At 56.9% G+C, this 57,671-nt stretch carries 44 protein-coding genes and 1 rRNA gene (2 of these 45 running past the window's edge); 20 read left to right on the top strand and 25 right to left on the bottom strand.

Annotated features, from left to right (window positions below; translation table 11 throughout):
* Positions 1-488 (bottom strand): 16S ribosomal RNA (locus U5A05_RS16975); it reaches 1,049 nt to the left of the window's first position.
* Positions 489-1,087: 599 nt separating this feature from the next.
* Here U5A05_RS16975 and rhtA point away from each other — a divergent pair.
* Positions 1,088-1,987, top strand: a complete 900-nt coding sequence (gene rhtA / locus U5A05_RS16980; protein ID WP_261739077.1) for a threonine/homoserine exporter RhtA — start codon at positions 1,088-1,090, stop codon at positions 1,985-1,987.
* A 141-nt stretch (positions 1,988-2,128) separates the two neighbouring features.
* Complete coding sequence (locus tag U5A05_RS16985) at positions 2,129-2,410, top strand: hypothetical protein (protein WP_261739078.1); 282 nt, start codon at positions 2,129-2,131, stop codon at positions 2,408-2,410.
* Between the two features lie 57 nt (positions 2,411-2,467).
* Here U5A05_RS16985 and U5A05_RS16990 read toward each other — a convergent pair whose 3' ends face one another.
* Entirely contained in the window at positions 2,468-4,288 is a 1,821-nt protein-coding gene (locus U5A05_RS16990) for an aminopeptidase P family protein (RefSeq protein ID WP_321834029.1), read from the bottom strand.
* Positions 4,289-4,347: 59 nt separating this feature from the next.
* Positions 4,348-5,517, bottom strand: a complete 1,170-nt coding sequence (locus tag U5A05_RS16995) for a cysteine desulfurase family protein (protein WP_321834031.1) — start codon at positions 5,515-5,517, stop codon at positions 4,348-4,350.
* Positions 5,518-5,848: 331 nt separating this feature from the next.
* On the opposite strand from U5A05_RS16995, the gene U5A05_RS17000 reads away from it, so the two are divergent.
* Both U5A05_RS17000 and U5A05_RS17005 read left to right on the top strand, forming a co-directional pair.
* Positions 5,849-6,934, top strand: coding sequence for a sigma-54 interaction domain-containing protein (locus tag U5A05_RS17000; protein ID WP_261739081.1), 1,086 nt, complete (start codon positions 5,849-5,851; stop codon positions 6,932-6,934).
* A 203-nt stretch (positions 6,935-7,137) separates the two neighbouring features.
* Positions 7,138-7,917: a TSUP family transporter gene (locus tag U5A05_RS17005; protein WP_321834034.1), complete on the top strand. Its 780-nt coding sequence runs from the start codon at positions 7,138-7,140 to the stop codon at positions 7,915-7,917.
* Here the strand turns inward: U5A05_RS17005 and nudC are convergent.
* From nudC to gnd, 5 genes are all read right to left on the bottom strand, one after another.
* Complete coding sequence (gene nudC / locus U5A05_RS17010; RefSeq protein WP_321834035.1) at positions 7,885-8,715, bottom strand: NAD(+) diphosphatase; 831 nt, start codon at positions 8,713-8,715, stop codon at positions 7,885-7,887. The two genes, U5A05_RS17005 and nudC, sit on opposite strands and share 33 nt — an antisense overlap.
* Before the next feature lie 30 nt (positions 8,716-8,745).
* Positions 8,746-9,558 (bottom strand): crotonase/enoyl-CoA hydratase family protein, encoded by an 813-nt coding sequence (locus U5A05_RS17015; RefSeq protein WP_321834036.1) that lies wholly within the window; start codon positions 9,556-9,558, stop codon positions 8,746-8,748.
* A gap of 123 nt (positions 9,559-9,681) precedes the next feature.
* Positions 9,682-10,500, bottom strand: a complete 819-nt coding sequence (locus U5A05_RS17020; RefSeq protein ID WP_321834037.1) for a Cof-type HAD-IIB family hydrolase — start codon at positions 10,498-10,500, stop codon at positions 9,682-9,684.
* Positions 10,497-12,020, bottom strand: a complete 1,524-nt coding sequence (gene zwf, locus U5A05_RS17025) for a glucose-6-phosphate dehydrogenase (RefSeq protein WP_321834038.1) — start codon at positions 12,018-12,020, stop codon at positions 10,497-10,499. Before zwf ends, U5A05_RS17020 begins: the two co-directional genes overlap by 4 nt.
* The gene (gene gnd / locus U5A05_RS17030) at positions 12,017-12,997 is read right to left on the bottom strand and encodes a phosphogluconate dehydrogenase (NAD(+)-dependent, decarboxylating) (RefSeq protein WP_261739087.1); all 981 of its coding nucleotides are present in this window, start codon (positions 12,995-12,997) and stop codon (positions 12,017-12,019) included. Before gnd ends, zwf begins: the two co-directional genes overlap by 4 nt.
* A gap of 362 nt (positions 12,998-13,359) precedes the next feature.
* Here gnd and U5A05_RS17035 point away from each other — a divergent pair, with 362 nt between their 5' ends.
* Together U5A05_RS17035 and U5A05_RS17040 are read left to right on the top strand one after the other, a co-directional pair.
* A complete protein-coding gene (locus tag U5A05_RS17035) occupies positions 13,360-15,102 on the top strand; it encodes a phosphoethanolamine transferase CptA (protein WP_261739088.1) in 1,743 nt (580 codons plus the stop codon).
* Positions 15,103-15,258: 156 nt separating this feature from the next.
* Positions 15,259-17,502, top strand: coding sequence for a TonB-dependent siderophore receptor (locus tag U5A05_RS17040; protein WP_321834043.1), 2,244 nt, complete (start codon positions 15,259-15,261; stop codon positions 17,500-17,502).
* A gap of 157 nt (positions 17,503-17,659) precedes the next feature.
* Here the strand turns inward: U5A05_RS17040 and U5A05_RS17045 are convergent, their stop codons facing one another.
* From U5A05_RS17045 to U5A05_RS17075, 7 genes are all read right to left on the bottom strand, one after another.
* Entirely contained in the window at positions 17,660-18,145 is a 486-nt protein-coding gene (locus U5A05_RS17045; protein ID WP_261739090.1) for a GNAT family N-acetyltransferase, read from the bottom strand.
* A gap of 93 nt (positions 18,146-18,238) precedes the next feature.
* Positions 18,239-18,568, bottom strand: a complete 330-nt coding sequence (locus tag U5A05_RS17050) for an ANTAR domain-containing protein (protein ID WP_321834044.1) — start codon at positions 18,566-18,568, stop codon at positions 18,239-18,241.
* Between the two features lie 10 nt (positions 18,569-18,578).
* Complete coding sequence (locus tag U5A05_RS17055; protein WP_321834046.1) at positions 18,579-21,845, bottom strand: transporter substrate-binding domain-containing protein; 3,267 nt, start codon at positions 21,843-21,845, stop codon at positions 18,579-18,581.
* A complete protein-coding gene (locus tag U5A05_RS17060) occupies positions 21,846-22,469 on the bottom strand; it encodes a response regulator transcription factor (protein WP_321834047.1) in 624 nt (207 codons plus the stop codon).
* A 396-nt stretch (positions 22,470-22,865) separates the two neighbouring features.
* A complete protein-coding gene (gene mgtA, locus U5A05_RS17065) occupies positions 22,866-25,628 on the bottom strand; it encodes a magnesium-translocating P-type ATPase (protein WP_321834048.1) in 2,763 nt (920 codons plus the stop codon).
* 641 nt (positions 25,629-26,269) lie between these two features.
* On the bottom strand, positions 26,270-27,607 hold the full coding sequence (locus U5A05_RS17070) for a lysine N(6)-hydroxylase/L-ornithine N(5)-oxygenase family protein (RefSeq protein WP_261739095.1): 1,338 nt from the start codon (positions 27,605-27,607) through the stop codon (positions 26,270-26,272).
* Positions 27,608-27,721: 114 nt separating this feature from the next.
* Positions 27,722-28,201 carry a sigma-70 family RNA polymerase sigma factor gene (locus U5A05_RS17075; RefSeq protein ID WP_321834051.1) on the bottom strand — a complete coding sequence of 160 codons (480 nt, stop codon included), beginning with the start codon at positions 28,199-28,201 and terminating at the stop codon, positions 27,722-27,724.
* Positions 28,202-28,512: 311 nt separating this feature from the next.
* Here U5A05_RS17075 and U5A05_RS17080 point away from each other — a divergent pair, with 311 nt between their 5' ends.
* The 3 genes from U5A05_RS17080 to U5A05_RS17090 are packed head-to-tail and all read left to right on the top strand — an operon-like array spanning position 28,513 to position 33,052.
* The gene (locus U5A05_RS17080) at positions 28,513-29,679 is read left to right on the top strand and encodes an efflux RND transporter periplasmic adaptor subunit (protein WP_321834052.1); all 1,167 of its coding nucleotides are present in this window, start codon (positions 28,513-28,515) and stop codon (positions 29,677-29,679) included.
* Entirely contained in the window at positions 29,680-31,650 is a 1,971-nt protein-coding gene (locus U5A05_RS17085) for a MacB family efflux pump subunit (RefSeq protein ID WP_261739098.1), read from the top strand.
* A gap of 7 nt (positions 31,651-31,657) precedes the next feature.
* Positions 31,658-33,052, top strand: coding sequence for an efflux transporter outer membrane subunit (locus U5A05_RS17090; RefSeq protein ID WP_261739099.1), 1,395 nt, complete (start codon positions 31,658-31,660; stop codon positions 33,050-33,052).
* Positions 33,053-33,062: 10 nt separating this feature from the next.
* Here U5A05_RS17090 and pvdP read toward each other — a convergent pair whose 3' ends face one another.
* Entirely contained in the window at positions 33,063-34,679 is a 1,617-nt protein-coding gene (pvdP, locus tag U5A05_RS17095) for a pyoverdine maturation tyrosinase PvdP (RefSeq protein ID WP_261739100.1), read from the bottom strand.
* 190 nt (positions 34,680-34,869) lie between these two features.
* On the opposite strand from pvdP, the gene dkgB reads away from it, so the two are divergent.
* Positions 34,870-35,673, top strand: coding sequence for a 2,5-didehydrogluconate reductase DkgB (gene dkgB, locus U5A05_RS17100; protein ID WP_321834053.1), 804 nt, complete (start codon positions 34,870-34,872; stop codon positions 35,671-35,673).
* A gap of 86 nt (positions 35,674-35,759) precedes the next feature.
* Here the strand turns inward: dkgB and zapE are convergent, their stop codons facing one another.
* The gene (gene zapE, locus U5A05_RS17105) at positions 35,760-36,890 is read right to left on the bottom strand and encodes a cell division protein ZapE (protein WP_321834056.1); all 1,131 of its coding nucleotides are present in this window, start codon (positions 36,888-36,890) and stop codon (positions 35,760-35,762) included.
* A gap of 303 nt (positions 36,891-37,193) precedes the next feature.
* Between zapE and U5A05_RS17110 the strand changes: the two genes are divergently transcribed.
* Both U5A05_RS17110 and U5A05_RS17115 read left to right on the top strand, forming a co-directional pair.
* Positions 37,194-37,448 carry a DUF2790 domain-containing protein gene (locus U5A05_RS17110; RefSeq protein ID WP_261739103.1) on the top strand — a complete coding sequence of 85 codons (255 nt, stop codon included), beginning with the start codon at positions 37,194-37,196 and terminating at the stop codon, positions 37,446-37,448.
* A gap of 289 nt (positions 37,449-37,737) precedes the next feature.
* A complete protein-coding gene (locus U5A05_RS17115) occupies positions 37,738-37,995 on the top strand; it encodes a DUF2790 domain-containing protein (protein WP_321834059.1) in 258 nt (85 codons plus the stop codon).
* A gap of 166 nt (positions 37,996-38,161) precedes the next feature.
* Here U5A05_RS17115 and U5A05_RS17120 read toward each other — a convergent pair whose 3' ends face one another.
* Positions 38,162-38,434: a PepSY domain-containing protein gene (locus U5A05_RS17120; RefSeq protein ID WP_261739105.1), complete on the bottom strand. Its 273-nt coding sequence runs from the start codon at positions 38,432-38,434 to the stop codon at positions 38,162-38,164.
* Positions 38,435-38,598: 164 nt separating this feature from the next.
* On the opposite strand from U5A05_RS17120, the gene U5A05_RS17125 reads away from it, so the two are divergent.
* Complete coding sequence (locus U5A05_RS17125; protein ID WP_321834061.1) at positions 38,599-39,603, top strand: FecR family protein; 1,005 nt, start codon at positions 38,599-38,601, stop codon at positions 39,601-39,603.
* Positions 39,604-39,809: 206 nt separating this feature from the next.
* Here U5A05_RS17125 and pvdQ read toward each other — a convergent pair whose 3' ends face one another.
* Positions 39,810-42,113: a bifunctional acylase PvdQ gene (gene pvdQ, locus U5A05_RS17130; RefSeq protein WP_321836528.1), complete on the bottom strand. Its 2,304-nt coding sequence runs from the start codon at positions 42,111-42,113 to the stop codon at positions 39,810-39,812.
* A 262-nt stretch (positions 42,114-42,375) separates the two neighbouring features.
* On the opposite strand from pvdQ, the gene U5A05_RS17135 reads away from it, so the two are divergent.
* On the top strand, positions 42,376-42,762 hold the full coding sequence (locus tag U5A05_RS17135; protein ID WP_261739108.1) for a fe2+ zn2+ uptake regulation protein: 387 nt from the start codon (positions 42,376-42,378) through the stop codon (positions 42,760-42,762).
* Here U5A05_RS17135 and U5A05_RS17140 read toward each other — a convergent pair.
* Entirely contained in the window at positions 42,759-42,947 is a 189-nt protein-coding gene (locus U5A05_RS17140) for a hypothetical protein (protein WP_261739109.1), read from the bottom strand. The genes U5A05_RS17135 and U5A05_RS17140 overlap by 4 nt on opposite strands.
* 317 nt (positions 42,948-43,264) lie before the next feature.
* Positions 43,265-44,170, bottom strand: coding sequence for a LysR family transcriptional regulator (locus U5A05_RS17145; protein ID WP_261739110.1), 906 nt, complete (start codon positions 44,168-44,170; stop codon positions 43,265-43,267).
* 107 nt (positions 44,171-44,277) lie between these two features.
* Here U5A05_RS17145 and U5A05_RS17150 point away from each other — a divergent pair, with 107 nt between their 5' ends.
* The gene (locus U5A05_RS17150) at positions 44,278-45,273 is read left to right on the top strand and encodes an aldo/keto reductase (protein WP_321834063.1); all 996 of its coding nucleotides are present in this window, start codon (positions 44,278-44,280) and stop codon (positions 45,271-45,273) included.
* A 136-nt stretch (positions 45,274-45,409) separates the two neighbouring features.
* On the opposite strand, the gene U5A05_RS17155 is transcribed toward U5A05_RS17150, so the two are convergent.
* The 3 genes from U5A05_RS17155 to U5A05_RS17165 all read right to left on the bottom strand — a co-directional run bounded on the left by U5A05_RS17155 (position 45,410) and on the right by U5A05_RS17165 (position 51,522).
* Positions 45,410-49,084 (bottom strand): translocation/assembly module TamB domain-containing protein, encoded by a 3,675-nt coding sequence (locus U5A05_RS17155; RefSeq protein WP_321834065.1) that lies wholly within the window; start codon positions 49,082-49,084, stop codon positions 45,410-45,412.
* Complete coding sequence (locus tag U5A05_RS17160) at positions 49,081-50,808, bottom strand: autotransporter assembly complex protein TamA (protein WP_261739113.1); 1,728 nt, start codon at positions 50,806-50,808, stop codon at positions 49,081-49,083. Before U5A05_RS17160 ends, U5A05_RS17155 begins: the two co-directional genes overlap by 4 nt.
* Positions 50,809-50,871: 63 nt before the next feature.
* On the bottom strand, positions 50,872-51,522 hold the full coding sequence (locus tag U5A05_RS17165; protein ID WP_261739114.1) for a GNAT family N-acetyltransferase: 651 nt from the start codon (positions 51,520-51,522) through the stop codon (positions 50,872-50,874).
* A 183-nt stretch (positions 51,523-51,705) separates the two neighbouring features.
* Between U5A05_RS17165 and xthA the strand changes: the two genes are divergently transcribed.
* On the top strand, positions 51,706-52,518 hold the full coding sequence (xthA, locus tag U5A05_RS17170) for an exodeoxyribonuclease III (protein ID WP_261739115.1): 813 nt from the start codon (positions 51,706-51,708) through the stop codon (positions 52,516-52,518).
* Between the two features lie 243 nt (positions 52,519-52,761).
* Positions 52,762-54,057, top strand: coding sequence for a substrate-binding domain-containing protein (locus U5A05_RS17175; RefSeq protein ID WP_261742468.1), 1,296 nt, complete (start codon positions 52,762-52,764; stop codon positions 54,055-54,057).
* A gap of 21 nt (positions 54,058-54,078) precedes the next feature.
* Here the strand turns inward: U5A05_RS17175 and U5A05_RS17180 are convergent, their stop codons facing one another.
* Positions 54,079-55,284: an acyl-CoA dehydrogenase gene (locus U5A05_RS17180; protein WP_261739116.1), complete on the bottom strand. Its 1,206-nt coding sequence runs from the start codon at positions 55,282-55,284 to the stop codon at positions 54,079-54,081.
* A gap of 158 nt (positions 55,285-55,442) precedes the next feature.
* On the opposite strand from U5A05_RS17180, the gene U5A05_RS17185 reads away from it, so the two are divergent.
* The 3 genes in view from U5A05_RS17185 to U5A05_RS17195 are tightly spaced (at most 52 nt apart) and all read left to right on the top strand, a layout consistent with a single transcriptional unit that may run on beyond the window.
* On the top strand, positions 55,443-56,396 hold the full coding sequence (locus U5A05_RS17185) for a LysR family transcriptional regulator (protein ID WP_261739117.1): 954 nt from the start codon (positions 55,443-55,445) through the stop codon (positions 56,394-56,396).
* A 26-nt stretch (positions 56,397-56,422) separates the two neighbouring features.
* Entirely contained in the window at positions 56,423-56,821 is a 399-nt protein-coding gene (locus U5A05_RS17190; protein WP_261739118.1) for a MerR family transcriptional regulator, read from the top strand.
* A 52-nt stretch (positions 56,822-56,873) separates the two neighbouring features.
* On the top strand, positions 56,874-57,671 hold the 5' portion of the coding sequence (locus U5A05_RS17195; RefSeq protein ID WP_321834068.1) for a hydroxymethylglutaryl-CoA lyase. It continues 99 nt past the right edge of the window; only the first 798 of its 897 coding nucleotides appear in the window; its start codon is at positions 56,874-56,876; the stop codon falls past the right edge of the window.

Raw genomic sequence — 57,671 nt, forward strand, 5'->3', positions numbered from 1 at the left:
CTGTCGGTAACGTCAAGACAATCACGTATTAGGTAACTGCCCTTCCTCCCAACTTAAAGTGCTTTACAATCCGAAGACCTTCTTCACACACGCGGCATGGCTGGATCAGGCTTTCGCCCATTGTCCAATATTCCCCACTGCTGCCTCCCGTAGGAGTCTGGACCGTGTCTCAGTTCCAGTGTGACTGATCATCCTCTCAGACCAGTTACGGATCGTAGCCTTGGTGAGCCATTACCTCACCAACTAGCTAATCCGACCTAGGCTCATCTGATAGCGCAAGGCCCGAAGGTCCCCTGCTTTCTCCCGTAGGACGTATGCGGTATTAGCGTCCGTTTCCGAACGTTATCCCCCACTATCAGGCAGATTCCTAGGTATTACTCACCCGTCCGCCGCTCTCAAGAGAAGCAAGCTTCTCTCTACCGCTCGACTTGCATGTGTTAGGCCTGCCGCCAGCGTTCAATCTGAGCCATGATCAAACTCTTCAGTTCAAACATCTTTGGGTTTTTAAGAAACCCTAAACTTGGCTCAGCAATCGTTGGTTACATCTTTGATTTCTCGCGGAGTAACTTGTGATGCTGATAATCTTGTTGACTATCAGTCTGACTCCACAAGCACCCACACGAATTGCTTGATTCAGTTGTTAAAGAGCGGTTGGTTAGCTTTCGCTGAACCGAGGCGCGCATTCTACAGCAGCCCCTGTTGCTGTCAAGCGGTTATTTTAAGATGCTTTCAAAGTTTCCTCTGTAACATCAACCACTTGCGCTTTCGATCTCTCGTTAGCGGGAGGCGAATTCTACAGCGTTACACGCTGCTGTCAACACCTCATTTCCTGCTTCGATGACTTGAAGCTGGCACTGCCGAAAACCAATCCAACTCATTGAAACTCAAGGAGTTTTCCGTTTCGACTGCGCCGGAAGTGGGCGAATTATAGGCCGTTAGAATTCCAAGTCAAGCATTAACCCAAACTATTGACCGAAGCAGCTCTATAGATAGAGAAAACCGGATAAGTGCGCAGTATATTGCACATTCGGCATTACTTAAGCATGATGCCTGACCTCTAGGCCCCATACCCCAGGCACTCTCTGTAATGACAAAGCTCCCTCATAGCCTCTTATCGACGCTATTCCCTGTCGGCCTGCTGCTTATCGCCATGGCCTCGATACAATCTGGCGCATCGCTGGCAAAAAGCATGTTCCCCATTATCGGTGCCCAAGGAACAACCAGCCTGCGCCTTACATTCGCCAGCCTTATCATGCTGCTGATACTGCGCCCGTGGCGAGCCAAGCTCACTGCGACATCCCTGAAGACCGTGATTGTTTATGGGATAGCCCTGGGAGGAATGAACTTCCTCTTCTATATGTCACTGCGCAGCGTTCCGCTGGGCATTGCTGTTGCCCTGGAGTTTACGGGGCCATTGGCGGTAGCTATTTATAGCTCCCGCAGACCAATCGACTTTATATGGATAGGTCTGGCCATTACAGGGCTGCTACTGCTCATACCGATTGGTGAAAGCGCTCAAGGAATAGATCCCGTTGGTGCCGGCTATGCATTAAGCGCCGGGGTCTGCTGGGCGCTGTACATTCTTTATGGCCAGAGGGCCGGTGCTGACAACGGAGTACAGACAGCGGCCCTAGGGGTGATCATTGCAGCCTTGTTTTTCGCGCCTATTGGCGTTTACCACGCAGGAGCAGCACTACTGACACCGGGCATCATCCCCATAGCCATTGGTGTAGCGCTATTGTCGACCGCTGTGCCTTACACACTGGAGATGATCGCTCTAACGCGCATCCCCACCCGCACATTCGGCACCCTCATGAGCATAGAACCCGCCTTTGGCGCACTGTCGGGCCTGCTGTTTCTTAATGAGGTGCTGTCATTCACCCAATGGATGGCCATTTCTTGCATCATTCTGGCTTCAATCGGTGCGACTTTAACGATGCGTAACCACTCAAAACCTATCATTGCTGACAAGAAGGCAGCTATTTGACAGAGTTCTGGTAATTGACTCTCGTTTAAGGGATGTTTGTCACTTGAACCGATTCCGGATGAGAATTCCCATCGGAGCAATCGATTCATAGTCACCGATACCCGCATCCCGTAAATCCGACGCAAACGCTTAAGGACAGGAATGAAACGAATTTTGGTAGCTTTAGCCGTGCTCGCTTTAACCGGCTGCGCTGCAACCTCAGAAACAGCCGTCAAGCATGGCAAACGAGGCTTGCATATCAATTGCTCTGGATTGTCCTCATCCTGGAACAAGTGCTACGACAAAGCCGTCAAGTCCTGTGGCAGCAAGGGATACCGAGTGGTCGCCAAATCGGGGGATGCCGCCGAAGAACCGGGAGATTACCCGTTCGGCTTGAACCCGGCCGGTTATACCAGTCGCAGCATGATCGTTATCTGCAAGTAGCAACCCGCGCCATAATAATGCCCAGCAGTCGACCAGGCCGACTGCAGGGCATAGACATCAGCCAGTGATCGAAAATGGCTCAGTGCGAGCCAGCAACCATTCGAGAGCGGCCCCCGCAAGTAGCGGACTCAAGCGCTCGCGAACCTGTGCATGATAAGCATCAAACCAGTCCAGTTCCTCACGCGTCAGCAACGAAGGCTCCAGGCAGCGAGTGTCAATCGGGCACAGCGTCAGAGTTTCAAACTTCAGAAACACCCCAAACTCTGAAGTCCCTGCCTCACGGTTCAGCACCAGGTTCTCGATCCTCACCCCCCAGCGACCCGGACGATATGTCCCGGGCTCAATCGAGGTAATCATCCCCACTTGCATCGCCGTATGCGGTGCAGGCGCAGCCTGATAGGCAATAACCTGTGGGCCTTCATGCACATTGAGGAAATAGCCGACGCCATGTCCTGTGCCATGCCCGTAATCGACGCTCTCAGCCCAAATCGGCGCCCGTGCAATCGAGTCCAGCAAGGGTGATAGGATTCCTTTCGGGAATTGAGCCCTGGACAGAGCGATTACACCTTTAAGTACACGGGTACAGTCGCGCTTCTGCTCTGGCGTTGGCGTACCCACTGGAACCATGCGCGTGATATCAGTTGTGCCTCCAAGGTACTGTCCACCAGAGTCGATCAACAACAAGCCGTCGCCCTCGATCACCGCATGCTCTTGCTCGGTTGCGTGGTAATGCGGCATTGCACCATTGGCATTGAACGCGGCGATAGTGTTGAAGCTCAGCGATACAAAGCCGGGGCGGCGGGCACGAGCAGCGGTCAGTTGCTCATCAATCGTCAATTCAGTGATGCGCTCACGCCCAAGAGCTGTTTCAAGCCAAGCAAAAAACTCACAGAGGGCAGCGCCATCCTGCTCCATGGCCTGACGAATATGGACCGCGTCATCAAGACTCTTTTGTGACTTGGCCAGGGTGGTTGGGTTCAGGCCTTCGACCAGTTTTACTTCAGGCTGCAAATGGCCAAGCAGCCCACAGGTCACGCGCGCGGGATCGACCAGCAAACGGGTTGCAGCAGGCAAGGACGCCAGAGCCGCGTTGACCTCAGTGTAATCACACAGCTCAACACCCTCCCCCTCAAGCCTCTCTCGCAGTTGTGCACCGACTTTATTCAGATCCAGGAACAAGGTTGCCCGCGCTTGCTCGATTATGGCAAACGATACGAACACTGGATTAAAGGAGACATCCGAACCACGCAGGTTAAACAACCAAGCAATGTCATCCAGGGTTGCAATGAAATGTGCATCGGCCTTGCGCTGCGTTAGGGTCTCGCGCAACTGCGCCAGCTTTTCCACGCGGCTGACTGTCGCTTGCGGTGGCAAGTGCTCATAAACCGGCTGCACCGGAAGTGCCGGACGGTTTTCCCAAACCAGATTTAGCAGATCGATATCAGTACGCAGGACTGCACCACGCTGCTTGAGCCTGCTTTCAAGTGTTCGCGCCGAGGCCAACGCGAGAACGGCGCCATCAACCGAAACCGTTGCGCCCTCAGGCGCTTGCTCAGCCAACCACTCCAGAGGGCCGGGCTGGCCGGGCACCAGCTTGACGAGCTCGATGGTGCTGCCACTCAGCTCTTTGCTCGCTTGCTCCCAGTAACGGCTGTCCGCCCAGAGCCCGGCAAAAGTTGGAGTCACAATCAGGGTTCCGACAGAACCATGAAAGCCTGACAGCCACTGGCGACCCTGCCAATACGCGGGCAAGTACTCCGAGAGATGGGGATCGGCCGACGGCACCAGAAGCGCGAAAATACCATTCTGGCTCATCAACGCACGGGTGCGCGCCAAGCGCTCAACCACCGACTCCGAATTCAACAACTGAGTACTCATTCTGTCTCCTGCTTGCCACTGGTAATTATTATTGGTTGCCAATGATGATGGATCAGCCACTAAGGTTGGGCAACCGCCCAAAAAGGTGCGGGCGCAGCGACAGAAGCCTTGATCGCCTTCACTGCAACATCTATATCCTGCTCGCGGGTGAAACGGCCAAGACTCAAACGAATCGTTCGGCTCGCCTTATCTGCATCATGCCCCAATGCCAGCAGCACGTGGGACGGCGCATTGCTGGCCGAGTTGCATGCCGACGTTGCCGAGTATGCCAGCGCAGCACTCAAGGCCGCACTGTTGAAGAGCCCTTCGCTAAAGGTCAGGCTCAAGGTGTGGGGAATGCGCTGTGTCGGACAACCATTACACTGCAGCCCCGGCACATCAGCCAGTTGCTCGAGCAAACGCTCACGCAAGTGGCCGATATGAGCCAGCTCCTGAATAAATTCCTGACTGGCCAGCGCAAATGCTGCGCCCATACCTGCGATCTGGTGCGTGGCCAGGGTTCCTGAACGCAAGCCAGACTCGTGTCCGCCGCCATGAATCTGCGCCTGCAACCGGTCCTGGGCTCGCGGCCCCACATACAAGGCACCGATCCCTTTGGGGCCATAGATCTTGTGCCCGGAAAACGACATCAGATCTACCGCCCACTCATCCAGATCGATGGCGATCTTGCCCGCGCCTTGCGCGGCATCAACATGAAACAACGCACCATGCTCGCGCACCCGCCGACCAATACCCGGGATGTCATTGACCGTACCCAGTTCATTGTTGACCAGCATCAACGAAACCAGCAGCGTATCTTCACGCAGCGCAGCACTTACCTGTTCAGCACTTACAAGCCCATTGGCATCGGGTGCCAGATAGGTCACCTCAAAGCCCGAATTCTGTAAAAAACGTGCCGTATCCAGCACCGCCTTATGCTCAATCTGGCTGGTGATGATATGCCCATGCGACTGGCCACTGGCCTGAGCCACACCTTTTAACGCCAGGTTGTTGGACTCGGTGGCGCCCGAGGTCCAGATAATCTGCTCGGGCCTTGCATTAATCAGTTGCGCTACCTGTTCACGTGCCAGCTCTACTGCAGACCGGGCTTGCTGACCAAAGACATGAGAGCCCGAAGCCGGGTTACCAAAATTACCTTCAAAGCCCAGGCAATCGACCATCACCTGAATGACACGGGCGTCCACAGGCGTGGTGGCAGCGTAATCGAAATAAATAGGTCGCTTGTTCATTGTCCAAACCCACTGAGCGCGTTCTGGAATCAGGCAGTGCTTGATATCAGAATAGTGAAGCCGCATGAAAAGGCGGCTGTAAGAAATACCCGATTGAGTCAGGCGAAAAAAGGTGTTTCCGGAACAAAATACGTAGGAAAAATCCCAAAGTCAGACCATCTGGGAAGCAAGGTCTTATAAGGCGCTAAAAACAGGTGCTGACGCAAGTCTGATATGCAATATCGATATATAAATATGGAATTAGGTTAGTTTACGGAATATCAAAATAACTTTATAAAGCAGCCTTCGGCTTTCCTTTTGTGGGCAGAGCCCCTGTTAAAAGGAGCTGTCAATGCAGCTTTTAACATTACCTGCCACCCCGGCACTGGCCACGTCCATACGCGCCACGGCCCAGGTTTTTGAAGACCCTGCGTCCAAAGACCTGCTGGCGCACCTGCAACAAATAGCCCCCAGTGACGCCAGTGTGCTGATCATTGGCGAGACCGGTACGGGCAAGGAACTGGTCGCCCGGCATATTCACCAACTCAGCCATCGCCACCAGCAGCCTTTTGTGGCCGTTAACTGCGGAGCATTTGCCGAGTCACTGGTCGAAGCCGAACTGTTCGGCCATGAAAAGGGCGCGTTCACAGGTGCGCTGACCGCCAAGGCCGGCTGGTTTGAGGAGGCCGATGGCGGCACCTTGTTTTTGGATGAAATCGGCGACTTGCCGTTGACCATCCAGGTAAAGCTGCTGCGCGTCCTGCAAGAACAAGAAGTCGTGCGGCTGGGCTCGCGCAAAAGCACACCGATCAACGTTCGCGTGCTGGCCGCAACCAACGTCAATCTGGAACAAGCCATCGACGCTGGCCATTTCCGAGAGGACCTGTATTACCGCCTCAATGTGGTTAGCCTCGCGCTGCTCCCATTGCGCGAACGCCCTGGCGACATACTGCCGCTGGCCAAGCACTTTCTTAAAATCTACCGCCAACGGCTACCGCACGGACCGACAGCCCTGAGCCCGTGCGCTGAAGAGGCACTGATCAGCCACCCTTGGCAGGGCAATATTCGCGAACTGGAAAACGTTGTGCACCACAGCCTGCTCCTGTGCCGCAATCAAACCATCACGGTGCAAGATCTGCGTTTGTCCCAGTTACGCAGCAGGCGCCCGGACTGCTCTGCACAGCAGTCCGCCACGCACACTACCCGGGACTTGTTGCAGCGCGCATTTCGAGAACTGTTCGAAGAAGAACCAGGAGCCTTGCATGAAACCGTGGAAGACGCCCTGCTACGCAGCGCCTATGAGTTTTGCCATCACAATCAGGTACACACTGCCAAGCTGCTGGGTTTGAGTCGTAACGTCACGCGCACACGCCTGATCAAGCTCGGAGCACTGTCAGTCAACACCCGGCGAGTGGAAGCCGACGCCCTCGCCTATTGATAACACTCGCACACCATCAGCAATTGCCTGACAACAGCACAGAGCGGTTTGCAGCACCGCTCCAAGTACCGTCGGGCAATCAGCGCGATGTCTATTGAACCGCCCCACCACAAAAGGCCTATCGCCGCTGTTCACGCTTATCGGTAAGATGACGCCCTTCCCGCGCGTCTGCGCTGTACGTCCTGCCGAATTAAGTCGATCCCATGCCTTTTGAACTCAGCGTAGATTTGACCACCCTCGCCATTCTGGCTCTCGTGGCTTTTGTTGCCGGATTTATCGACGCCATTGCCGGCGGCGGAGGCTTGCTCACCACCCCCGCCCTGCTCACCGCAGGCCTGCCGCCACATCTGGTGCTGGGCACCAACAAGCTCAGCTCGACATTCGGCGCTGCCACGGCGAGCCTCACCTTTTACCGACGCAAGCTGTTCCACCCCCGGGAGTGGAAGCTGGCCATCTTCGGCACTCTCGCAGGCGGCCTGATCGGTGCAACCACCGCCCACTACATGCCCGCCGACTGGCTGAACAAAATGCTGCCGGTGATTGTTTTCGGCTGCGGGCTCTACCTGCTGTTTGGCGGTACGCCCAAAACCCCGATCGACAACGATGCGCCGATCAAAAAGAAGTGGCAGTTGCCGCAAGGTTTTGGCCTGGGTTTCTATGATGGCGTGGCAGGGCCAGGAACAGGCGCGTTCTGGACCGTCAGCAGCATGCTGATGTACCCGATCGACCTGGTGAAGGCCAGTGGCGTGGCCCGCAGCATGAACTTCGTAAGTAATATCGCGGCGCTGTCGGTGTTTATCTTCTCCGGCCACGTGGACTGGGTGATCGGCCTGACCATGGGTTTCGCCGTCATGATCGGCGCCTTCTTTGGCGCCCGCAGCGCGATCAGCGGCGGGGCCAAATTTATACGCCCGGTGTTTATCACCGTAGTGCTGGGTTTGACCGTGCGCCTAGCTTGGCAGCACTGGTTCGGCATGGCCTAAGCGTTTTGCCACATACAAATCGATGAGATAGCGCGCGATTGAGCGCGACGCTGGCAACGGCGGTAGCTGGTGCACATTGAACCACTGCGCATCTTCTATCTCATCGGCCTGGGGCACGATTTCACCCCCTGCATATTCAGCGTGAAAACCCAGCATCATCGAATGCGGAAACGGCCAGCACTGGCTGCCCACATACTGGATGTTTCTGACCTCGACCTGCACCTCTTCACGGACTTCACGAATCAGGCAATCCTCGGCGGATTCTCCCGGCTCGGCGAACCCTGCCAAGGTGCTGTAGACCCCTGGCACAAAGCGCGGTGAACGGGCCAGCAATACCTCATCGCCCCGGGTAATCAACACAATCATGCTCGGCGAGATACGCGGGTAACTGCGCAAGTCGCAGGTTGCGCAATGCATCGCACGCTCCCTTGGCACCTGCGTCATTGCCTGACCGCAGCTACCGCAAAAACGATGCTCGCGAGCCCAGGTGCCAATTTGCGCGGCATAGCCGAGCACCTTGTACAGGGTGTGATCGTCACCCAGCATAAATGCGCGCAAGCCCTGCCATTCACAGCCCTCAACGTGCGCTGCACGATCCAGCTCCAGCAGATACACCGGCTCACCGTCCAGGTGGCCGATGCCATGCTCGGCCAGCACCGGCAGGTCCTGACGCTTGAGCCCGTTGCGGGGAAACAACGGGCCGTTGCCGTCAATCAAAAAGCCGTCGGGGCCGCGCGCCACGGCCCAGCCGCCAGGTAGGTCTGTATCCAGTACTGCCGTGATCCAACGCGGTGCCATTAAATGATCCTTGCTCAGGTTACAAAGTCGTCAATCCACAAACTCGGGTTTTTGCTTGGTCATGTGCGCCGCCATCGCCAAACGCAGGTCGCTGGATTGCAGCATCGCTGCGTTCCATGTCGCGACATATTCCAGACCGTCATCCACACTGTGATCACGCATATAGCTGATCATCCGCTTGGTTCCCGCAATAGCGATGGGGGACTTGCCAGCGATTTCATCGGCAATCGCCATAACGCCGTCAAGCAACGCCTGATGATCACTGTAGACCCGGTTCACCAAACCGATCGTGCGGGCTTCATCCGCCGCGACCATCCGGCCGGTGTAAGCCAGCTCACGGAGCATGCCATCACCAATGATGCGCGGCAGTCGCTGCAGAGTGCCCACATCCGCGGCCATGCCCATGTCGATTTCCTTGATCGAGAACTGCGCGTCCGCGGCGGCGTAGCGCATGTCGCAGGCGGCTATCAGATCGATCGCACCCCCCAGGCAGTAACCCTGAATGGCGGCCAGTACAGGTTTTCGACACTGGTCCACGGCAGTGAACGAGGCCTGCATTTGCAGGATCTTGCGTCGTAGCAAGCGGGCATTGCGCCCCACATCCTTGCCCATCTCATTGGCCACCGAGGCCAGGAGCATCAGGTCAATACCGGCGGAAAAATGCTTGCCTGCACCGCTGAGCACCACAACACGCACGGCGTCGGTTTCATCAATCCACTGGAATATCTCGATGATCTCGGTCCAGAACGCCGCATTCATCGCGTTGACCTTTTCAGGCCGGTTGATCTGAACGTGGGCGATGCTGCCTTTTAGCTCAACCTGAAAAGCCTGGTAGTCGGACATAACCTGAATCCTTTGTAGGGCGCTGCCGCCGGTCAATGAACGGCGGACTATAACAAGCCTTGCAGGCCCCAGGCAGGCCGCGATTACGCCAAGTTACGGACAAAATGACCTACATGAAAAACTTCAGCGCGGCAGAATAAAGCGCTCAATCGCCTGAGCAACGCCATCTGCAACATTACTGCCGGTGACCTGCATCGCTTGCTCGCGAATCTGCGCATCGGCCTGGCCCATTGCAATCGACAACCCGGCGCGATGAAACATCGCCGGATCATTGCCGCCATCACCGATTGCTACCGTCCGCTCAAGCGGTACGCCCAGATGCTCGGCCAAGGCGACAAGAGCATCGCCTTTATTGGCCTTGAGGGCGGTGATATCCAGATAACGGGACTGCGAACGGCTGGCTGACGCTTCCCCGCTCAACAACAACTGCAAATGTTGCTCAAGCTCCACCAACAGCGGCGCATTGCTGGTGGTGGCCACGATCTTGTCCACCCGGTGCAGATAGGGCTCAAAACTCTCGACCGCCAGCGGCGCATAACCCAGGCCCTGCTGCTCGTGGGCAACCATCGGTCCTAACGGATCGCGCAACAGCCACTCATCGTCAGCGAACACCCAGACTTCAACTTCATGCTCAGCCAACAAGGCGAGGGTCTTGAGGACCGCTTCGTACGGCAAGTGGTGGGACTGCAGATAGCTGCCATCGGCGTTGACCAAAACCCCACCATTGAATCCCGCTGTAGGCAGCTCAATACCCAACTGCCTGATAAATTCGCGCATGGCTCTGGGCGGACGGCCGGTGGCCAGAGTGAAATGAATGCCTGCCGCTTGCAGTGCCTTGACTGCCGCAAGGTTGCGCGGGCTGATGGTGTGGTCGGGCAACAGCAAGGTGCCATCCATGTCGCACAGCACCAGTTCGATGGGTTCTTGCTTCACGCCACTCATCCTATGTTGAGCCAGGCGCGACCATCGCGAGCCAGCAGTTCTTGAGCCGCCTGCGGGCCATCTTCGCCAGCCTTGTAAGGTTGCACGTCAGTGTTTTCACGCCATGCATCCAGAAAAGGCTGCACGCCACGCCAGCCGTTTTCGATATTGTCCGCGCGCTGGAACAATGTCTGATCACCGGTCAGGCAGTCATAAATCAAGGTTTCGTAGCCGGTAGACGGCTGCATCTCGAAGAAGTCCTTGTAGGCAAACCCCAACTCGACATTGGTTGTTTTCAGGCCTGGGCCCGGACGCTTGGCCTGAAGGTCAAACCACATTCCTTCGTTGGGTTGAATCTGAATCCGCAAATAGTTGGGCTGCAACCGCTCGACATCGGTGTCGCGGAATTGCGCATAAGGCGCCGGTTTGAAGCAGATGGCGATTTCAGTGTCGCGCGCGCTCATGCGTTTGCCGGTACGCAGATAAAACGGCACACCGACCCAGCGCCAGTTATCGATCATTATCTTGAGCGCAACAAAGGTTTCGGTATTGCTGTCAGGCGCCACGTTGTTCTCTTCGCGATAACCCACGACCGGCTTGCCGCCGGACTCACCCTGGGTGTACTGCCCGCGCACAGAGTTTTTCAGCGCATCTTCCTCGGACCAGGGACGAATCGCGCCAATGACTTTGGCCTTTTCGCCGCGCACCGCATCCGCCCCAAACGCAGCGGGCGGCTCCATCGCCACCATCGCCAGCAGTTGAAACAAATGATTTGGCAGCATGTCGCGCAAAGCGCCGGTGTGTTCGTAAAAACTGCCACGTGTCTCGACCCCAACGGTTTCTGCCGCCGTGATCTGCACATGGTCAATGTAATGATTGTTCCAGAAGGCCTCAAAAAGCCCATTGGAGAAACGGCTGACCAAAATGTTCTGGACAGTTTCCTTGCCCAGGTAATGGTCAATCCGGTAGATCTGCTTCTCGCTCATGACATCAAGCAGGCATTCATTCAATGCTTGCGCTGTCTGCACGTCCGAGCCAAAAGGTTTTTCAATGACTACCCGGCGAAATGCATCCGGGGTTTCCTTGAGCAACCCGCTGGCGCCCAACCGCTGCACGACTTCGCTGAAAAAGCGGGGTGCAGTGGCCAGGTAGAACACCGCATTGCCCGTACCACTGGCGATGATTTTCTGCTCCAGCGCCCCGTAGGTGCTGTCATCCAGAAAGTCGCCCTGCACGTAGCTGATGTTCTTCGCCAACGAGGCCCACAAGTCGGCATTCAAGCCTTGGCCATCTGGATGATCCACTTTGCTGGCGGCTTCAGTTCGAATGAAGTCTTCCAGCTTTTTGGCGAAACCCTCATCGCTGATCGCATTGTGGTCGACGCCCACAATGCGCAGGCCATCATCCAGTAAACCGTCACGACTCAAGTTGTACAGCGCGGGCATCAGCAAGCGCTTTACCAGATCACCGTGAGCCCCGAACAAAAACAGAGTGGTAGGTGGCGCAGGCTTGACGTTGGGTTTACTGGACAGATCGGTCATTTTTTAGGCGTCTCCACATGGCCGCCGAAACCAAAGCGCATGGCCGACAACAATTTGTCGCCATAGAGGCTTTGCTGACGCGAACTGTAGCGGGCAAACAAGGCCTGCGACAACACCGGCACCGGCGTCGACTGTTCCATAGCGGCTTCGATAGTCCAACGGCCTTCACCGCTGTCCGCCACGGCGCCCGAGTAACCGTCCAGCGGCTCATCAGTGGCCAATGCGTCGGCAGTCAAGTCCAGCAACCAGGACGAAACCACGCTGCCACGACGCCATACTTCCGCGATATCACCCAGGTTCAGGTCAAAACGCTGATCTTCAGGCAGATTTTCACCGCCCTTCATCTTCATCAGGTTGAAACCTTCGGCGAAAGCCTGCATCAAGCCGTACTCGATACCGTTGTGAACCATTTTCACAAAATGGCCTGCACCCGCTGGGCCTGCATGGATGTAACCACGCTCGGCACGATCATCGTCAGACACACGGTCCTTGGTGCGCGGGATATCACCCATGCCCGGCGCCAGCGCTGCAAACAGCGGGTCCAGGTGCTTCACGACAGCGCTGTCTCCACCGATCATCATGCAATAACCGCGCTCCAGGCCCCACACGCCGCCCGATGTACCGACGTCAACGTACTGCAGGCCCTTTTCGGCCAGCGACTGCGAACGACGGATGTCATCTTTGTAGAAGGTGTTGCCGCCATCAATGATGATGTCATCGGCGTCGAGCAGTTGGCTCAAGGTCTCGATGGTCTCTTCGGTTGGCGCGCCGGAAGGCAGCATCACCCAGACAGCACGAGGTTTGGCCAGGCCTGCAACCAGCGCTGGCAAATCGGCAACGCCTGTGGCGCCTTCCTGTTCCAGAGCACTTACAAAGTCGGTATTGCGGTCAAAAACCACGGTTGTATGCCCATTGAGCATCAGACGCCGCGCGATATTCCCGCCCATACGGCCCAATCCAATAATTCCCAACTGCATGTACTGTTGCTCCCAACGACAAAAAATAGGTCTAAAGCACCTTAGTGCAGCATTGCTTAAGGTGCTCGGCCAGGATCAGTCCTGGCACATGGTGCATAGTTTCGCACAAGCTGAAGGACATATACCCGATTCAATACATGCAACAGACGGACGAAGCAGCAAAGACTGCAAAAGTTACAAGCCTCAGGGTCGCCTGACCAAGCCGATCGGCCCCGACAGTCGCCACTGTTGGTGACAAAGTTTTCACATGCACTTCGCAATACTTAAACACTTTGCGACTGCTCATCATTGATGCAGTTCTCATGTGTTGTGCCTGCCTACACGGCACTAACCAATCAAGTAGTTATCGGCTGGAGCGCTGTATGGGGATGTTTAAACGCAGTAACACATCTGCGAAGGGGTTCGACTGGGCGGCCCTTGGGTGGCTGTTTCTATTCTTCTGGTATTTCTCCGGCATCACCCAACTGCTGATCCAGCTGACGGGCACCTCGGGGTTTTCAGGGTTTCGCCAAGCCTTTGTGATGAGCGCCATCTGGCTGGCCCCGATGCTGATGTTTCCCAAGCATACCCGCGTCATGGCTGCCGTTATCGGCGTCGTTCTGTGGGCATGTTCCATGGCCAGCCTTGGCTACTTCTTTATCTATCAGCAAGAGTTCTCACAAAGCGTCATCTTCATCATGTTCGAATCGAACATCTCCGAAGCTGGCGAATACATGACCCAGTACTTTGCCTGGTGGATGGTCCTGGCATTCCTGGCGCATACCGCTTTTGCCGTGTTCCTCTGGACTCGCCTGCGCCCGGTGTATCTGCCCCGCGTGCAAGCCTGGACCGCAGCAATCGCCATACTGGTGGCCGTTGTCGGTTATCCGCTGATCAAGCAAACCATCAAGCACGACACCTTTGCCTCGGCCATGGAAAGTTTCGAAAGCCGTGTCGAACCAGCAGTGCCATGGCAGATGGTGGTGGCTTATCGCCGTTATCTTGAGCAACTGGACAACATGCAAGGCATGCTTGCCAGCGCCAGCAAGATCCCACCCCTGACCAACCTCAAGGACACTGAAGCCGGCAAACCCACCACCCTGGTTCTGGTCATTGGCGAGTCCACCAACCGCCAGCGCATGAGCCTTTATGGCTATCCTCGCGAAACCACACCCAACCTCGACAAATTGCGCGATCAACTGGCGATTTTCGACAACGTCGTGACTCCACGTCCTTACACCATCGAAGCCCTGCAGCAAGTGCTGACGTTTGCCGACGAAGAAAACCCTGACCTGTACCTCAGCACCCCCTCACTGGTCAGTGTGATGAAGCAAGCCGGTTACAAGACCTTCTGGGTGACCAACCAGCAGACCATGACCAAGCGCAACACCATGCTCACCACTTTCTCCGAGCAGGCTGACCAGCAGGTCTACCTCAACAACAACCGTAACCAGAACGCCCGTCAGTACGACGGCGATGTACTTGAGCCATTCAACAAGATCCTTGCCGACAGTGCCCCGCGCAAGCTGATCGTGATTCACCTGCTCGGCACCCACATGAGCTACCAGTACCGCTACCCGCCGACCTTCGAGAAATTCGTCGACCGCACCGGTGTACCGTCAGGCCTTACCGATGATCAAGTACCTACGTACAACAGCTACGACAACGCCGTTTTGTATAACGACTTTGTGGTATCAAGCCTGATCAAGGACTTTGCCAAGACCGATCCCAATGGTTTCCTGCTGTACCTGTCCGACCACGGCGAAGACGTGTTCGATTCGGTCGGCCACAACACGCTGGGGCGTAACGAAGCCAAACCGACCGCGCCGATGTACACCATTCCGTTTATGGCCTGGGCCTCGCCAAAATGGCGTGAAAGCCATGCCTGGAATTTCGCCAGCGACCTCAGCCGCCCTTACAGCAGCTCGCAGTTCATCCATACCTGGACAGACCTGGCAGGCCTGAGTGCCGACGAGCTCGACGATAAAAAGAGCCTGGTCAGCGATCAGTTTGTCGCCCGCCCGCAACTGATTGGCGATCCTTACTCGCGCCCGCAAAAAGCCTTGATCGACTTCAGCCTGATCAAACCCAAACCTCCTGCTCCGGGAAGTGTGGCCACGCAATAAAAAAATGCTGCGGGGCGCCAATACCGCTCCGCAGCGTTTTAGTTCAACGTTACACACACCCAGAAACAACAATAAGTCTCATTTGTCTTAACTCGTCCCCTTGTTATTCGTTTGAAGCACTAGACAACTTCAGATCAATAACAAGGAGCCGCAGCCATGCTCGCGCCCATAACCCGTTCCATTACCCTTTCTCTCGGCCTTATCAGCAGTGTCGTCAGCCCGCAATTACTGGCAGATGCCGAACTGGATGACACCGAAAAAACCACCCGTTCGCTGGAGTTGGGCAGTACCAGTGTCACTGCCGAAGGCCTGGGTGCAACCACCGAAAACAGTGGTTCCTACACCACGGGCTCGACCAGCACTGCGACCAAACTCAACCTGAGCATTCGCGAAACCCCGCAGTCGATCTCGGTCGTCACCCGCCAGGAGATGGACGACTTCAACCTCAACACCCTTACCGAGGCCATGCGCCATACCACCGGCGTGGTAGTGCAGCACAACGACTCGGACCGGGTCGCCTATTCCGCCCGTGGCTATACCATTCGTAATTTCCAGATTGACGGGATGCTCAACACCTTCAGCTTTATGAAGTCTGATGCAGACACCATCATCTACGACCGCATTGAAGTCGTTCGCGGAGCCACCGGTTTGACCACCGGCGCAGGTGATCCGTCGGGCACCATCAACATGATCCGCAAACGCCCGACCCACGAGCTGCAGGCCAAAGCCGGCGTCATGGGCGGCAGCTACGATGACTATTACAGCTATGTCGATGTGGGCGGACCGCTGGCCTTCGATGGCCGTTTGCGCGGGCGCACTGTGCTTGCCTATCGCGACAGCAAATCGTTTCGCGACAACTACGCCCTGAAACGAGAAGTGGCCTACGGAATTTTGGAAGCGGACCTGACCGACTCCACTACCTTGGCTGTGGGTTACGACTATCAGGACAAGCAGGTACAGGGTACATCCTGGGGTACTCTGCCCTATTGGACCGGCTCAGGTGACAAAGCCCATCTTGGCCGTTCAACCAACTGGGCCACCCCGTGGAGTTCGTGGCCGATGAAGGACAAAACCGCGTTTGCCACGCTTGACCAGCAACTGTTCAACGACTGGCGGCTGAAAGCGGCCTATACCCATCGCACCAGTGACGCCGCGGGCAAGGTGTATTACGCCGGTGGCGGTTTCCCTAATGCCGATGGGACGGGCATGTTTGCCAACAGCAGCCACTTCACCGGTGACGAAAAAATGACCGCCGTCGACGTCAATATCTCGGGCACTTACCCCTTGTTCGGGCGAGACCACGACCTGATGGTGGGTTACGGCGAGGCCAAATATGACAGCACCTCACCATTGTTGAAATCTCTCAATCCAAAGGACTACAACACCGTCCCCGACTGGAATGACATGGGCTCAATTCCCGCATATCAGGACTTTGATACTGGCCTTGGAGGCCCCCGCAGCATCATCAAACAGAAGTCAGGTTATCTGGCCACTCGCTTTAACCTGACAAACAAATGGCATGCCGTACTCGGAAGCCGTTATGGCAGTTGGAAAAGCTCCAATACCGGTAACGATTACGTCGATGAAAACCAGACAATCATTGAGTACACCGATATATCCCAAACACAAAACGACATCATCACGCCTTATGCAGGGTTGCTGTATGACTTCACCGAAGACTTCACGGCTTATGTGAGCTACACGGATATCTTCAATCCTTCCGAAGAAAAATCTGTTTCGGGCTCATACCTGGAGCCTGTAGTTGGCAGTAACTACGAACTGGGCCTCAAGGGCAGCTTCCTGCAAGAACGCCTCAACTTGTCGACGGCCGTGTTCTGGAGCAAACAGGACAACGTGCCGGAAATCGACGACTCCGTGCCACGCGGCCCCAACGGCGAGGAATATTACAAATCCGGAGGCAAGGGCAACAAGATCAATGGCTTTGAAATCGAGCTGGCTGGTGAGGTCATGCGTGACTGGAACATGGTTGCCGGTTACACCTATACCCACTCACGCAACGCCACAGGCCAGCGCATGAACACCGCGTCGCCATTGAACCTGGTCAAGGTCTCGAGCACCTACCGCCTGCCGGGGGAATGGAACGCCATGACCGTGGGTGCCGCCGTGAACTGGCAAAGCGATATCTACCGAGCAGCCAATCGTCCTACCGGTGAGAAAAACGCAGATGGCAACCCGATCACCTTCAAAGAAGACATTAATCAAAAGTCCTACACCCTGGTCGATCTGATGGCCCGCTACAAATTCGACGAGCATGTCTCCGCTTCGCTGAACGTCAAGAACCTGCTCGATCAGAAGTACTACGAAAACGTGGGCTTTTATAACGGCGTGTTCTGGGGTGAACCGAGGACGGTGGCTTTAGGCCTGGAGTGGACACTCTAAGCCGCAATGCTGTTCACTTAAGGTATGGCCGCAGCTGTGGGAGCGAGCCTGCTCGCGAAAGCGTCAAGAGCGTCGCGATTAGCCCGTATGCACGCACTATCATTTAGCAGGCTCGCTCCCACATATTTGTCATTTTTGTGGGAGCAGGCTGCCCTGCTTACAAATACTTGTTCCAGAACAACATACGCCCATGAGCCGGGTCGAGTTGCCCGTCGCTGAAGCCAAACTTGCGATAGGAACCTTGTGCCACCGGATTACCTTCAAGCACTTCCAAGGTGATCTTGCAGCAATCGCGCTCACGGGCGATGTCTTCAACCTTGAGCAACATTTTCTGGCTAAGGCCCAGGCCGCGAAACGTATCCACTACTGACACATCATGCACGTTGACCAAAGGCTTACCGGCAAAGGTCGAGAACCCTTCAAAACAGTTCACCAGACCAGCCGCCTCACCGTTGACGAACGCCAGCACACTAAATGCATGGGGACGCTTGGCAAGCGCGGCGGGCAACCCATCCAGCACTTCCTGCGATAGCCCTTGACCACCACCCATCGGGTCTTTGGCGTAGTGGTTCAATACGTCTCTCAGCGCCTGGGCGTGAACCGGGTTTGTATAGTCTGCTTGCACTACAACGACATCCGACATTACGCGTATTCCTCGACGAATCAGTCCATTAGTGTCTGTATATGACGACACCAGACCTTAGCGCGGCCGAGGTAATACAGACAAGTCTGCGCTTCAAGGCTGAGCTGAAGAATCCAGCATCGGCATAAGCCTGGGGAGCTGGCTGACAAACTTGTCGACATCCGCATACATCAGCACATGGCGAAAATGCGAATTCTCATTGCGATATTCGACCTCATCCGTGATGTCCCCTCCTGCCATGTCCTGACTGATCAGCAACACGTCATATTCATTGGTGTCCGCGACCTTCAAACCCACCAACGCCTCAGCGTTGTACAAAGGCGCGATCCGGTAGTAACCCAAAATATTAAGAGCCTTTTCTATTTTTAGAGCCTGAGCCGGATCTGCGTCGGCTATCAGTATTCGTAATGATCTGGTTGGCATTTTGGTCTCATCATTCAGGTGACTCATTGACCTGCGCGTAACGCTCTAATTGTTCAGCCAACTGCTCCATACTGCTGTGCAGCGCATCGACCGCAACGGTAAGACGTTGCGGTTCTCCCGCCTGGCAAACCGCTTCCAGTTGCTCGCAGCACTCGATCAGTTTATTGGCTTGAATCAGCCTCCCTCCCCCTTTGACCCCATGCGCCAGGTCAGCCAGCCCTTGGTAATCATCGTTCACAAACAGTTCGACCAGGGATACAAGGTCCTGTCGATTGCTGACCGCCAGTTCAGTGAGCAGCTTTTGAATCACCCCATCATCGCCCTGACTCAACTGTTTGAGATACGTCAGATTAATCTCGGCGCCATCCTCCGGTTCATGGCTATCCTGGCCTTTCGCATCCTGCGGTACACCAGACGCCAGACACGCACTCAAGTCATTCAAACTGATGGGCTTAAACAGGCACTGATCCATACCGGCGTCCCTGCAGCGCTCGACTTCTTCCGGTTGTGCGTTCGCCGTAAAACCAAAAATCCGGCAAGCCACCCGTGCCAGGGAAGCCTCCTCGGAGCGCACTGCCCGCGCCAGCTCATAGCCATTCATGACCGGCATCGAACAATCGGTGATTACCACGTCGAAATGCCCCGTCCGCCACGCTTTCAGGCCCAACGCTCCATTTTCGGCGTCCGTCACCCGGTGCCCCAGATAACTCAGTTGCTGGGCCAGCAACATCCGGTTAGCCGGATAATCATCCACCACCAGAACATTCAACGACCGAGTAATGCCCAGCTCTTGCTGCTCGGTGTCTACCGCAAACTCTTCAGGCTCAAGCAGTGGCACCACCATCATGACCTCAACCCGGGTGCCGATCGCTTCCAGACTACTGAGGTGCAACTGCCCCCCCATCATTTCGCAAAGATCGCGGCTAATCACCAACCCCAGACCTGAACCGTTGCGTGCCGATTGGGTGTTGTTACTGGCCTGAACAAATGGACTGAACAAGCGACGCTGGTCTTCATCAGAAATACCCACCCCCGTGTCCTCGACACGCAAGCAAATTGACACCTGCTGCGCATCGTCAACGGGCTGAACTTTCAAGATCAGACGAACTTCGCCCTTGTGCGTGAACTTGATCGCATTGCTCAGCAAGTTGGAGACGATCTGCTTGAAACGTATCGGATCGATCAGAACCTCAGCATCCGCCTGCGGACTCAACTCACACACCAGACTCAAGTGCTTTTGCCGCGCAAGCCCATCGAACATCCGCGCCACGGCCTCTACCAGCGATTTGATATTCGCCCGTTGGGGGCTCAACGACAGGTGCCCGGATTCAATACGTGCGATATCCAGGATATCGCCAATCAGTTCGAGCAACTCGCGGGCAGATACCGAGGCCACTTCAATAGCAAAACGATCCATGACCCCTTGATCGGCTTTTTTCAGTGCCAGCTCCAGCATGCCAATCACCGCATTCATGGGAGTGCGGATTTCATGACTCATGGTAGCCAAGAATGTGGTCTTCGCCCGGTTCGCCTCATCAGCGCCTTGTTTGGCGATATTTAACTCGTTCAACAATTGCTGACGCTTGGCAATTACCCGCTGCAAATAGGTAATCCACGCGATAGCCACCAACAGCAAGGCCGCCGCAATAGCGAAGCCTTGTAAAATTGCAGCGCGATTACGCAACCAGTAGCTCTCACCCGCCAGCGTGTCAGTGCGCCAGCGACGGGTCAGTTCACTCATTTCTCCAGGGGTGATACTGAGTAATGCCTTGTTCAGAATCGAATTCAACTGAGGATCATTGCCAGCAGTGGCAAATCCGATCTGCTCGGGTTGTGTGCCCACCGTACTCGTGATGTGCAATTGTTTGGCAAAACGCCGCGAGACCAGATAACGCGCACTGACCAGCGTGCAGATCGCCGCATCGGCCTTGCCCTCTGCCACCATTTGCAAGGCCGCCGGAGGGTTGTCAGCCTCCAGCACCTGAACCTGTGGGTAGCTATGCACAATAAAATCGCGCAGCACATTGCCACGTACTAACACCACACGCTGGCTGGCCATTTCATCCAGTGTTTCAAAGCCCTCGGCGCCAATACGGGTGGTCAGCACAAAAGGCGTGGTGAGGTAAGGCCGAGTAAAGCGCAGCTGGTTTTCACGAGCGGTGCTACTGGTGATAGCACCCAACACATCTGCCTTGCCCGAGGCGACCAACTCAATCACGCCCCCGACCGTATGCTCGCGTACTGGCTGAAACTCTATGCCGGTCCGTGCACTGATGTTGGTTAACAGATCGGCAATTAAACCTTTGAACTCGCCTTGCTCATCAAAAAACGACAGCGGCAGGAACTGATCATTGACCGCTACCTTTAATCGCGGGTGTTCTGCCAACCAGCTCTGTTCGCTTGTAGTGGGGTTAAACCGCCACGGGTTATTGATTTGCGGCCCGTCAGAGCTCCAGCGCCGCAGGATTGTCATACGTGCACTGGGCGGGATTACCGCCAGCGCGGCATTAATAATGCGCACCAATCTAGGCTCATCACTACGCAGTGCAAAAGAGAATGGGCTGTCTTCCAGACGTGAAAAGTCAGCCAGTTGCACGTTGTTCAAGTAGTTCTTCTGGATCAAGTAATTGGCGCTGATAAAATCCCCCAGGTAAACATCGGCTTGGCCAAATGCCACGGCGCCGATAGCGGTCAGAGTCGAGGGATACAGTTGCAAGGATGCTTCGGGGTAGAAGTCCTTGACCTTTTGCGGCGGCAAATAGTGATCCAGCATGGCTATGCGCAGGCCTGCCAGATTAACTGGCGGACGCTCCCGATTACTGCTGCGCGTCACCAGCGCAGGTGTGTCGTCCGCGTACGCCAGGCTTAACACCAATGCGGGATCTTGCACTTCAAAACCATTGGAGCTGCTGAGCAAATCCAGCTCGCCCAGTTTGAGTGCTTCAATCGCTTGCGGCCTTGAAGGGTAACGCTTGACCTCGATATCGACGTGCAACAACTGCGACAGCAACTGCGCGTAGTCAGCCGTTACCCCTTCGAAATCCTGGCCATTGACGACCAGGTCAAAAGGGCCGTAGTCGGGTGCCGAGACCCCCAAACGCAAGGGGCCTTGTTGCTTGAGCCATTGCCAGTCAGATGCCGTAAGCACCACGCTGTACGCTTCGACATTCGAACGGCCCAACAGCCGCAAGGGTTGCACTGGCGGGTCAGCGGCTGCATTGGGTTGGCCAAGGACAAGTAGCAGCGCAATGAGTCCCAGACATGCAAGTGTTTTCAATTAAATCAGATCATTACGTTTGGCAAAATCTGCCAAATAGACGACCGACTTTATATTCAGTTTTTCTATTAATCGCGCCTTATAAGTACTAATGGTTTTACTGCTCAATATCATGTCTTCAGCAATCTTCTTGTTACTCAAGCCTCGAGCAAGTTGTTGCAGAATATACAACTCACGCGCCGATAAATGCTGAATCAACTCCACGTCGCTCATGCTTGCATCACTGTTGCGTACCGAACTGGCCGCCAGATACGGAAAGAACGTATAGCCATCCATGATCACTTTGACAGCCCTCAGCAATTCCGTGAGGTCCTGGCTCTTGGTGATAAACCCTGCGGCACCGGCCTTCATGCAACGCTGTGAGTAAAACAGCGGCGATTGTGAGGTGAGTACCAGAATACGGGTCTCCAGCCCTGAAGCCCTGATTCGATTGATCACTTCCAGGCCATCCAGGCCTGGCATGGTGATATCCAGGACAATCAAGTCAACGTTATGCAGGCGCGCGAGTTGAACCGTATCGGTGCCATTGGCCGCTTCTGCCACGACCTCATACCCCTGACTTTCCATCAGCACTTTCATCGCTGATCGAATAAGTGAATGATCATCAGCAATCAACACTTTCATACATTTAATCCTCTGCCAGTAAGCCGAGCATCAGCGTATATCAGGCGCAAACATATCGTTTTGAGTAGGTATAACCGGCGTAAGCCGGTAAAAAACAACCTAATGGATGACATTGAAAGTATAGGATAGATCCTACAATCAACCTCTTTAGGTCCCACTATATTTGAGCGCAACACACTGAAGCCCGTTCGAAATCGAGCCGCGAATGATCGCTAATCAGATGCCGCCTACGAGAAGGGAATTCACCATCTTATCTGTAAGATTTTTCTTATATTCGCTACTTAAAGCTGCCAAGGGTTTTGGCCTTTTGAGCTGCCGAGCCGGAAATTCACTGCTCATGCAAACGCCAATCTCAAAAGACCGTAACCCTCGCCACTCAGATGGCCGGGGCAGGCCTCATTGCCAGCCGAACTTGCGAATGTAGAATCCTTTCACGGCCTGGGTCAGTACCATGTACGCCAGCAGGATCATGGGCAAGAACACAAAGTACAGCGGTGGCAAGGCCTGTAATTTGAAGTAAGCGGCCAACGGCCCCATTGGCAGGAAGATGCCCACAGCCATGATCACCCCCGTCATGACCATCAACGGCATTGCCGCACGGCTTTGCAGGAACGGGATTTTCGGTGTGCGGATCATGTGCACAATCAGGGTTTGAGTCAGCAGCCCAACCACGAACCAGCCCGACTGGAAAAGGGTTTGGTGTTCAGGGGTATTGGCTTTAAACACATACCACATCAGGCCAAAGGTCAGAATGTCGAAAATCGAGCTGATCGGCCCAAAGAACAACATGAAACGCCCTACGTCCGCAGGCTGCCAGCGCTGCGGCTTTTTCAGCATTTCCTCATCAACGTTATCGAAAGGGATGGCGATTTGTGACACGTCATACAGCAGGTTCTGAACCAGCAGATGCATCGGCAACATTGGCAAAAACGGAATAAACGCACTGGCCACCAATACCGAAAACACATTGCCGAAGTTCGAGCTGGCGGTCATTTTGATGTACTTGAGCATGTTGGCAAAGGTCCGACGCCCTTCCAGCACACCCTCCTCCAGCACCATCAGGCTTTTCTCCAGCAAGATGATATCTGCCGCTTCCTTGGCAATATCCACCGCGCTGTCCACCGAAATCCCGATATCAGCCGTGCGCAGCGCAGGCGCATCATTGATCCCGTCTCCCATAAAGCCAACCACATGCCCGTTAGCCTTGAGCAAACGCACAATGCGTTCCTTGTGCGTCGGTGTCAGCCTGGCAAATACGTTGGTGGTTTCAACCGCTACCGCCAGTTCGGCATCGCTCATGCGCTCAATGTCATTGCCCATCAGCAAGCCTTGCTGCTCCAGGCCCACTTCACGGCAGATCTTGGCCGTAACCAGTTCGTTGTCGCCCGTCAGAACTTTTACCGCAACCCCATGCTCTGCCAACGCTTTAAGCGCAGGCGCGGTGCTCTCTTTGGGCGGATCCAGAAACGCTACATAACCAATCAGCGTCAGTTCCTGCTCATCGCTCAGGCTGTATGTCTCGCGCCCTTCCGTCATCGGCCGCGCAGCCACTGCCACTACGCGCAAGCCTTCTTCGTTGAAGGCCGCGGTAACCTGGCGAATACGCGCCAGCAGTTCGTCGCTCAGGGCTTCTTCACGCTCACCATGACGCACGGTTTTGCACACCGAAAGCACTTCTTCGACAGCACCCTTGCAGATCAGCAAATGTGGCTGGTCCTGCTCGGCCACCACTACGGACATGCGGCGACGGGTAAAGTCGAACGGGATTTCATCGACCTTGTTGAAGGCCGTACCCACGTTCAATTCGCGGTGAACCTCGACATGCTCCAACACCGCCACGTCCAGCAGGTTTTTCAGCCCGGTCTGGTAGTAGCTGTTGAGGTAGGCCATTTCCAGCACGTCGTCGGACTCTTGCCCCCAGACATCCACATGCCTGGCCAGGAAAATCTTGTCCTGGGTCAGCGTGCCCGTTTTGTCGGTACACAGCACATCCATCGCGCCAAAGTTCTGGATCGCATCAAGACGTTTGACGATGACTTTTTTGCGTGACAGGAACACTGCGCCTTTGGCCAGGGTCGAGGTCACGATCATCGGCAGCATTTCCGGGGTCAGGCCCACCGCGACAGACAGTGCGAACAGCAAGGCTTCCGTCCAGTCGCCCTTGGTGAAACCATTGATGAACAGCACCAGTGGCGCCATCACAAACATAAAGCGGATCAGCAACCAGCTAACTTTGTTGACCCCGGTCTGAAACGAAGTCGGACCGCGATCGGTCGCGCCAACCCGCTGTGCCAGTGCCCCGAAGTAGGTGTTGTTGCCCGTGGTCAGTACCACCGCCGTGGCCGCGCCGGAGACCACGTTGGTGCCCATGAACAGAATATTGTCCAGTTCCAGCGGGTTACTGGTCTGGCTATCAAACTGACGCGCAAACTTCTCGACCGGCATCGATTCGCCCGTCATCGCCGCTTGGCTGACGAACAAATCCTTGGCGCTCAGTACCCGACAGTCTGCCGGAATCATGTCTCCCGCCGACAACACGATCAGATCACCCGGCACCAACTGTTTGATTGCCAGCTCAATACGCTGCGCGCCCCTGATTTTCTGTGCCGCGCCATAGAACTTGCCAAACATCGGCGATGCGTCAGCACTGAAATCGCGACGCATCACCGTCGCGGTGTTACTGACCATTTCCTTGAGGGCATCAGCCGCCTTGTTGGATTTGGCCTCTTGCCAAAACCGCAGCAACGTCGATAACACCACCATCGTGCCAATCACCACGGCGGCTTGAATGTCATCGGTGGCCAGAGATACAGCTGCGAGCAAGGTCAGCAGCAGGTTGAACGGGTTTTTGTAGCAGTGCCACAAATGTACCCAACGGCTCAGCGGCTGCTCGTGTTCAACTTCATTGAGCCCGTATTGCTGACGCTGCACCTCAACCTCGGCCTCACTCAGACCGTCGGTGTGGGTGCCCAGGTTGTCGATCAAAACGGCGCTGTCAGTATTGGCGGCCGCCACCAGAGTTTGCGCCAGGGTCGGTGGTACTTCGCGGCTGACCGTGGTGTTGGTCAGGCTGTCGAGCAAAGCCAGGCGGCGGAAGTGCCGGCCAATATGGCGGGTGCGCAAAAAGCCTGCGAAAAATTCTTTCAGGGCGAGTTTCATGGTGCTACTCCTGCGCCGCCTGCGCTCACCCCAAGCAGAGTGACTACACAGCCGGCCTTAATCTGGAACCGTCTTTCATGGTTTTAATCTCGTGAGCGAGCTTGGGGCTCGCGGTTATTCAAACAATCGCAAACTGCCCGGTAGCGCGGGCCGATGCTGGCGGCGGCGAACGAGTCTAAAGAAGTTGCCCATAACGATTCCCCTGGCGGTCAACGAAGCGGACAAGCAGGTACAGCCAAGCGTGCGCATGAGCCAAAAGGCACGCGCATACAACGCGTTGCGATGCGCCAAGGGCGTTAATCACACACGTTTCAGTGTCGGAAAGAGGGCTTGCGGGCTCGGGTCACAACAGCCCCGGGCAAGACGCCACCTCTCGCTATCAAGCAAGAAGCGGCAGGGGATTCTGCGCGCTAGCTTGCCGAAAATATGCCGGTCTTAGAACCCGGCCAACTACTGTCGCTCAAACTGCTATCCACTTGGTCTCTGCGCTATTGATCAAAACGCGGGCAGCTTACGCCCGACGTTTTAGAGAGTAAACCGTAGGAAGGCTTCCGCTTTATGAATCAGAAACTTCTTCAGGAAGAGTTCAGTTTCACCACGCGAATGTCATAAAGCCTGACATCCGCGCGGGATATGGCGTCTCAGCTCGCGCTGGCCAACATAGGCTCAGTCACCGCTGGATGCTGGCTGTTGCGCTTGTCATGGGCATACAGGGACGCCGAAATCTCATCTGCCCGAATCGGTAAAACCGACAACAAGGTGTCACTCAGGCCGTGGCTGGCCTGACAGAAACCTTGCATGTAAATCCCCGCCTTGCAGCGTTCATCTGTGACTATCCGGTAGTCCCGGCCTACTTCGAAGTCGCCCAGGTATTCAGCCAGTGGTGCCAGCAGGTGACGGTGCATCTGCCGCTCGTAACCGGTGGCCAGAATGACTGCATCGTAGTGTTGCTCCAGCATCTCGCCATTGGCGGTGTTGCGCAGCGCCAACTTGATGCCCTGCCCGTCTGCCGTGGCGTTTTCAATGCTGGTCAGGCTACGGAAAACATGACGGGCAATGCCCGAGACTTTCTGCCGATAGAAGATCGCGTAGATGCGCTCAATCAGATCGATGTCCACCACCGAATAGTTGGTGCTCTGATACTCGACAATCAGACGCTCGCGCTCGGCGGTGTTTTGGGCAAACACCAGATCGGTGAACTGTGGCGAAAACACCTCGTTGACGAACGGACTGTCATCCGCAGGTTTAAGTGCCGAACCACGCAGAATCAAGTCCACCTGAGCCGATGGATAACTGTCGTTCAAGTCGATAAACGCTTCAGCCGCACTCTGACCACCGCCAATAATTGCGATGCGCATCGGCTTGCCGCTGACACATGGCTGTTTGGCCATGCGCGCCAGGTACTGGGAATGATGGAAAACCCGCGGGTCATCCTTGAGCGCTTTGAAAACCGTCGGAATATTCGGCGTTCCCCCGGCACTCACTACCACAGAGCGCGTAGTACGAGCGTGTTGCAAGCCGTGAGAATCGCGGGAAATCACTCGCAGGGCTTCGACCTGCTGTTGATGCAGTACCGGCTCGATGCTCAGCACTTCTTCGCCATAACGGCTTTGCGCCTCAAAGTGCGACGCCACCCAGCGCAGGTAGTCGTTGAACTCCATACGACATGGATAAAAGGTCCCCAGGTTGATGAAATCCACCAGACGACCGTGGGCCTTGAGGTAATTGACGAAGGAATACGCACTGGTGGGATTGCGCAGCGTGACCAGATCCTTGAGGAACGAAATCTGCAGCTCACTCTGAGTGACCAGGGTGTTGCCGTGCCAGCGATAGTCAGCCTGTTTGTCTAAAAACAACGCATTCAGGGGGCCTTGAACCTGCCCGCGTTCTTCCAGGGCGATGGCCAGAGCCAGATTGGAAGGTCCGAAACCGATGCCGATCAGATCATGCACAACGCCCGCAGCGATTGCCTGTGTCATTTTCAGTGTCCTCTGGATTACCCCTCAACAGAGGGAAAAAAGCCCGTGACCGACTGCCCAGTGGCAGGGCAGCAGATCGTCTGTTGAGTAGGAACGAGAACACAGAAATGAAATTTAGGCATTGTCCCACTGCCGGATACGAATCCGGCAGTGCTTCATTGCGTTAACGATGTGCTTCTCGACCATGCTGCGGGATACCCCCAGACGGTCGGCAATTTCCAGGTGAGACAAGCCATCGAGTTTGCGCAGCAAAAAACACTCGCGACATGCCGCTGGCAACTCGGACAACGCCCGCTGGAGCATGTCCAGGCGCTGACCATGATCCATCAGCACCTGCGGCGAGGGGCTGTAAAAAAGCTCTTCGCTATCCAGCACTTCCAGCGGCTCGGCCTGGCGCAACGTGTTGCGCCTATGACCGTCGATCACCAGATTGAGCGCCGTGCGGTACAAAAATGCGCGAGGTTGAGCAATCGGCTCATCACTGGAACGCTCCAGCACGCGCACATATGCGTCATGCACCACATCTTCGGCCGCCTGGGCATTACCCAATCTGGCACTCAAAAAGCCCACCAGTTCGCGATAGTAGTTTTCCAACAGGACTCCTGGCCGCGACAGCAGCGGCAACACTCCGTGAGCGCAGAAACAGATCTAATGAAATAGCGGCATGATGATGGCACTTTTACAGATGTAATTTATAGTAATTCTCATATAGATTTAAACCCCAAGGCCACTACCCTCGTCGAATTATTTAGCAACAACCCTATAAACAAACAGCTAAATCCCTCGCCAAATCATTCGTTTACTCAACAGCTCCCCGTGTCTGTCGTCCTCGCGACAGCGTTTGCTCTGGGCATTTGGGCCCAATGGCATGACGACGGGCCGACTTCCATTGGCCGGAACCCTGCATGAAACGCCCTCGACAGACCCGACGTGCGCTGCTGATCACCCTGTGTTTATTACTCGGCGCCGCCTTGGCAGCCTGGCCTTTCCTGACGCCGGGCCGCGATGCCTATGACACCGTGCCCGTAACCCGGGGCGATATTGAAAGCAGCGTGACCGCACTCGGCACCCTGCAACCCCGGCAATATGTCGATGTGGGTGCACAGGCCTCAGGGCAAATCCACAAGATCCACGTCGACGTCGGCGCTGAAGTCAAGGAAGGCCAGCTTCTGGTCGAAATCGACCCGTCCACCCAAACCGCCAAACTCGATGCCAGCCGCTTTGCCATCGAAAACCTCAAGGCTCAACTGCAAGAACAACGCGCCCTGCACGATCTGGCAAAACAGAAGTTGCAGCGCCAGCAACACCTCGCAAAAGGCGGCGCCACCCGCGAAGAAGATGTTCAGGCGGCACAGGCTGAAGTCCGCACCACCCAGGCGCGGACCGACATGTTTGCGGCGCAGATCCGTCAGGCCCAGGCCAGTTTGCGCAGTGATGAAGCCGAACTGGGCTACACCCGCATCTTTGCGCCCATGTCCGGCACCGTGGTGGCACTGGATGCCCGCGAAGGCCAGACCCTCAATGCCCAACAGCAAACACCGCTGATCCTGCGCATCGCCAAGCTCTCGCCGATGACGGTCTGGGCTGAAGTCTCGGAAGCCGATATCGGCCATGTAAAAACCGGCATGCAGGCCTACTTCACCACCTTGAGCGGCGGCAACCGGCGCTGGAACAGCACCGTGCGCCAGGTCCTGCCCGTACCGCCCAAACCCCTCAACGAAAGCAGCCAGGGCGGCGGCAGCCCCGCAAGCAAAAGCGGCAGCGCCCGCGTGGTGCTCTATACCGTGCTGCTGGATGTCGACAACAACGATCAGGCACTGATGCCCGAAATGACCACCCAGGTGTTTTTTGTCGCCAATCAGGCTCGGGATGTATTGCTCGCGCCAATCATCGCGTTGCAGGGCACTACCGAGGGGGACCGCCAGACCGCCCATATCGTGAGCAAGAACGGCAAGGTCGAGCCTCGCGAAATCCGTACCGGCATCAGCGACCGTTTGCGCGTAGAAATCCTCGAAGGTCTGGATGAGGGCGATCACCTGCTGGTCGGCCCCGCTACCGGCAACGGAGGCTGAATGCCCACTCCCTTGATCGACCTGCAGGATATCCGCAAGGTCTACGGCGGCATCGACACGCCTGAAGTTCACGTGCTTAAAGGCATCAGTCTGTCGATCCATGCCGGGGAGTTCGTCGCCATCGTCGGCGCCTCGGGCTCGGGCAAGTCGACCCTGATGAACATCCTCGGCTGCCTCGACCGCCCAACCTCCGGGCGCTACCTGTTTGCCGGTGAAGACGTCGCCCGGCTCGACAGTGACGAGCTGGCCTGGTTGCGCCGCGAAGCCTTTGGCTTTGTGTTCCAGGGCTACCATTTGATCCCCTCGGCGTCGGCCCAGGAAAACGTCGAAATGCCGGCCATCTATGCTGGTACCCCGGCCGCCGAGCGTCACGCCCGTGCAGCCGCCCTGCTCGACCGCCTGGGTTTGGCCGAACGCACCGCCAACCGTCCGCACCAACTGTCCGGTGGTCAGCAACAACGGGTGTCGATCGCCCGCGCCCTGATGAACGGCGGGCATATCATCCTCGCCGACGAACCCACCGGGGCTCTCGACAGCCACAGCGGCGCCGAGGTCATGGCCCTGCTTGACGAACTGGCGAGCCAAGGCCATGTGGTTATCCTGATTACCCATGACCGCGAAGTCGCAGCACGGGCCAACCGGATCATCGAAGTGCGCGATGGCGAAGTTATCAGCGACAGTAGCAACGGCACGCACCTGCCCGCGACCGACAACCCCCAGGCCTTGCAGGCCATTGATCTGCGCAAGCGCCTGAGCGAAGGCAGCGAGGCCCGGGGAGCCTGGAAAGGCGAACTGGTCGATGCGGTTCACGCCGCCTGGCGAGTCATGTGGATCAACCGTTTTCGCACCGCCTTGACCCTGCTCGGCATTGTCATCGGCGTGGCCTCGGTGGTGGTGATGCTGGCCGTCGGCGAAGGCAGCAAACGCCAGGTGATGGCGGAAATGGGCGCCTTTGGCTCCAACATCATTTACCTCAGCGGCATGTCGCCAAGGCCCAGAGCGCCACTGGGCATCGTGACCCTCAATGACGTAGCCGCCCTCTCGACCTTGCCGCAAGTAAAAATGATCATGCCGATCAATGGCGCCGAGATTGGCGTGCGCTATGGCAATGTCGATCACACCCTGTACACCGGCGGCAACGGTATTGATTTTTCGGCGATCTTCAACTGGCCGGTAGTGCAAGGCAGCTTCTTCAGCCAGGCCGATGAAGACGCGGCTGCCGCCGTGGCGGTGATAGGCAAAAAGGTCCGCGATAAAGTGCTCAAGGATGTGCCCAACCCGATTGGCCAGTACATCCTGCTGGAAAACGTACCGTTTCGCGTGGTCGGGGTGCTTGCCGAAAAAGGCGCCAGCTCCGGCGACTCGGACAGCGATACGCGCATCGTGGTGCCTTACTCTGCGGCCAGCGTGCGCCTGTTCGGCACCCACAATCCGGAATATGTGGTGATCGCCGCCGCCGATGCGAGCAAGGTCAACCAGACCGAAAAGGCCATCGAGCAACTGATGCTCAGGCTGCACCACGGCAAACGCGATTTCGAAATCACCAACAACGCGGCGATGATTCAGGCCGAAGCCAAAACCCGCAACACCCTGTCGTTGATGCTCGGTTCGATCGCCGCCATCTCGCTGCTGGTGGGCGGTATCGGGGTGATGAACATCATGCTGATGACCGTGCGCGAGCGTACCCGCGAGATCGGCATTCGCATGGCCACCGGCGCCCGCCAGCGCGACATCCTGCGCCAGTTTTTGACCGAAGCACTGATGCTCTCGGTGGTCGGCGGCGTGGCCGGCATCACCCTGGCCTTTATCGTCGGTGGCGTATTGTTGCTCTGCGATGTGGCGGTGGCGTTCTCGCTGGTCGCAGTGCTCGGCGCCTTTGGCTGCGCATTGGTGACCGGCGTCATTTTCGGCTTTATGCCAGCCCGCAAGGCTGCCCGGCTAGACCCGGTCACGGCCCTTACCAGTGAATGAGCAATTGATGAAGCCGACCTTGAGCTTGTTGAGCCTGTGCCTGCTGCTGGGCGCTTGCAGCCACTCCACCCCTGACGACAATAACGACGTGGTTCCACCACCCTCCTGGCAGTCGGCACATGCACCAGCCAGCCAGCAGGTCAGCCAGCAATGGTGGGAACAGTTTGGTAGCCCCGAACTGGGCCGCCTGATCAGCCAGGCGCGGGCTGGCAGCTACGATCTGGCGGGCGCCATGGCCCGAGTCCGGCAAGCCCAGGCATCTGCCGTGATTGCCGGGGCACCGTTATTGCCCGAAGTAAAATTCGGCACCAATGCCAATCGTCAAAAACTGCTGCGCGGCAAAGGCTACAGTCAACTGGATGCCAGCGATGACAACAAGGCCGTGGACTATTTCGACGCCAGCCTGAGCGCCAGCTATGAAGTGGACTTCTGGGGCGGCAAAGCGGCAGCTCAGGACAGTGCGCTACAAGCGCTCAAGGCCAGCGAGTTTGATCGCGCGACGGTCGAGCTGACCTTGCTCAGCGGCGTCGCCAGCAGTTATGTGCAAACCCTGGCACTTGATGAACAACTGCGCATTGCCCGACTCAATCTGGCCAATGCGCAAAGTGTGTTGCACGTCGTGCAAACTCGCTATGACGCGGGCTCGGCCACAGCCCTGGAACTGGCCCAACAAAAGAGTCTGGTTGCCAGCCAACAACGGCAAGTGCCACTGGCTGGGCAACAGGCCCAGGAAGCACGGATCACCCTCGCCGTCCTGCTTGGTCAGCCCGTACAAAACCTGGCACTGGGCGACACCACTTTCGCCCGGCTGCATTGGCCATCGACAGGCAGCGGACTGCCCAGCGAGCTGCTCGGCCGACGCCCGGACATCGCCAGCGCCGAAGCCAAACTGATCGCCGCCCGGGCCGATATCACCGTGGCCCGCGCCGCCATGCTGCCCAGCCTGACCCTGAGCGCCAGCCTGGGCTCTGGCGCTGACCGTTTCAGCAATATCCTGCGCAGCCCGTTCTACACCCTCACTGCAGGGCTCGCAGCGCCGATCTTTAACAATGGCCGTCTAAGTGCCGAACGCGATAAAGCCACAGCACGTCAACAAGAGTTGCTGCAAGCCTATCGGGGCAGCATCATCAGCGCCTTTGCCGATGTCGAAAAAGCCCTCAACAGCGCCAGCGGTCTGGACCAGCAACGTCAATGGCAGGACGAGGAACTCAAGCAGGCGCAGCGGGCCTTTGACATTGCCCAAAGTCGCTACACCGCCGGGGCCGAAGGGCTGCTGACGGTTCTGCAAACACAAAGCACGCTGTACCAGGCCCAGGACCAGAGCGTGCAACTGCGCATGGCCCGGCTGCAGGCGAGTGTTGCGCTGTACAAGGCATTGGGTGGAGGTTGGCGGGTGCAGTAACCCGCCTGCTTCAGGTCTTGACCAGCAGGTGCCGCGCATACCACGGTCGCCGCGGGATGCGCCGCAGCAACCCGGTAATGCTCTTCTCATCGCCAAAGGTAATGCGCAGCGCCAGTTTCATGGTTTCGGGGTCCATCTCCACGGTTTTACCCGTGGCCAACCCCGGTGTTGTGCTACAGCCGTGGGTGAGCGGGCCCAGCCACGGGTCATCCACTTCCACCCAGCGCCCCGGCGCAAACCACGGCACGCCATTGACTTGCCGACGTGTCAGCTCCCCAGGGTGGAAGCGCTCATGGGCACGGTACCAATCCTCGAGACGATCATCGATCCAGCCATGAAAACTCCAGAACACCGGATTTACATGGGAGGAAAACGGATCACCCAAAAAGTCGTTTTCGGGCACATACCAGCGCCCGGCAAAATCCGCCGGATCACGGGCCATCGGCACCGGGGCGCCGTTGGACGGATCCCTCGGTACAGAGGCCCAGCGCATGTGCAGCCAGTCATGCAAACCTAGCTCAACCTCGGAACCAAACTGCCCCAAAGTCAGCGACGATAAATAGCGCGGGTCACGGTAGCGTGACTCCCAGACCTCGAAGTTGCTGTGAAAGGTTTCCGGCTGTTTGATATCACTCAACCACTGCGTATAGACCTCATCACCCTCCGCCAGCCAGGTCGGCGGCAAGGCGCTGCCATCGTGGTTATCAAAGTAACGAGCAAAGCCTGCACGATCACGCTCAAGCTCTGGCTGCGGTAATGGCAGCGCTGGCCATGACGGTAAATCCTGCATCGAGCGCGCGGTGCGCAACATATGTCGATGCATAAAGAAAAAATCAACTCCAGAGCCATTACGATCCTTGCGCGGGCCACGGGCATCGCGCTCCCTGTCGCGCTGGCCGGGTTGCCAGCCAATGCCACGCAGAGCGTTGCGTTTGTCTTCAGACAGCTCATGCCAGGTATCGCGGGATGCATGCCACAGCTGGTGAAACAACCGATGCTCAGGAGTCACCAGCCAGGCCAGCAACGTCGGGTTGAGGCCGATCCGTTCGCGGGCTTCAGGAAAGGTACGCTTGACGGCAACAAAGCTGTTGTCCTGCTCGGGCAAGGCCAATGGCCGCGCAAGATGCTGCACGCGCCCGCTGAGGGTGCCGCTGCCGGCATTACCGTAAGCGCCCCAGACTTCATCGAGGCTGAAACTGAACTCGTAATCAGGCTGGCCGTTAACCGACTCGCTGCTGGTGAGTCGCCAGTACATCCGCTTCGCATCCGGTGCCACCAGGTCGCCCAAAATGCGATAACGCGGCACCTGTGAGCCGTGCAAAATAGCCGCCGTGTCAAGATAACCGCGGACACCACGGCCACGTGGCGCGATATCGAGCCATAGCTCCAGATCATCTGCAGGCACACCGTCAAGCCCGGCATCCTGCCCGTTGAAGCGAATCGTCCAAAGCCCGCGCAACTGGTCGGCCAACTGCTGCCCGGCGGTATCCGCCAGGTCAACTGTCGCCTCGCCGGGCGTAATCGGCTCGTCCACTCGCGTCAACTCACGATGCCCATAAAACGCTGCTGGCGCTGCTGCGCCGGTGATCGCCAAACCAGCGATGAACCATCGTCGTGAAATCGTCATTGCCCTACCTGTCCCAGCCCGAATGCAGGCGTTATCCAAGCTAGAACGTTTGCTCAAGGACGAAATTTAGGAACTCTGCTGGCTGGATTCATGACCTGAGATCAAGACTGCTTTGCTTGATCGTAGGTTTTTCCCACGGATCAGTCCGAGGATACTCAACCTCATTCTTACGTCCCTCAAGGAGTTATCCATGACTATTCCAGCATTCGGCCTCGGTACTTTTCGTCTAAAAGGCCAAGTAGTAATCGACTCGGTAAAAAACGCCCTGGATCTGGGCTATCGGGCAGTCGACACCGCGCAGATCTATGAAAACGAAGCTGACGTCGGCCAGGCTATTGCCGAGAGTGGCGTAGCGCGGGACAAACTGTTTATCACCAGCAAGATCTGGGTCAGCCATTTTGCCGGGGACCAACTGATTCCGAGCTTGCAGGACAGCCTGAAAAAATTGCGCACCGATCACCTGGACCTGACCCTGATCCACTGGCCGTCACCGAAAAGTGCAGTCCCGGTAGCAGAATTTATGGGCGCATTGCTTAAAGCCAAAAAGCTGGGGCTGACCAAACAGATTGGCGTCTCGAACTTCACCATCGCGCTGATGAAAGAAGCGATTGCCGCTGTTGGCGCCGAACACATCGCCACCAATCAGATCGAACTTCACCCGTACCTGCAAAACCGTAAATTGGTTGAGTTCGCACAGAGCCAAGGTATTCATATCACCTCGTACATGACACTGGCCTACGGTGAAGTCCTGAACGATCCGGTGATCATCGAGATCGCCAAACGCCATGCCGCAACTGCGGCCCAAGTGACACTGGCCTGGGCGATGCAATTGGGATATTCGGTGATTCCGTCGTCGACCAAGCGCGCCAACCTCGAGAGCAACTTGAAGGCGTGTGAGTTAACCCTGACCGAAGATGACATGGCGCAGATTGCCGCACTGGATCGCGGCCACCGCCTGACCAACCCGCAGAGCGTTGCACCTCAGTGGGATTGACCGGGAACAGGGTATCTACAGAGATACTTCAACCGTGGGAGCGAGCAGGCTCGCTCCCACAAGGGGCTTGATCCGGAACAGAGTATCTACAAGGGTTGGCCCTGCAGGCCAAAGCGCTGCATCTGCATTTCCTGCAGGCGGCTCAAGGTGCGGCGAAAGGCGAACTCCAGGTAACCTTGGGTATAGAGCTGATCCATCGGCACCTGGGCTTCGATACATACCGGCACTTTGCGGTCGTAACATTCGTCGATCAGCGCAATAAAACGCCGCACGCTGTCATCGTATTTGGACAGCTGCGGCAGCTCGCGATCCCCGGCCTCGACTTTCACCGCCCCGTCTTCCGTACCCCGGGCAATTTTACCTTCGCGCTGCTCTGCACTCAGGCAAGGTACTCCGCTGAGCAACATCACCTTATAGCGGTCACAGATGTCCATGAACTCGGTGGCTGCCAGCGGCTGCTCACACAGCTCGTGGAAATTGCACCACAGCACGGCATCACTGGCGTGCACCACATTCAGCGAGCGATGGCCCACCCCAATCGGCTGATCAGACACCGTCTGGCCTTGGGTCAATTCCTTGAACACTGCTTCAATCGCGCTCGGCCGGCCCGGTTCAGTCACCCAATAGCGCTGATGAGCAATACCGGGGTGCAGCCGGTGGTCTTCAATACCGTCCACCGCAACCACATCCATATGCTGGAGAATCGCGCTGATCCCTGGGGCGAAGCGATCGCGGTTGAAGCCGTGACCATAGAGGTCTTGCGGCGGCTGGTTAGAGGTACAGACCAGCACCACCCCTTCATCGAACATGACTTGGAACAAACGCCCCAAAATGATCGCATCGGCAATGTCATTGACGAACAACTCGTCAAAACACAGCACTCTAACGTCCTCAGCCAGGCCTTTAGCCAGCGCCTTGAGTGGATCCGCTGTGCCGGTCAGCTGAAACAGGCGCTGATGCACCCATTGCATGAAGTGATGAAAATGCTGGCGTCGGGCCGGTACCCGCAGGCTTTGGTAGAACCGGTCCATCAACCAGGTTTTACCTCGCCCTACCGGGCCCCACAAATACACGCCATTGACCGACTTCGCCCCTGAGTGCAATGACTCATGACAGCGTTGCAACGCCTGTACAGCCAGCCATTGAGCAGGATCATGGACAAAGCCTTGCTGCTCGATGGCCTGTTGATATGCATTAAGGGGGGACTCGACATTCATACCGATGGCTGACTCCTGAAACAGAGATGCCAGTATGCCAGCAAGCCGATACGGGGGGCACTTGAAAAAGTTCGCATCGCCATCACATTGTTACCCCAGCAGTAACAGAGCCTTTTGCCATCAGGTCTTTTTCCTTTGGTAAAACAGCGTAAAATTACTCACATGTTCTAAACATTGCTTGACCCTGTTACACGGTACTTCGTACGCACCTGGCAATTTTCACATGTGTCGTAACTTCTTCCCGCCTCATCGGCAAATGAAGTCAGTCAGCTTTAACTCTTGATTACTTTAGAGGCCACGTTCATGAAAAATTTAATCGCACTCTTGCTTGCCGGTTTTGCAACACTTGCAGTTGCAGGTGAAACTTCCACCGTTCAACCTTCAGCTGTCGAACATTACAGCTACGGTACAAAACTGGATATCGCCCGCGTCGTCAGTCTGTCCACCATCCCCAACGTGTGTGAAGTCGTGCCGGCGACCATGACCTATGAAGACTCCCAGGGTCAGCGCCACACTGTCGAGTATCAGGTGATGGGTGACGGTTGCAGCATGCACTAGCCCTCGATGGCTGCACCTGCGGATACGACCCCAGGCCCCCTCTTGTGAGGGGGCCTTTTGTTGTGCGGACCATTAAGCAGCAGGATTGTTACTGATCCGGAAAGACTCCTTGGCGATCTTTTGACTTTAATCAATACGCGTGGGGCGTATTCTATGTTCATCCCTCAACGCAACATTGAAACAGGGCACGGTACTTCGTGCTGCATCACTTACCTCGTTGATGCAGCAACTTCTCCCGCCATGTCGGCAATTGAAGTCAGTGATTCGTGATTGTTTTAAGGTCTCCATAATGAAACGTTTGATCGCTCTTGCACTTATCAGTTTTTCAACACTGGCTGCTGCTGACGAACTTCAAGTTACGCAACAACAACCCGCTGTCGAACATTACACTTACGCCACTGACCTCGACATTGCCAACGTTATCAGCGTGTCACCGGTGGCCGATGTCTGCGACATTGTGCCGGCACAAATGACTTATGAAGACCATCAGGGCCAGCGTCATATTCTTGAATACCGGGTGATGGGTAATGGTTGCAGCAACGGCTGATACCACCGCTTGCGCCAGCTGCTCACAACAAGCCTCCGTATAGCGGGGGCTTTTTAATGGGTGGCACCAGGCTTGAAACAGGCAATAAAAAACCCGACCCTGTCACAACGTGTGATCAGGACCGGGTTGAAACGCTCAGCAGATAATTCGTTTCAGGTGTCCGAAATCAGTCTTTCTTCTCGGAGATCACCTTGCCAGTCGAATCGAAAACAATTTCGTATTCCAGGCCATCCACTTTCTTGATCCCCTCTGCTTTCCAAATGCCGGCAGCAGGGTCCTGGGCTTCAATTTTCTTGATCACGGTGTAACCGTTTTTGTTCTTGAGAACTTCAACCAATTCTTTGGAGAACGCCCAGTTCGGATCAGGCTGAGCCATCGCTGCACCGGCACCCAACAAAGCAGCAGTAGTGATCACAGCAGCAAAGGTTTTCTTCAACATTGTCTTAACTCCATTAATTGATGTTGTATCTGGTACTCAATGTGACTGGAACAACCGTAGCAGAGAAAAAACCGGCCATGCAGCTAAATGATATGCTTTTGACATGGCTCATGTTCTCGTTAGCTCTAGTGCGGGGTTAGAATACGCAAAACCGGGAAAAGCCAATGAGTGAAACACGCCTCACCGAAGCCCAATACGATGCCATCACCGAAGCTGCGGCTCAGTGGTGCATGCGCGTGCACGAGCCCGATTGCACCGATCAGGAACGCGAGGCTTTCGCTGTGTGGCTGGCGGCCGATCCCGTGCACGCATTTGAATATGAAGCGATGCTCGACATCTGGGATGTCAGCGAGCACCTGCCCCACCCCGCTCCCGCCACCGCCCAGGTGATTGCACTGCCCCGCGTGCAGCGTCGCAGCCCTTGGTCACGCTTTGCCGTGGCCGCGGCCGTCACCCTGCTTGCGGCCCCTGTGGCGGCTTACAGCGGCTGGCAACTGGGCTGGCTGCCCAATGCCTATGAACGTTTTACAGCTGACACCACTATCAGAACGGTGACGTTGCCCGATGGCAGCCAAGTCGAGCTAAACCTGGGCACACAACTGACCTTCAGCAACTACAAGGATCAGCGTCGGGTGACCCTGAGCAAGGGCGAGGCGTTTTTCAAGGTCAGTCACGATGTCACGCACCCGTTCCTGGTCCAGGCCGCAGAAGGGCGAATTCGGGTTACAGGCACCCAGTTCAATGTGTGGATGTACGAGGATCAGGTGCGGGTCACGCTGCTGGAAGGCTCGGTGCTGGTGACCAGCAACAAGAACCTAAGTGGCGATGGCTTGCGCCTGGAACCGGGCATGCAGGCGCGCTACAGGGCGGGCGACTACGCAGCGCAAATCAGCCAGACCTACGCCAATACCCCGGACCTGGCGTGGCGCACCGGCAAGCTGGTACTGGACAACCTGTCGCTGGCAGAGGCCCTGCCCCTGATCAACCGCTACCTCAATACCCCGCTGACTGTGGCAGACAGCGCCACTGGCAAGCTGCGCATTGGTGGCGTGTTCAACACCCGCGACATCAACCAGTTGGTGACCTCCCTGCCCAAAGTGTTGCCGGTGTACCTGAGCCGCAATGCGGATGGCCAGCCAGTGCTCAACGCCCGACCGCAAAACTTGTAGATACTCTGTTCCAGGTCACTCCCACGCTTGAAGTATCTCTGTAGCCGCTGAGGAGTGAAGCGAGGCTGCGTCGAGGGCGAAGCGCTCGTTAGCCTGAATGATCTTACGACTGCTACGCAGCCGATCGCAGCCTCGTACCTCGACAGCAGCTACAGAGTGACTTCGAGCGTGGGAGCGAACAGGGTGCCTGGCCTGAAATAGAGTATCTACAAACCTCCTTTTAGCTCCCCGCGAATTTGCACCGTCTGATATTCGGGGTCAGCCTTGATCTGCGCCTCCGTGAAGGGCAATGGTTGCCACTGTTTCCTGGAAAACGCTTGCGTCTGGTCACGGGCATACCTGGAGGCCGGATCGCTGGACAGCGAGAACGCCAGTAACCCTTGCGCCTTAGGCCCCTGCTCGTCGAAGGTCACGGTTTGCAAGTAACTGGTGCCGCTGACCACTTCGCGCTTTCCGTCCTGACCCGGCACGCTTTGCATGGCGTTGTACACGCCCAACGTCGCCGGGCCACCGTGGATCGGGGTTTGCTGGCCACCACTGCTGACGACCTGAATCTCGCCCCAGGTGACATCCGCGCCCAACCCGGTTTCAGCCACTGCGGCTGCCGAGGCCAGTAGCGCCTCATGCACCGCCTTGAGTACCTGCGCCTGACTCAGGTTCAGCCCACGCGGGGTGTGCTGCGGGTCTGCGGGGTCGAACGGCACGCGCCAAACATCCGCGACTTCAAGCAATTGCCCCATGATGTGCTGAAAGTGCACCAGGCCAATGCCACTGTCGAGATCTGCCTGTTGATCCCATGCCTTGAGGCTGGCACACAGCGGTGCAAGGCTCCTCGACGCGCTCGCACAGGCCTGCAGCAAGTCAGGCATGACCAACCCGGCCAGATACACCCGATCATCCATCACCATGCCTTGCAGATCCGACACGCTGATTGCCCCCGGCTGGCTCAGGCGTTGCAGGGCAAAGCGCGCACGCGGCCCCAGCGGCTGGCTGTCCTGGCTGATCAGGGGTGAAAAACCGGTCAACGGCGCCTTGGGGTTGACCATCCAGGCCGAGTCGTTGGAGTGCTGCACGTAATCATCACGCCGCAATTGTGGCAAATGACTTGCCGGGTAGATGCCCGGTTGCGCTGCACTCGGATCAACGGTCCAGCCACAGGCACTGCGGCTGCCATCAAGCAGGATCAGCTCAAGGCCTGCACGCGGATCGCTGCAGGCGGCGAGTTTAGCCGCGTCGACATAGGGCACTACCGAGACGTTCATGTACAGCGCCTGTCCCTGATCATCCACCGCCAGGGTGTTAACCCACGGAATGCCCTGGACCCGGTTCACGGACGCTTGCAGGGCATCGAGGCTCGGGGCTTGATTGATCGCATACCACTGCTGCAACACGCGGTCATTTTGCAGGTTGGCGTCGCGCAGGCTAAAGGCCACGTGATTATCCCAGTCGAGCTTGCCCGGCCACTGCACTATCGGGCCGAACACTGAGCTGTAGATATCCCGCGATACAGATTGCAGGCTGCCATCGGCTTGCTTGACGTCGACCGTCACGGTTTTTTTATCGAGTGCCCGCGACTGACCATCAAGCAGATAGCGCGTCGGGTCCTTCGGGTCGAGCTCAAGCCGGTACAGAGTGAAGTGCTTTGACGTGTCGACGGTGTGGGTCCAGGCCATGTGCCGGTTAAAGCCGATATTGATCATCGGCAAGCCGGGCAGCGCAGCGCCCATCACGTCGAGCTTGCCGGGAATGGTCAACTGCATCTGGTAAAAACGCATCCCGCCCACCCATGGAAAATGCGGGTTGGCCAACAACATGGCGCGACCGGTTTGTGAGCGCTCGGCCCCTACAGCCACTGCGTTGCTGGCGCGGTCCAAGGCAAAGCGTTGCATGCGCTCGGCGGCGACTTCAAAGCTGCCGGCAGTTGTCTTGATACCGGCCGTGGCACGCGGCGGCGTTGCTGCTACCAAGGCCTCGGCAAATTGACCGGCCCCGCCCTCTACCAGTAAGCGACGGGTCAGCTTGACCAGGTCCTGTGCCGTGATGGGCCGTACCGAAGCATTGTCACATTGTGCCGGGAGTATTACGCGCTCACTGAGCTGGCGGTTGTAGCCGGCCACATAACCATTGATCAAATCCCGCACTTCAGGGGTTTGCGCCTGCCAAAAGGCAGACACCGCTTCGGGCGTATTGAGCCAAGTGAAAAACACATCGCTGGACAGGTTGTCGCGCTGCTCCAGGGTCAACGCCTCGGGGCCAAAATATTTGGCGCGCTCACCGTTGACGGTGACCACTTCATTGGCCAAAAGACACAGGTTGTCCTGGGCATAGGCATAACCGATGCCATAGCCCAGGCCGCGCTCATCAGCGGCACGAATATGCGGCACGCCAAAAGTGGTACGGCGGATATCTGCGCTCACGTCGCTGGCGGGCGTGCTGGCCAGGGCTGAAACGCTCAGCCCCAGGCACAGCCCTGCAAGGCACACTTTGCTTAACGGTCTGGAAATAATCACGTGCACTGCTGCTCCTTCACGACAAAAAGCCGGGCGGCGCAATCGATTGAAAACCACCACGGGCAAGTGAAAAACGAAGCAGGTTAAAAAAATTTAATAATTGTTCCAAACCCCCGGTCTTACTGGGGGCATACGTAATCGAGACGGATTTACGACAAATTTTCTACATTCAAATGTTCATGATTTAAGTCGCTCATTCGTCTAGTTAACCAAGAGCATTTTTTTTCTTTTCCTGATCAGGCTCTGAAAAGGAGTTTTTTGCATGCACAACCAGCAAATACCAACGGATGGTAGCCACCAGCATCACGACACAGCTTTCCAGCCCGACCCGGGGTTGCTGGAGGCTCTGGCTCCTTTGCAGGGCAACGAACGGATCCGTCACTTACTCAAGTGTTTCGGGCTGCGTACCAGCCTGGTACGGCTCAAGGTCATTGACGCATTGCTGACCGCGGCCGGGAATGATCGACGGCTGGGAGTGCGCGGCATGCACAGTCATTTGCAGGCACTGGATATTCCACTGTCGTTTCTGAGTGTGCGCGAGGTGCTCAAGCGCTTGTGCAGCGAGGGGGTGGTGGTGCTCAACAGCGACAAGAGCTACAGCCTGCATCCACAGGCTGAAGCCGTTCTGATCGGAAGGATTGAAGCTTAAATCTTGGTCTTGCGGCGCATCACACCGTTGATCACGACCACGACCACAGCCACGCCGATGGCGATGTACTGGAACATTTTCTCGCTGATCATGCCGGCGTTCTGCATGTACGAAAGACCAAACATGATCCCCAGAACTACCAGTGAGATCAAAATCGAGTATTTCAAGCGCTGCGAAGGGGTCATAACCTGTTCCTGAAGTAAGTCTGAAAACGCAAACCGGGAATTTAACAAATATGTTCGGTTTACGGAGATGATTTGAAACATTCGAGGTCTCATCTTACAGCCGGGGAAGCTTTTTAGCTGCCACCGGCTCTAACCTTGAGGATCTGTGCATGTTACGTCGTATCTCCAGGCTGGTCCCGTTGTTGCTCATCCTGGCCATGAGCGGGTGCGTGGTTTTCCCAGGTCATGGAAGGCATGGCGATCACCGTTACTATGATGGTGGCCCAGGTTATTACCACCGCTGATGAATCACCCCGAGCCTGCCCCGCAGGCTCGGGTTAACGTCTAAAGCCACTGCCCGGCCGGGCACACAAATCCACCAGCCAATCCACAAACACCCGCACTCGCGGCGACAGTTGCCGATGCGGCGGATACAGGGCGGTCAATGCCATGCGCGGTGGCAGACAATCGCCGAGCACTTCTTGCACTCGTCCTTCACGCACCAGTTGCGCAACATGGTAATGCGGCACTTGCACCAGACCATACCCCGCCACACACGCCGCCAGATAACCCTCTGCACTATTGACCGCGATCTGCTTGGGCAAATCCACCAGACGTACTTCGTCACCGATCTGGAACTCCAGCCCGTAGCGCTTGCCGGATGCGCTGGAGAAGTACTCCACCACCTGATGCCCGCTCAAGTCCTCAAGTGATTGCGGCACGCCGTGGGCCTGCAAATAGCCGGGGCTGGCGCACGTGATCTGATCCATCTGCACCAGCGGCCGCGCCACCAGTGAATCATCCATCGTCAATCCGCCGCGAATCACGCAATCCACACCTTCGCGAATCAGATCCACCGGGCGATCGTTAAGACCGATTTCCAGCTCGATGTGCGCATAGCGCTGCGTGAATTCCGGCAAAGCCGGCAACACCACCAGGCGGCCCACCGCAGCAGGCATCTCGACCCGAAGCGTTCCCTTGGGCTGGCTGCTTTTGAACAGCCCTTCGGCTTCCTCAAGATCTGCCAGCAAACTGATGCAGCGCTGGTAGTACGCGGCGCCGTCCAGGGTAGGACTCACTTGGCGCGTAGTGCGATGCAACAGTTGTACGCCCAAGTGCGCTTCCAGTTGCTTGATCAGTACCGTGACCGAGGCGCGAGGCATTTGCAGGCTGTCGGCAGCTTTGGCGAAACCGCCCAGCTCAACGATACGGGTAAAGACCCGCATCGCGTTGAATCGGTCCATAGCCCCTCCATTGTTTAGAAAATACGAATACTCATAGTGTTTTTACCCGGTTTATCTTGCCGCTGTCGAGGTCAAGAATAGCTCCACCCCACTCAGGAGCACTTCGCATGCACACTCGCCAACTTGGTAAAAACGGCCCTTATGTCAGCGCTATTGGCCTTGGCTGCATGGGCATGACCGATTTCTACACCACCGGCAGCAACACCCGCGAAGCCGTGGCCACCCTGCACCGAGCCTTGGAACTGGGAATCAACCTGCTCGATACCGCCGATATTTACGGCCCGCACACCAATGAAGAACTGATCGGCCAGGCGATACGCGGCAAACGCGACCAGGTGTTTGTGGCCAGCAAGTTCGGCATCGTACGTGATCCGGCCAACCCGGCCTTTCGCGCCGTCAGCGGTCGCCCCGAGTACATCCGCCAGTCCATCGAGGGCAGCCTCAAGCGTTTGGGGGTCGAGACTATCGACCTGTACTACCAGCACCGCATGGACCCGAATGTACCGATTGAAGAGACCGTCGGCGCGATGGCGGATCTGGTCAAGGCGGGCAAGGTTCGCTATCTGGGCCTGAGCGAGGCCTCGGCAACGACCCTTGAACGTGCGCACAAGGTGCATCCGATCAGCGCGCTGCAAAGTGAGTATTCGCTGTGGAGCCGGGATCAGGAAGACAACGGCTGCCTTGAGGCCTGCCGACGCCTGGGGATTGCCTTTGTGCCTTATAGCCCGCTGGGGCGTGGCTTTTTGACCGGCGCTCTGAAAACTGCTGACGACTTTGCCGACGACGACTACCGCCGTTTCAGCCCGCGTTTCCAAGGTGACAACTTCGCCAAAAATCTGCTGTTGGTTGAGCAGGTTGAAAGTCTGGCGGCGGAAAAAGGCGTAACTGCCGGGCAATTGGCCTTGGCGTGGGTACTGGCTCAAGGTGATTACCTGATCCCGATCCCTGGCACCAAACAGCGCAAATATCTGGAACAGAATGTGGCGGCGCTGGAGGTCAAGTTGAACGCCAGCGAACTGGCGGCACTGGAGGCGATTTTCCCGGCCAGCGCCGTGGCAGGGTTGCGCTATACCGAAGAGGTGATGCAGCAACTGAATCACTGATCAACAGCCTGTAGATACTCAGCTCCAGGTCAAGCACCCTGTGGGAGCGAGCCTGCTCGCGAATGATCTTCGCGAGCAGGCTCGCTCCCACGGCTGAAGTATCTCTGTAACCGCTGCCGCAGGATTTCACCCCAGGTTAAAAATCCCGTTTGTAGAAGATATCCAGCGAACTCGCAAAGCCGCTGGCCACTTCGACATACACCCGTTTGCTCAGTTTGTAACGCAGGGCAATGGTACTGGCAGGTTCAAATACGCCAACCCCGTAACGCACGCTCAAGCGCTCGTTGATCTTGCCACTGGCCACCACTGCCGTGCTGTTGCCGCTGCCTTGGGTGTCGAGTTCAAAGTCCTTGATCCCTAGGTGATTGGCCAGGCTGGTGGTGATCCCCGAACTGCCCATCAACCCCAGGCCCAGTGCCGCTTGCGCCAGCATATTTTCATCTTCACCAGTCCCCGTCAGCGGTCGCCCCAGAATCAGGTAGGACAACGCCTGCTCCTGGCTCATGGCCGGTTCCGAGAAGATTTGCGTGGTGGGCTGTTCCGCACTGCCTGTCAGGCGAATCCCGGCGATAACATCGTCGGTCTGGCGAATCGCTTCGATGTCCAGATACGGCTGATCAATGGGCCCGGCAAACAACAAACGCGCCCGGCGAATGGTCAACTTCTGGCCATAGGCCCGGTAGCGGCCATTGTTCAACCGTAACTCGCCACGGGTATCCATGTTGTTGCCGATATGCACCTGCCCGGCCAGGTCAGCGTTCAGGCCGAAGCCCGAGAACGTCAGCAACTCCTGCCCCACCACCACCGTGATGTCCATATCCACCTGCATCGGCGGCGCCTCATCCGTCGTTTGCTGGCCCACGATCACAGTGTCATCCGAGACCTTGACCGTCGAAGGCGGCAACTCGCGAACAACGATTTCACCTTTGGGAACGTTCACCCGACCGGCGATCAACAAGGTGTTATCGGCATTCAGGGAGATCTTCAGGTCGGGGGCGACTTCAAGCTTGGCGTAGGGCTCCACCGTAACCGGCAAATTGTTGCCCTTGACCAGCACGTTGACCGCCATAGCCTGGCCCCAGGCGAGATTGCCGCTGATGCTGCCCTGCCCTTGAGGGCCACTGGTCCAGCCACCATTCAACAGTGCAGTTTCACCGTTGATGGCTACCGAAAGTTGCAGATTCTCGAAACTGGTTGGCAACTGCGGGCCTGAAATTTCGCCGCCAGTCAGAGCCACATTGCCGTTGATATGAGGCGCCAGCAACGCGCCGGAAATCGTGCCCGAGCCGTTCAATTGGCCGGTGAGTTTTTCCACCATTGGCGCAAATGGACGAATCATCGACACATCCAACCCGCTCAGGCGGAACTCACCGGTGATCGGTTTGCTTTTTGGCAGCGGGTTGATTCGCGCCGCCAGCATCAGTTGCCCCAGCTTGCCACCGTCGAAATCGAGCCTGGAGTCGACCCGGTTGGGCGTCAGATTGCTGGTCAGCTTGAACGCCTGATACGGGAAGTCCAGCCACTGGCCCTTGTCCTTGAAGCGCAACGTGCCGCCACTGGCATCCACCACTATCTGGCCTTTGGGCCCGCTGGCTGGCAGGTCGAGCATCAGGTCAGCATTGAGCTGGCCTTGCCATTGGAAATCCTTGGGCAGCCACTGCGCCAGGCTGTCGAGCGGAAACTGCTTGAGGTGCAAGCGCAACTTGGGATCCGGCACCAGGCGTTGCTCTTCGCTGCACAAACTGGCCGGACCAGAGATCCAGCATTGTGCGCCCAGATTGACCCGGCCATCGGCCAGGCGTTCCAGGCGCGCCGGGTTTTGCAACACCCAGTCCTGCCCGCCAGCCTTGACGTCACCGCTGACCAATCGTCCACGCCAATTGTCTTTATCCAGGCCACCCTCCAGCGCCAGGCCCAGTTGCAGCAACGGCCCTTGCAACGCCAGCTTCAACTGCTGGCGCTTGATATCGCCACTGCCGTTGGCAGTGAGTACGCCAAGCTGAGTGTCACCGGCCTGAATCCCGCTGCCTTTGAGGTCAAAGCGACCACGTTGATTACGATCAAGACTGGCATCCAGGCTCAGGCTTTGCAGATGATTATCGGCAAATGCCAGCTGTTGGCCGTTGAGCTGCACCTTGCCTTGCGGCGCGTTGAGCGTCCCGGCCAGGTCGACCCGGCCTTTGAGCTGGCCGCGCAGTTCGGGCCACAGTTGCCCCAGACGCGGCATGTTCAGATCAAGCTGGGCCTTGAGTTGCTGCTGCAAACTGGCGCTGCCATTGATTCGGTTATCACCCAGGCGAATGTCCAGCGCACTGACAGTCCAGGCCTCTCCTGCGCCTGCAGCCTTGGCTTGCAATACCGCTGGCTGGCCGCGCAAACGGCCTTTAAGGTCGAGGTTGGCATCCAGCTCAAGACGCTCATTTTTGAATGAGCCCTTGCTGCGCAATGGCCCTGCCAACGTACCCGGCAACTCGGCCACCCAGTACGCTGGGTTGATTGCACTCAAATCCAGTGCCGTGTCCCACACCAGGCCGTCGGCGAACTGCAGATTGACGTGCCCTTCGGCCTTGCCCTGCCCGGCCACCAGCTTGAGCTGCGGCAGGAATATCTTGCCCAGATCGCCACTGAATGGGCTGCTGAGGCTGAACTTGCCTGCTGGACCGTCGAGGTCAGCCTTGAAGTTACCCAGATAATTGCCATCTCTGTAGGACACTTCACCAACAAAGGTACGCAAGTCCACATCGGGCTTGTCGATCACCGGGTACAGGTTGTGCCAGGGGAATTCCAGCCAGTCGATTTTGGCTTCGGCACTCAAACCTTCCTGCCAGTCCACTTGCCCCGACAGTTTCAAGCGCTGCTGCGGGTTGGCCGTCAAATCCAGTGCTGCGATGTGCGCGCCCTTGGCATCTACCCGACCTTTGAGCAGCAGATTCACTGGCTCTTTTTCAGCTGGCAGAGTGGCGCTGCCATTCAATTCATAACCGTCTTTGAGATTGCCCTTAGCCGTGAGCAGCAACTGATTGAGCTGCAAGGTATCCGGCAGATCCGGACTGGCCTTGAACGGCTCGGCGGTAATTTTCAACTGCGCCGGGAAGTTATCCGCCAACGGCTGAATTTCACCCGTCAGATGCGCGTTAAGGTAACCGCTGCTGTCGGCCGTAAGGTTCAGCGTAGTGCGCACACTACCTTCAACCTTGAGCGCCAGCGCCAAGGGTTTTTCACCCGGTGCTGGCAGGCTGATATTGCCTTGCAAGGTCAATGGCCAGTCGCCATTGGGTTGCAGCAAGCCGGACAGTTCAACGTTCAGGTCTTCGCGCTCGACATGCACCGAGTCGATCTGCAAACCCTTGGCGGTCCACTGCGCCGACATCTGCATGCCTTTGAGTTGTTCGATGCCGTTGAACAGCACATTGCCGACTTTGACCACTCCAACTTCAATCGCCAGCGGCAATTTCAACTCCGGCAGGCTGATCGGACCGCTACTGCTGTCTTCACTCGGGGGAAATTGCAGGCTGATTTGCTCGGCCTGCAATTGATCAATACACAGAGTCATGCGCATCAGGCAGCCCGGCGACCAGGCAAAGATCGGCCTGCTCACCTCGACCCGACTGGTACCTTGCTCCCACAACAGATGATCGGCACCCCATTGGCCACCCAGGCGCCCGGCGAAGTTGTCCACTTGCAAGCCCGGCACTTGCCCCAGCACCCAGCGGCTGCCCGCCTGCGTCCCGAGAATAACGCCCACGCTGACAACCACCAGCAGCACCAACGCCAACAACACCAGACCGGCTATTTTCAAACCACGAATCACAGTTCTGGCCCCATCGAGAAGTGCAAACGAACACCGCCATCGTCATCCAGCGCATGGGCCAGATCGAGGCGTATCGGGCCAACCGGAGAAATCCAGCGAATACCCACACCGACCCCGGTTTTCAGGCTCGGAAAGTCCAGCGTATTGAATGCGTTGCCCTGGTCGACAAAAGTCGCCCAGCGCCATTTGTCAGCGAACTGATATTGATACTCAAGGCTGCCAGCCAGCATGTAACGCCCGCCGATGCGATCACCTTCCGAATTTTTCGGCGACAGGGTCTGGTAGTCATAGCCACGCACGCTCTGGTCGCCACCGGCAAAGAAGCGCAAGGATGGCGGAATCGATTGGTAGCCATTGGTGGCACTGCCGCCAAACTGAATCCGCCCCAAAAAGCGGTGCTTGTCCCACAAGGTGGTCAGCGCCTTGAGCTTCACATCACCATGGAACAGGTTGGTATCGGACAACAATCCTTCCTTGGCCACTTGCATATCCGTGGTCACGCTATAACCGTGGCTGGGATCGATACGGTTATCGCTGCGCAATACCGAATAGCTGACGCCTGGCATCAGCAGGGTACTGAGGCCAGAGTCATCGCCCAGGCGATATTCCTCGTGCTGCCACTTGAGCGACACGACTCGCGTCCAGCCATTGTCCAGTTTGCTGTGCCACTCGGGGCCAACCGTGAGCAACTTGCTCAAGGTATCGGTGTTGGCGATTTCTTCATTTTGATAACCCGCGGCAAGACGCAGCTTGTCGGTCAGCGGCGGGTCCAGCGGGATGTCATACCAGGCGCCGACGTTTTGCTTGGGCTGGGAAATTTCAGATTCGAAACCATAGCTATCGCCCCGCGGGTTGCCCCAGTGACGCATCCAGCTAGCCTTGCCACGGGCACCGGTGTCGGTCGAAAAACCAAGGCCAAGGGTCATGGTGCGCGGCTTGCGGGTTTCCAGATCAACGTCGACCGGAATTACTTGCCCTACAGCGGTACTCGGTGCGGCATCGACACGCACGACTTCAAAATAACCACTGCTTTGCAGGTTTTGATTGAGTTCTGCAACCAGCTCCGAGTCGTAAGGAGTGTCCGGAGTAAAAGGCACCATGCGTTGCAACAGGGTTTGGTCAAAAGGTGCATCGCCGGCAAAACTGACTTTGCCAAGGAGGAAACGCGGTCCGCTTTCGTAGACCAGATCGATGTCTGCAAAACCGCCCTTAGGGTCGACCAGCAGTTCGTGCCGAGTAAATTTGCCGTTGAAAAAACCGTACCGCAGGGCCCGGTTTTGAATCATCCGCTTGGCGTCTTCGTAGTTGCCCTGATTAAGCACCGCACCCGGTTTCAGATCATCACTGGCCGGGATTTGAAACGCCTTGAGCGAGGCGGCCGGGCCTTCGACGCGCACATTGACGTTGCGCAGATGCACCGGTTCGCCGGGATCAATGCGCAACACCAGACGCGGTTTGGCACCGGGCTCAACCTCGGCTTCTATGCTGGGCTGGTAGTAACCCAAGGCCTGGGATGCTTTAAGGGCCTGCTCTTGCGCACCACGCTTGAAGCGCAGCAACGCTTTCTCGTCGCGATCGTCGAGGCTGCCGATATAACCTTCCACGTTGGCCTTGAGGGCATCGTTTGCCGGGTTGACCTTGACCACCAGCTCGCTTTGGGCAAACGCCGCAAAACTGCTGAACAGCAGGACAACACCACTGGTAAATCTTCCTGGATACTTCATAGGCGCGAATGCTATCACGGGCTAGGGTGCGCATAGAGCGCGTCAATGGGCAGAAACTGGATTTTAAGCTTCGTCTACGCGTGAAACCTGTGGATTGGCATGAAAGAACACATGCTCCACAACAGGTCCGACCGCTACCTCACCTATTTCCACATAACCCTGACGCTTGTAGAACTCCAGATAGTGCGGGTTCCCGGTGTCGAGCACCACGCCTTCGGAATGTTCGTCTTCGGCACACCAGTTATGCACGGCTTCCAGCAACTGCTCGCCATAGTGCAACCCCTGAAATTCAGGATGAATCCCCAACAACGGCAACATGTGGACTGCATCGCCCGGGACGCAGGCCTGTACCGCTTGGTGATAATCCAGATAGCGCCGCGTACAGCTCAAACCGGTACTGAGCAGCATACGCAACTGCCATGCCCAACTTTCAGTGATGCCCAGGCGCCTTTGCGGCGGCGCAATCAAGGCAACACCCAACAACCGGTCATTGACCAGCAACCCCAACGCGGGCAAATCCTGCAGGAAATGCTGCTTGACCAGCTCGCGCACCGTGGCCCTGACCCGCTGTTCGTAACCACTGCGGTTCGCGTTAAACAGAAAGCGGAACGTCGGCTCATGGCGATAGGCCTGATACAGCAAAGAGCGCGCTTCTCTTGAATAGCCGCTGTCGAGCATCTGAATCTGACTGCTGGCGTTCGACGTTTGCGTCATGCGATAAATCTCCCGGGCGCGGCCTGCATGGCAGCGCTTCTAATGCGTACGAACCCCCGAGTGCCACAACAGTTCAATCATGGCCAAGTGCATCCTACGTTAGCAGTGCATTTGACCTACTGCACACTGGCCGCTGACGCGTCAGTCCGCTAGCATCGCAGTTTTGCTCAGGACTGCCCGCCCATGAAAATCGTTTCATTCAACATCAATGGCCTGCGCGCTAGGCCGCATCAACTGGCAGCCCTGATCGAAAAACATCAGCCAGACGTGATCGGCCTGCAAGAAACCAAAGTCCATGACGACCAGTTCCCCCTCGCCGACATCGAAGCGCTGGGTTATCACGTGCACTTTCATGGCCAAAAAGGCCATTACGGTGTCGCCCTGCTCTCGCGCCAGGCGCCGCTGGAACTGCATAAAGGTTTCGCCAGCGACGAAGAAGATGCGCAACGGCGTTTTATCTGGGGCACTTTCGCCGACGAAAACGGCCAGCCCGTGACCATCATGAACGGTTACTTCCCACAGGGCGAAAGCCGCGACCACCCTACCAAGTTTCCGGCCAAGCAGCGTTTTTACAGCGACCTGCAGCAGTTGCTCGAAAGCCAGTTCAGCAACGAACAACCGCTGGTGGTGATGGGTGATATCAATATTTCCCCACAGGACTGCGACATCGGCATCGGCCCGGACAACGCCAAGCGCTGGCTGAAAACCGGCAAGTGCAGCTTTTTGCCGGAAGAGCGCGAGTGGCTGGAACGCCTAAAGGGCTGGGGGCTGGTAGACAGCTTCCGTTATCTGCACCCGGACGTGGCCGACCGCTTCAGCTGGTTCGACTACCGCAGCCGCGGTTTTGAAGACGAGCCCAAGCGCGGCCTGCGGATTGACGTGATCCTCGCCTCCGAGGGGCTGGTGCCACGGATCAAGGCGGCGGGAGTCGACTACGACCTGCGCGGCATGGAAAAACCATCAGACCATGCACCGATCTGGCTGGAATTGAGCTGAGTGGCCTGTAGCCGCTGAGGAGCGCAGCGGGGCTGCGTTCGGCGGCGTATCCGTCGTGAAACCTGAGCACTCAATTTGTCTGTTACATTGAGGCGCCTGATTTGCGACGACTCCTTCGCCGAACGCAGCCTCGTTCCTCCGGCAGCGGCTACAGGAAACCGTGTCATCGGCTTGCAACTTTTCTGACTTAAATTGCATGCACTTCTATGGCCCCCAGGAAGGTGCCCGCTGATGCTGCGCTTTATGTCGTTGACCCTGTTCTGCACCATGACCAGCCTGGTCATTGCTGCCGACTTGCACATACAGGGTTCCAACACTATCGGCGCCAACCTCGGCCCGGCGCTGGTGGCGGCCATGCTGGCCGAGCAAGGGCTGCATGACATCCATAGCGTCCCCGTCGTCCCTCCCAACGAACACAGTATTGTCGGCACCAACGCGCAAGGTCAGCAGATCCGCGTGGATGTTGCTGCACACGGCTCGGGGACCGGTTTCGCTGCACTTGCCTCAGGGCAGGCGGATCTGGTGGCCTCATCGCGACCAATCAAGGACCGTGAGCTGGTCGACCTCGAACGCTTGGGTGACCTGAAAAGCCCTGACGCCGAGCAGGTAATTGCCATCGACGGGCTGGCGATTATTCTTCACCCACGCAACCCGCTCAATCAACTCAACACCGAACAGCTGGCACAGATTTTCAGCGGCCAGATCAACCGCTGGGAACAACTGGGCGGTATCGGCGGCGCCATCCATTTATATGCTCGCGATAATCAATCCGGCACCTGGGAAATCTTCAAGGAGCTGGTCTTGAACCGCAGCGAGCACCCCTTGAGCAGCACCGCGAAACGCTTTGAATCCAGCGAGCAGCTGTCGGATGCGGTCAGCCACGATCCGCAAGCCATTGGTTTTATCGGCCTGCCTTATATCCGCGAGGCCAAAGCAGTAGCCATCATCGATGGCGCATCGCAACCGATGCTGCCGCTTACCAGTCTGATCGCCAGCGAGGATTACCCCTTGTCGCGGCGACTGTTCTTTTACCTGCCACCCTCTACGAACAATCCCTGGGCCAAGGCGTTGATTACCTTCACCCAAAGCCCTCAAGGCCAGGCCATCGTCGCGCAAAACGGTTTTGTCGCCCAAAGCGTACAGGCAGGCAGCGTGCTTCCCGGTGCACATATGCCTCTGGACTACCAGACGCTGGCCAGAGAAGCGCAGCGCCTGTCAGTCAACTTTCGTTTTGAAGAAGGCAGTGCCTCGCTGGATAACAAGGCACGCCAGGACTTGTTGCGGGTCGTCGAGTACCTTACCGCCACCGGCAAGCTCAACAAACAGGTAACGCTGGTAGGTTTTGGCGATGCCAAGGATGACCCGGAGCGAGCACAACTGCTGTCGAAATTGCGGGCAATGGCTGTACGCCGCGAGCTGGTTAAAAATGGCGTGGTATTGCGCGAGATTCGCGGCTACGGCGCACAAATGCCGGTAGCGGCCAACACCGAAGATGAAGGCCGCCTCAAGAACCGCCGGGTTGAGGTGTGGGTGTATTGACTGCACAGGATCAAAAGCCCTTCACTCCACATATTTGTCCAGCTCAAACTTGCCCACCGCTGCCCGGTGTACTTCATCCGGGCCATCGGCCAGGCGCAGCGTGCGCTGCATGGCGTACATATAAGCCAGCGGAAAATCCCCCGACACCCCTGCCCCGCCATGAATCTGAATTGCCCGATCAATCACTTTCAACGCAACGTTCGGGGCGATGACCTTGATCTGGGCGATTTCACTTTTCGCCACCTTGTTACCCACGGTGTCCATCATGTACGCGGCTTTAAGCGTCAACAGCCGCGCCATGTCGATCTCCATCCGCGAGTCGGCGATTTTGTCGATATTGGCCCCCAGACGTGCCAGCGGTTTGCCGAACGCGGTGCGCCCCAACGAGCGTTTACACATCAATTCCAATGCCCGCTCGGCCATGCCAACAGAGCGCATGCAGTGGTGGATTCGCCCCGGCCCAAGGCGGCCTTGAGCAATTTCAAAACCGCGCCCTTCGCCCAGCAAGACATTTTCGTAGGGCACTCGCACATTATCGAACAGTACTTCGGCATGCCCGTGGGGCGCATCGTCATAACCGAACACCGGCAATGGCCGTACGATTTTCACCCCCGGCGTGTCGATGGGCACCAGGATCATCGAGTGCTGTTGATGACGCGGGTTTTCGGGATTGCTCAACCCCATGAAAATCAGAATTTTGCAGCGCGGGTCACAGGCGCCGGACGTCCACCATTTACGGCCATTGATCACCCATTCTTCACCCTCACGCACAGCACGGGCAGCCATATTGGTTGCATCCGATGAGGCCACATCCGGCTCGGTCATCGCGAACGCCGAGCGTATTTCGCCCCGCAGCAGTGGTGCCAGCCACTGTTGTTTTTGCGCCTCGCTGGCGTAACGCACCAGCACCTCCATATTGCCGGTGTCGGGCGCCGAGCAATTGAACGGCTCCGAACCCAGCATCGAGCGGCCCATGATTTCCGCCAGAGGCGCGTATTCCAGATTGGTTAACCCGGCACCCAGTTCGGACTCGGGCAAGAACAGGTTCCACAGGCCTTCAGCCTGGGCCTTGAGTTTCAGCTCTTGCATGATCGCTGTCGGCTGCCAGCGATCGCCTTCAGCCACCTGCTGATCGAAGATCGCTTCCGCCGGGTAAACATAGGCGTCCATAAACGCTGTCACACGCTCGCGCAGTACCTGAACTTTCGGGGAATAAGCGAAATCCATGGGTGGCTACCTTCTACCGGGAATGTCGAAAAATACTGATGCCCGATGCTAGATCAGCCCGCCTTTATTTGCGCCACCTATTAACAGCGTGTATTACCATTCATAAACAATATATGATTCACCCGCAGCCCTATAACTAACAACAAGAGTCACGTGCCATGAACCTGAACAAGGTTGATCTCAATCTGTTTATCGTCTTCGACGCCATCTACACCGAAGCCAACCTGACCCGCGCCGGGCAAATCATCGGCATCACGCAACCAGCCGTGTCCAATGCACTGGCGCGATTGCGCGAGAGTTTCAACGACCCGCTGTTCGTCCGTACCGCCCAGGGCATGGTGCCGACGCCAATGGCACAAAACATCATCAGCCCGGTGCGCAGTGCCCTCGCGCTGTTGCGCGTATCCGTTCAGGAAAGCCGCACCTTCAACCCCCTGCAAGCCAACAAGACCTACCGTATCAGCATGACTGACCTGACCGAAGCGGTGATTTTGCCGCCGTTATTTCAGCGCTTGCGGCGTCAGGCGCCATCAGTGGTGGTCGAGAGCTTTCTCTCCCATCGACGTGAGACCACCAGTGATCTGGCGGCAGGACGGCTGGATTTTGCGGTGGATGCGCCACTCAATACCGACCCGCAAGTGCGCCATATCAAGTTGATGGAAGACCGCTATGTCTGCGCCATGCGCCAAGGCCATCCATTAGCCAGCAACGCGACCCTGAGCCTGGATGAGTACCTGGCACTGACCCATATTCATATTTCGACCCGGCGCAATGGCCTGGGTGAAGTAGACCTGGCACTGGGAAAAATGGGCCTGCAACGCAAGATCACCCTGCGCTCCCAGCATTACCTGATGGCCTCCAATGTGCTGCAACAAACCGACATGGTCATGACCGTGCCCGAACGTTTTGCCCGGCGCCATGCCCTGCACTTTGTGCCATTGCCGCTCAATGAGTTGCCCAACGTGGAAACCCACTTGTATTGGCACGAAAGCACCGAGCAAGACCCGGCCAATCGCTGGATGCGTGAGCAACTGATCGAGCTGTGCCAACAGCAAGTGAAATCCGAAGCTGCGAGCTTGCTTGACGTATACGTCAAGCAGCCATTAGTTTAAGAGCACGATTCTTCCAGAGCCCGCCCATGAGCAGCCAGACGTACAGTATTTCCGACCTTGCCCGCGAGCTCGACATCACCACCCGTGCCATTCGTTTTTATGAAGAACAAGGTTTGCTCGCCCCCGAGCGACGCGGCCAGGAGCGGGTGTATTCGCCACGGGACAAGGTCAGCCTGAAATTGATCCTGCGCGGCAAGCGCATCGGTTTCTCACTGGCCGAATGCCGCGAGCTGATCGAGCTTTACGACCCCACCAGCGGCAATCAAAAGCAGCTCAACAGCATGCTGGGCAAAATCGCCGAACGCCGCGAGCAGCTGGAGCAGCAGTTACTGGATATCCAGCAAATGCAGCTGGAACTGGATACCGCCGAGGAACGCTGTATCCAGGCGCTGGAACAGACCATTAGCAGCCAGGCGACCAATTAGACGCTGATACCCGCTCCCACAGGGTATCCCCACACAGATACGGTGAATCCCCATGACACTTCCAACCTATGTGCACTTGATCGAAGTTGGCCCCCGCGACGGTCTGCAAAATGAGGCTCAACCCATCAGCGTCGCCGACAAGGTGCAATTGGTTGATGCCCTGACCGACGCCGGGCTGGGCTATATCGAGGTCGGCAGTTTTGTATCGCCCAAGTGGGTGCCGCAAATGGCCGGTTCAGCTGAGGTCTTTGCGCAAATCCAGCGCAAGCCGGGGGTGGTCTACGGTGCACTGGCACCAAACATGCGCGGGTTTGAAGATGCCGTGGCGGCAGGCGTAAAAGAGGTCGCGGTATTTGCCGCGGCATCCGAAGCTTTCTCGCAACGCAATATCAACTGCTCGATCAGCGAAAGCCTGGCGCGCTTTGTGCCCATCATCGAAGCCGCCCAACAGCACGGCATCAGCGTACGCGGCTATGTGTCCTGTGTGCTCGGCTGCCCCTATGAAGGTCAGGTCAGCGCGCAGCAGGTCGCGCAGGTAGCAAAAGAGCTGTACGCCATGGGCTGTTACGAAGTGTCGCTGGGCGACACCATTGGCACCGGAACACCTACGGCCACGCGAGCGATGTTTGAGGCAGTAACCGCTTACGTACCTCGGGAAAAACTCGCCGGGCATTTCCACGATACCTACGGCCAGGCACTGGTGAATATCTACGCCAGCCTGCAGGAAGGCATCGCGGTGTTCGACAGCTCGATTGCCGGCCTCGGCGGCTGCCCTTATGCCAAGGGCGCCAGCGGTAACGTGGCCACAGAAGATGTGCTGTACATGCTCAACGGCATGGGCATCGAAACC

Origin of the sequence: Pseudomonas kulmbachensis (assembly GCF_963681935.1) — a bacterium.
In the GTDB taxonomy this organism is placed as follows: domain Bacteria; phylum Pseudomonadota; class Gammaproteobacteria; order Pseudomonadales; family Pseudomonadaceae; genus Aquipseudomonas; species Aquipseudomonas kulmbachensis.

Excerpts from the sequence above, each read along its gene's own strand:
- U5A05_RS17085 (WP_261739098.1), top strand. The coding sequence starts at position 29,680 with ATGCCCACTCCCTTGATCGACCTGCAGGATATCCGCAAGGTCTACGGC.
- zwf (WP_321834038.1), bottom strand. The coding sequence starts at position 12,020 with ATGACCGATCTGTCCAGTAAACCCAACGTCAAGCCTGCGCCACCTACC.
- U5A05_RS17120 (WP_261739105.1), bottom strand. The coding sequence starts at position 38,434 with ATGTTGAAGAAAACCTTTGCTGCTGTGATCACTACTGCTGCTTTGTTG.
- U5A05_RS17050 (WP_321834044.1), bottom strand. The coding sequence starts at position 18,568 with ATGCCAACCAGATCATTACGAATACTGATAGCCGACGCAGATCCGGCT.
- U5A05_RS17160 (WP_261739113.1), bottom strand. The coding sequence starts at position 50,808 with ATGAAGTATCCAGGAAGATTTACCAGTGGTGTTGTCCTGCTGTTCAGC.
- U5A05_RS17005 (WP_321834034.1), top strand. The coding sequence starts at position 7,138 with ATGCCTTTTGAACTCAGCGTAGATTTGACCACCCTCGCCATTCTGGCT.
- zapE (WP_321834056.1), bottom strand. The coding sequence starts at position 36,890 with ATGAATGTCGAGTCCCCCCTTAATGCATATCAACAGGCCATCGAGCAG.
- U5A05_RS17180 (WP_261739116.1), bottom strand. The coding sequence starts at position 55,284 with ATGGATTTCGCTTATTCCCCGAAAGTTCAGGTACTGCGCGAGCGTGTG.
- U5A05_RS17070 (WP_261739095.1), bottom strand. The coding sequence starts at position 27,607 with ATGACACAGGCAATCGCTGCGGGCGTTGTGCATGATCTGATCGGCATC.
- U5A05_RS17000 (WP_261739081.1), top strand. The coding sequence starts at position 5,849 with ATGCAGCTTTTAACATTACCTGCCACCCCGGCACTGGCCACGTCCATA.
- U5A05_RS16995 (WP_321834031.1), bottom strand. The coding sequence starts at position 5,517 with ATGAACAAGCGACCTATTTATTTCGATTACGCTGCCACCACGCCTGTG.
- U5A05_RS17035 (WP_261739088.1), top strand. The coding sequence starts at position 13,360 with ATGGGGATGTTTAAACGCAGTAACACATCTGCGAAGGGGTTCGACTGG.
- U5A05_RS17080 (WP_321834052.1), top strand. The coding sequence starts at position 28,513 with ATGAAACGCCCTCGACAGACCCGACGTGCGCTGCTGATCACCCTGTGT.
- U5A05_RS17045 (WP_261739090.1), bottom strand. The coding sequence starts at position 18,145 with ATGTCGGATGTCGTTGTAGTGCAAGCAGACTATACAAACCCGGTTCAC.
- nudC (WP_321834035.1), bottom strand. The coding sequence starts at position 8,715 with ATGGCACCGCGTTGGATCACGGCAGTACTGGATACAGACCTACCTGGC.
- U5A05_RS17060 (WP_321834047.1), bottom strand. The coding sequence starts at position 22,469 with ATGAAAGTGTTGATTGCTGATGATCATTCACTTATTCGATCAGCGATG.
- U5A05_RS17020 (WP_321834037.1), bottom strand. The coding sequence starts at position 10,500 with ATGAGTGGCGTGAAGCAAGAACCCATCGAACTGGTGCTGTGCGACATG.
- U5A05_RS17175 (WP_261742468.1), top strand. The coding sequence starts at position 52,762 with ATGTCGTTGACCCTGTTCTGCACCATGACCAGCCTGGTCATTGCTGCC.
- U5A05_RS17185 (WP_261739117.1), top strand. The coding sequence starts at position 55,443 with ATGAACCTGAACAAGGTTGATCTCAATCTGTTTATCGTCTTCGACGCC.
- U5A05_RS17190 (WP_261739118.1), top strand. The coding sequence starts at position 56,423 with ATGAGCAGCCAGACGTACAGTATTTCCGACCTTGCCCGCGAGCTCGAC.
- U5A05_RS17140 (WP_261739109.1), bottom strand. The coding sequence starts at position 42,947 with ATGACCCCTTCGCAGCGCTTGAAATACTCGATTTTGATCTCACTGGTA.
- dkgB (WP_321834053.1), top strand. The coding sequence starts at position 34,870 with ATGACTATTCCAGCATTCGGCCTCGGTACTTTTCGTCTAAAAGGCCAA.
- U5A05_RS17135 (WP_261739108.1), top strand. The coding sequence starts at position 42,376 with ATGCACAACCAGCAAATACCAACGGATGGTAGCCACCAGCATCACGAC.
- U5A05_RS17090 (WP_261739099.1), top strand. The coding sequence starts at position 31,658 with ATGAAGCCGACCTTGAGCTTGTTGAGCCTGTGCCTGCTGCTGGGCGCT.
- mgtA (WP_321834048.1), bottom strand. The coding sequence starts at position 25,628 with ATGAAACTCGCCCTGAAAGAATTTTTCGCAGGCTTTTTGCGCACCCGC.
- gnd (WP_261739087.1), bottom strand. The coding sequence starts at position 12,997 with ATGCAGTTGGGAATTATTGGATTGGGCCGTATGGGCGGGAATATCGCG.
- U5A05_RS17115 (WP_321834059.1), top strand. The coding sequence starts at position 37,738 with ATGAAACGTTTGATCGCTCTTGCACTTATCAGTTTTTCAACACTGGCT.
- U5A05_RS17150 (WP_321834063.1), top strand. The coding sequence starts at position 44,278 with ATGCACACTCGCCAACTTGGTAAAAACGGCCCTTATGTCAGCGCTATT.
- U5A05_RS17110 (WP_261739103.1), top strand. The coding sequence starts at position 37,194 with ATGAAAAATTTAATCGCACTCTTGCTTGCCGGTTTTGCAACACTTGCA.
- pvdP (WP_261739100.1), bottom strand. The coding sequence starts at position 34,679 with ATGACGATTTCACGACGATGGTTCATCGCTGGTTTGGCGATCACCGGC.
- U5A05_RS17040 (WP_321834043.1), top strand. The coding sequence starts at position 15,259 with ATGCTCGCGCCCATAACCCGTTCCATTACCCTTTCTCTCGGCCTTATC.
- xthA (WP_261739115.1), top strand. The coding sequence starts at position 51,706 with ATGAAAATCGTTTCATTCAACATCAATGGCCTGCGCGCTAGGCCGCAT.
- U5A05_RS16990 (WP_321834029.1), bottom strand. The coding sequence starts at position 4,288 with ATGAGTACTCAGTTGTTGAATTCGGAGTCGGTGGTTGAGCGCTTGGCG.
- U5A05_RS17165 (WP_261739114.1), bottom strand. The coding sequence starts at position 51,522 with ATGACGCAAACGTCGAACGCCAGCAGTCAGATTCAGATGCTCGACAGC.
- U5A05_RS17145 (WP_261739110.1), bottom strand. The coding sequence starts at position 44,170 with ATGGACCGATTCAACGCGATGCGGGTCTTTACCCGTATCGTTGAGCTG.
- rhtA (WP_261739077.1), top strand. The coding sequence starts at position 1,088 with ATGACAAAGCTCCCTCATAGCCTCTTATCGACGCTATTCCCTGTCGGC.
- U5A05_RS17015 (WP_321834036.1), bottom strand. The coding sequence starts at position 9,558 with ATGTCCGACTACCAGGCTTTTCAGGTTGAGCTAAAAGGCAGCATCGCC.
- U5A05_RS17125 (WP_321834061.1), top strand. The coding sequence starts at position 38,599 with ATGAGTGAAACACGCCTCACCGAAGCCCAATACGATGCCATCACCGAA.
- U5A05_RS16985 (WP_261739078.1), top strand. The coding sequence starts at position 2,129 with ATGAAACGAATTTTGGTAGCTTTAGCCGTGCTCGCTTTAACCGGCTGC.